The 57,006-nt window shown below is 72.4% G+C and carries 48 protein-coding genes (2 of these 48 cut by a window edge); 16 read left to right on the forward strand and 32 right to left on the reverse strand.

The genetic code is table 11. From position 1 onward, the window contains the following. The 5 genes from ABZZ17_RS03140 to bldG form a co-directional block, all read right to left on the reverse strand. A protein-coding gene (locus ABZZ17_RS03140; protein ID WP_356871357.1) for a methyltransferase crosses the window boundary here: on the reverse strand, nt 1-1,161 show its 5' portion. The gene continues 372 nt to the left of window position 1, outside the view; only the first 1,161 of its 1,533 coding nucleotides appear in the window; it begins with the start codon at nt 1,159-1,161; its stop codon lies beyond the left edge, outside the window. A gap of 160 nt (nt 1,162-1,321) precedes the next feature. Continuing rightward, on the reverse strand, nt 1,322-1,885 hold the full coding sequence (locus ABZZ17_RS03145; RefSeq protein ID WP_356871359.1) for a small secreted protein: 564 nt from the start codon (nt 1,883-1,885) through the stop codon (nt 1,322-1,324). A 173-nt stretch (nt 1,886-2,058) separates the two neighbouring features. Continuing rightward, entirely contained in the window at nt 2,059-4,464 is a 2,406-nt protein-coding gene (locus ABZZ17_RS03150) for a sodium-translocating pyrophosphatase (protein WP_356871361.1), read from the reverse strand. A gap of 356 nt (nt 4,465-4,820) precedes the next feature. Continuing rightward, nucleotides 4,821-5,261, reverse strand: a complete 441-nt coding sequence (locus ABZZ17_RS03155; protein ID WP_356871363.1) for an ATP-binding protein — start codon at nt 5,259-5,261, stop codon at nt 4,821-4,823. A gap of 116 nt (nt 5,262-5,377) precedes the next feature. Next, on the reverse strand, nt 5,378-5,719 hold the full coding sequence (bldG, locus tag ABZZ17_RS03160) for an anti-sigma factor antagonist BldG (protein ID WP_008743037.1): 342 nt from the start codon (nt 5,717-5,719) through the stop codon (nt 5,378-5,380). An 81-nt stretch (nt 5,720-5,800) separates the two neighbouring features. Between bldG and ABZZ17_RS03165 the strand changes: the two genes are divergently transcribed. After that, complete coding sequence (locus tag ABZZ17_RS03165; protein WP_356871365.1) at nt 5,801-8,326, forward strand: DEAD/DEAH box helicase; 2,526 nt, start codon at nt 5,801-5,803, stop codon at nt 8,324-8,326. Nucleotides 8,327-8,727: 401 nt separating this feature from the next. On the opposite strand, the gene ABZZ17_RS03170 is transcribed toward ABZZ17_RS03165, so the two are convergent. The 7 genes from ABZZ17_RS03170 to ssd all read right to left on the reverse strand — a co-directional run bounded on the left by ABZZ17_RS03170 (nt 8,728) and on the right by ssd (nt 13,669). After that, a complete protein-coding gene (locus ABZZ17_RS03170) occupies nt 8,728-9,066 on the reverse strand; it encodes an Rv3654c family TadE-like protein (RefSeq protein WP_356871367.1) in 339 nt (112 codons plus the stop codon). Further along, nucleotides 9,063-9,440: a TadE family type IV pilus minor pilin gene (locus ABZZ17_RS03175; protein WP_356871369.1), complete on the reverse strand. Its 378-nt coding sequence runs from the start codon at nt 9,438-9,440 to the stop codon at nt 9,063-9,065. Before ABZZ17_RS03175 ends, ABZZ17_RS03170 begins: the two co-directional genes overlap by 4 nt. Further along, nucleotides 9,427-9,624, reverse strand: a complete 198-nt coding sequence (locus ABZZ17_RS03180) for a DUF4244 domain-containing protein (protein WP_356871371.1) — start codon at nt 9,622-9,624, stop codon at nt 9,427-9,429. Before ABZZ17_RS03180 ends, ABZZ17_RS03175 begins: the two co-directional genes overlap by 14 nt. Nucleotides 9,625-9,685: 61 nt before the next feature. Continuing rightward, nucleotides 9,686-10,465, reverse strand: coding sequence for a type II secretion system F family protein (locus ABZZ17_RS03185; protein WP_356871373.1), 780 nt, complete (start codon nt 10,463-10,465; stop codon nt 9,686-9,688). Further along, on the reverse strand, nt 10,465-11,349 hold the full coding sequence (locus ABZZ17_RS03190; RefSeq protein WP_356871376.1) for a type II secretion system F family protein: 885 nt from the start codon (nt 11,347-11,349) through the stop codon (nt 10,465-10,467). Before ABZZ17_RS03190 ends, ABZZ17_RS03185 begins: the two co-directional genes overlap by 1 nt. Beyond that, nucleotides 11,346-12,494: a TadA family conjugal transfer-associated ATPase gene (locus ABZZ17_RS03195; protein ID WP_356871378.1), complete on the reverse strand. Its 1,149-nt coding sequence runs from the start codon at nt 12,492-12,494 to the stop codon at nt 11,346-11,348. Before ABZZ17_RS03195 ends, ABZZ17_RS03190 begins: the two co-directional genes overlap by 4 nt. Next, a complete protein-coding gene (gene ssd / locus ABZZ17_RS03200) occupies nt 12,491-13,669 on the reverse strand; it encodes a septum site-determining protein Ssd (RefSeq protein WP_356871613.1) in 1,179 nt (392 codons plus the stop codon). Before ssd ends, ABZZ17_RS03195 begins: the two co-directional genes overlap by 4 nt. A gap of 492 nt (nt 13,670-14,161) precedes the next feature. On the opposite strand from ssd, the gene ABZZ17_RS03205 reads away from it, so the two are divergent. Beyond that, nucleotides 14,162-15,031 (forward strand): HAD-IB family hydrolase, encoded by an 870-nt coding sequence (locus ABZZ17_RS03205; RefSeq protein ID WP_356871380.1) that lies wholly within the window; start codon nt 14,162-14,164, stop codon nt 15,029-15,031. 542 nt (nt 15,032-15,573) lie between these two features. On the opposite strand, the gene ABZZ17_RS03210 is transcribed toward ABZZ17_RS03205, so the two are convergent. Next, nucleotides 15,574-16,395: an oxidoreductase gene (locus ABZZ17_RS03210; protein ID WP_356871382.1), complete on the reverse strand. Its 822-nt coding sequence runs from the start codon at nt 16,393-16,395 to the stop codon at nt 15,574-15,576. Between the two features lie 109 nt (nt 16,396-16,504). On the opposite strand from ABZZ17_RS03210, the gene ABZZ17_RS03215 reads away from it, so the two are divergent. Next, nucleotides 16,505-17,548, forward strand: coding sequence for an ATP-binding protein (locus ABZZ17_RS03215; protein ID WP_356871384.1), 1,044 nt, complete (start codon nt 16,505-16,507; stop codon nt 17,546-17,548). Here the strand turns inward: ABZZ17_RS03215 and ABZZ17_RS03220 are convergent. Next, nucleotides 17,493-18,800: a hypothetical protein gene (locus tag ABZZ17_RS03220; RefSeq protein WP_356871386.1), complete on the reverse strand. Its 1,308-nt coding sequence runs from the start codon at nt 18,798-18,800 to the stop codon at nt 17,493-17,495. The genes ABZZ17_RS03215 and ABZZ17_RS03220 overlap by 56 nt on opposite strands. Before the next feature lie 235 nt (nt 18,801-19,035). Between ABZZ17_RS03220 and ABZZ17_RS03225 the strand changes: the two genes are divergently transcribed. The 5 genes from ABZZ17_RS03225 to ABZZ17_RS03245 all read left to right on the forward strand — a co-directional run bounded on the left by ABZZ17_RS03225 (nt 19,036) and on the right by ABZZ17_RS03245 (nt 26,871). Next, the gene (locus ABZZ17_RS03225; protein WP_356871388.1) at nt 19,036-21,519 is read left to right on the forward strand and encodes a SulP family inorganic anion transporter; all 2,484 of its coding nucleotides are present in this window, start codon (nt 19,036-19,038) and stop codon (nt 21,517-21,519) included. A gap of 199 nt (nt 21,520-21,718) precedes the next feature. Further along, nucleotides 21,719-23,716 carry an acetate--CoA ligase gene (gene acs / locus ABZZ17_RS03230; RefSeq protein WP_356871390.1) on the forward strand — a complete coding sequence of 666 codons (1,998 nt, stop codon included), beginning with the start codon at nt 21,719-21,721 and terminating at the stop codon, nt 23,714-23,716. A 252-nt stretch (nt 23,717-23,968) separates the two neighbouring features. After that, nucleotides 23,969-25,390, forward strand: coding sequence for a Na+/H+ antiporter NhaA (nhaA, locus tag ABZZ17_RS03235; RefSeq protein WP_356871392.1), 1,422 nt, complete (start codon nt 23,969-23,971; stop codon nt 25,388-25,390). A gap of 54 nt (nt 25,391-25,444) precedes the next feature. Next, complete coding sequence (locus tag ABZZ17_RS03240; RefSeq protein ID WP_356871394.1) at nt 25,445-25,903, forward strand: phage holin family protein; 459 nt, start codon at nt 25,445-25,447, stop codon at nt 25,901-25,903. Next, a complete protein-coding gene (locus tag ABZZ17_RS03245) occupies nt 25,900-26,871 on the forward strand; it encodes an alpha/beta hydrolase (protein ID WP_356871396.1) in 972 nt (323 codons plus the stop codon). Before ABZZ17_RS03240 ends, ABZZ17_RS03245 begins: the two co-directional genes overlap by 4 nt. Nucleotides 26,872-27,236: 365 nt before the next feature. Here ABZZ17_RS03245 and ABZZ17_RS03250 read toward each other — a convergent pair whose 3' ends face one another. The 3 genes from ABZZ17_RS03250 to nth form a co-directional block, all read right to left on the reverse strand. Then, entirely contained in the window at nt 27,237-28,439 is a 1,203-nt protein-coding gene (locus tag ABZZ17_RS03250) for a MarP family serine protease (protein WP_356871398.1), read from the reverse strand. A gap of 13 nt (nt 28,440-28,452) precedes the next feature. Continuing rightward, a complete protein-coding gene (locus ABZZ17_RS03255) occupies nt 28,453-29,169 on the reverse strand; it encodes a CoA pyrophosphatase (protein ID WP_356871400.1) in 717 nt (238 codons plus the stop codon). Between the two features lie 131 nt (nt 29,170-29,300). After that, complete coding sequence (gene nth, locus ABZZ17_RS03260; protein ID WP_356871402.1) at nt 29,301-30,176, reverse strand: endonuclease III; 876 nt, start codon at nt 30,174-30,176, stop codon at nt 29,301-29,303. Nucleotides 30,177-30,424: 248 nt separating this feature from the next. On the opposite strand from nth, the gene ABZZ17_RS03265 reads away from it, so the two are divergent. Together ABZZ17_RS03265 and ABZZ17_RS03270 are read left to right on the forward strand one after the other, a co-directional pair. Continuing rightward, the gene (locus ABZZ17_RS03265) at nt 30,425-31,099 is read left to right on the forward strand and encodes a Crp/Fnr family transcriptional regulator (protein ID WP_003981529.1); all 675 of its coding nucleotides are present in this window, start codon (nt 30,425-30,427) and stop codon (nt 31,097-31,099) included. Between the two features lie 143 nt (nt 31,100-31,242). After that, entirely contained in the window at nt 31,243-32,049 is an 807-nt protein-coding gene (locus ABZZ17_RS03270; protein ID WP_356871404.1) for a nucleotidyltransferase domain-containing protein, read from the forward strand. A 170-nt stretch (nt 32,050-32,219) separates the two neighbouring features. Here the strand turns inward: ABZZ17_RS03270 and ABZZ17_RS03275 are convergent, their stop codons facing one another. Together ABZZ17_RS03275 and ABZZ17_RS03280 are read right to left on the reverse strand one after the other, a co-directional pair. Then, complete coding sequence (locus ABZZ17_RS03275; protein WP_356871406.1) at nt 32,220-33,413, reverse strand: fused response regulator/phosphatase; 1,194 nt, start codon at nt 33,411-33,413, stop codon at nt 32,220-32,222. Next, the gene (locus ABZZ17_RS03280; protein ID WP_356871408.1) at nt 33,410-35,017 is read right to left on the reverse strand and encodes an ATP-binding protein; all 1,608 of its coding nucleotides are present in this window, start codon (nt 35,015-35,017) and stop codon (nt 33,410-33,412) included. Before ABZZ17_RS03280 ends, ABZZ17_RS03275 begins: the two co-directional genes overlap by 4 nt. Nucleotides 35,018-35,132: 115 nt before the next feature. Between ABZZ17_RS03280 and ABZZ17_RS03285 the strand changes: the two genes are divergently transcribed. Further along, nucleotides 35,133-35,906 (forward strand): response regulator, encoded by a 774-nt coding sequence (locus tag ABZZ17_RS03285; RefSeq protein ID WP_356871410.1) that lies wholly within the window; start codon nt 35,133-35,135, stop codon nt 35,904-35,906. Nucleotides 35,907-35,952: 46 nt separating this feature from the next. On the opposite strand, the gene ABZZ17_RS03290 is transcribed toward ABZZ17_RS03285, so the two are convergent. From ABZZ17_RS03290 to ABZZ17_RS03320, 7 genes are all read right to left on the reverse strand, one after another. Next, a complete protein-coding gene (locus ABZZ17_RS03290; protein ID WP_356871412.1) occupies nt 35,953-37,419 on the reverse strand; it encodes a PE-PGRS family protein in 1,467 nt (488 codons plus the stop codon). Between the two features lie 144 nt (nt 37,420-37,563). Next, nucleotides 37,564-38,979 carry a TerD family protein gene (locus ABZZ17_RS03295; protein WP_356871414.1) on the reverse strand — a complete coding sequence of 472 codons (1,416 nt, stop codon included), beginning with the start codon at nt 38,977-38,979 and terminating at the stop codon, nt 37,564-37,566. Between the two features lie 199 nt (nt 38,980-39,178). Beyond that, nucleotides 39,179-40,540 (reverse strand): carotenoid oxygenase family protein, encoded by a 1,362-nt coding sequence (locus tag ABZZ17_RS03300; RefSeq protein WP_356871416.1) that lies wholly within the window; start codon nt 40,538-40,540, stop codon nt 39,179-39,181. A 50-nt stretch (nt 40,541-40,590) separates the two neighbouring features. Beyond that, nucleotides 40,591-41,052 (reverse strand): SRPBCC family protein, encoded by a 462-nt coding sequence (locus ABZZ17_RS03305; protein ID WP_356871418.1) that lies wholly within the window; start codon nt 41,050-41,052, stop codon nt 40,591-40,593. A 48-nt stretch (nt 41,053-41,100) separates the two neighbouring features. Beyond that, complete coding sequence (locus ABZZ17_RS03310; protein ID WP_356871420.1) at nt 41,101-42,603, reverse strand: MFS transporter; 1,503 nt, start codon at nt 42,601-42,603, stop codon at nt 41,101-41,103. A gap of 161 nt (nt 42,604-42,764) precedes the next feature. Beyond that, nucleotides 42,765-43,322, reverse strand: a complete 558-nt coding sequence (locus ABZZ17_RS03315; protein ID WP_356871422.1) for a DUF1062 domain-containing protein — start codon at nt 43,320-43,322, stop codon at nt 42,765-42,767. A 247-nt stretch (nt 43,323-43,569) separates the two neighbouring features. Beyond that, on the reverse strand, nt 43,570-44,505 hold the full coding sequence (locus ABZZ17_RS03320; protein ID WP_356871424.1) for a LysR family transcriptional regulator: 936 nt from the start codon (nt 44,503-44,505) through the stop codon (nt 43,570-43,572). 181 nt (nt 44,506-44,686) lie between these two features. Here ABZZ17_RS03320 and ABZZ17_RS03325 point away from each other — a divergent pair, with 181 nt between their 5' ends. Further along, the gene (locus tag ABZZ17_RS03325) at nt 44,687-45,895 is read left to right on the forward strand and encodes an MFS transporter (protein WP_356871426.1); all 1,209 of its coding nucleotides are present in this window, start codon (nt 44,687-44,689) and stop codon (nt 45,893-45,895) included. A gap of 116 nt (nt 45,896-46,011) precedes the next feature. Then, complete coding sequence (locus ABZZ17_RS03330) at nt 46,012-46,827, forward strand: hypothetical protein (protein ID WP_356871428.1); 816 nt, start codon at nt 46,012-46,014, stop codon at nt 46,825-46,827. A gap of 11 nt (nt 46,828-46,838) precedes the next feature. Here the strand turns inward: ABZZ17_RS03330 and ABZZ17_RS03335 are convergent, their stop codons facing one another. Next, nucleotides 46,839-47,972, reverse strand: coding sequence for a winged helix DNA-binding domain-containing protein (locus tag ABZZ17_RS03335; protein ID WP_356871430.1), 1,134 nt, complete (start codon nt 47,970-47,972; stop codon nt 46,839-46,841). A gap of 243 nt (nt 47,973-48,215) precedes the next feature. Between ABZZ17_RS03335 and ABZZ17_RS03340 the strand changes: the two genes are divergently transcribed. Beyond that, nucleotides 48,216-49,487: a cytochrome P450, cyclodipeptide synthase-associated gene (locus tag ABZZ17_RS03340; protein ID WP_356871432.1), complete on the forward strand. Its 1,272-nt coding sequence runs from the start codon at nt 48,216-48,218 to the stop codon at nt 49,485-49,487. Between the two features lie 82 nt (nt 49,488-49,569). Here ABZZ17_RS03340 and ABZZ17_RS03345 read toward each other — a convergent pair whose 3' ends face one another. After that, nucleotides 49,570-50,076: a DinB family protein gene (locus ABZZ17_RS03345; RefSeq protein ID WP_356871434.1), complete on the reverse strand. Its 507-nt coding sequence runs from the start codon at nt 50,074-50,076 to the stop codon at nt 49,570-49,572. A 106-nt stretch (nt 50,077-50,182) separates the two neighbouring features. Next, nucleotides 50,183-50,653 (reverse strand): carboxymuconolactone decarboxylase family protein, encoded by a 471-nt coding sequence (locus tag ABZZ17_RS03350; RefSeq protein ID WP_356871436.1) that lies wholly within the window; start codon nt 50,651-50,653, stop codon nt 50,183-50,185. 41 nt (nt 50,654-50,694) lie between these two features. On the opposite strand from ABZZ17_RS03350, the gene ABZZ17_RS03355 reads away from it, so the two are divergent. Next, the gene (locus tag ABZZ17_RS03355; RefSeq protein WP_356871438.1) at nt 50,695-52,116 is read left to right on the forward strand and encodes a PLP-dependent aminotransferase family protein; all 1,422 of its coding nucleotides are present in this window, start codon (nt 50,695-50,697) and stop codon (nt 52,114-52,116) included. Nucleotides 52,117-52,143: 27 nt separating this feature from the next. On the opposite strand, the gene ABZZ17_RS03360 is transcribed toward ABZZ17_RS03355, so the two are convergent. After that, nucleotides 52,144-52,641 (reverse strand): cupin domain-containing protein, encoded by a 498-nt coding sequence (locus tag ABZZ17_RS03360; RefSeq protein WP_356871440.1) that lies wholly within the window; start codon nt 52,639-52,641, stop codon nt 52,144-52,146. Nucleotides 52,642-52,775: 134 nt separating this feature from the next. Continuing rightward, nucleotides 52,776-54,299 carry a serine/threonine-protein kinase gene (locus tag ABZZ17_RS03365; RefSeq protein ID WP_356871442.1) on the reverse strand — a complete coding sequence of 508 codons (1,524 nt, stop codon included), beginning with the start codon at nt 54,297-54,299 and terminating at the stop codon, nt 52,776-52,778. Between the two features lie 171 nt (nt 54,300-54,470). Between ABZZ17_RS03365 and ABZZ17_RS03370 the strand changes: the two genes are divergently transcribed. Next, entirely contained in the window at nt 54,471-56,390 is a 1,920-nt protein-coding gene (locus ABZZ17_RS03370; protein ID WP_356871444.1) for an FHA domain-containing protein, read from the forward strand. On the opposite strand, the gene ABZZ17_RS03375 is transcribed toward ABZZ17_RS03370, so the two are convergent. Then, a protein-coding gene (locus ABZZ17_RS03375) for a response regulator transcription factor (RefSeq protein ID WP_356871446.1) crosses the window boundary here: on the reverse strand, nt 56,380-57,006 show its 3' portion. The gene runs 30 nt beyond the window's last position; the window shows 627 of its 657 coding nt (coding positions 31-657); its start codon lies beyond the right edge, outside the window; its stop codon occupies nt 56,380-56,382. The two genes, ABZZ17_RS03370 and ABZZ17_RS03375, sit on opposite strands and share 11 nt — an antisense overlap.

Raw genomic sequence — 57,006 nt, forward strand, 5'->3', positions numbered from 1 at the left:
GCCGAGCGGCTGCTCCACCGAATGCGGCCACTCCTCGACCACGATCGAGGGCTCCGCGGCGTCGGTGCGGCGCAGGGTGATCCAGCCGAAGCCGACGGCCTTGGTCTTGCGGGCCTCGAACTCGTCCAGCCAGTCCTCGTACCGCCGGGTGTACTCGGCCGGGTCGGTGCGGTGGTCGCCCGCGTCGCGCAGCCACAGCTCCGCGTACTGCGTGACGTCCTGCACGTCACGCTGCACGATCCAGGCGTCGCAGCCGCGCGGCACCCAGGAGCGGAGCCGGTCGTGCCAGTCCTCGCCGTCCACGTGCTGCCAGTTGCCGAGGAACTGGGCGTACCCGCCCGGGTTGAGGTGCGCGCCGGCCTGCTGGACCAGCATCCGGCACAGGTCGTCGCCGCCCATGCCGCCGTCGCGGTAGGTGAGCCGGGCGCCGGGGGAGATCACGAAGGGGGGATTCGACACGATCAGGTCGTACGTGGCGTCCCCGACGGGCTCGAAGAGCGACCCGGCGAGCAGCTCCGCCTCGGGCGCCCCCGAGAGCGCCAGCGTCAACCGGGTGAATTCCAGGGCGCGCGGGTTGACGTCGGTGGCGGTGACCCGGGTCGCGTGCTGGGCGGCGTGCAGGGCCTGGATCCCGGATCCGGTGCCGAGGTCGAGGGCCGAACCGACGGGGATGCGGACGGTGATGCCGGCCAGGGTGGTGGACGCCCCGCCGACGCCGAGGACCACGGCCTCCTCCCGCTTGCCGATCCCGCCGGCCCCGCCGACGGCGCAGCCGAGGTCCGAGACGATGAACCAGTCCTCGCCCTCCGGACCGCCGTACGGGCGTACGTCGACGGTGGCGTGCACCGTGTCCTCGCCGTCGGCGGCATCCTCCCGGCGCAGCCAGCCGCCGGCGAGGGCGGCCTCGACGGGCAGCGCGGCGGCCGCGTGCGCGTGGGGCACGGGCTCCTGGAGGAGGAAGAGCCGGACCAGGCTCGCGAGGGGCGTGTCACCGGCGCTGCGGGTGGCCCGCAGGGCGGCGACCGTCTCACTGCGGGCCAGCGCCGCGTAGGCGGGGGCTCCGAGCAGGTCGAGCAGCCCGTCGGCGGTGAAGCCGGCGGTGAGCAGGGAGGCGCGGAGTTCGGCGGCGCAGTCGGGCGAGGGAAGGCTGGTGGTACTCACGCGTCCATTGTGGCCGCTGGGACCGGCAAACCGAACGACCCGCTACGCGCGGCAGGGCGGCCGGGTCCGCGGGGAACTCCGGCCGCCCTGGGCGGCGTACGACCCGCCGGGGGCGGCGGGTGGCGGCGTACGGCCCGCCGGGGGCGGCGGGCGGTCGCGCTCAGCCGTTGGCGGGCGTGCTGACCTGGCAGCCCTTCTGGCTGTAGATCACCTTGAGGCCGGTGGACTCGAGCTTCTGCTTGCTCGCCGTCTCGTTCGCCGCGACCTCCGTGAGGCCTCCGGCCACCTGCTGGAGGCCCTCAGCGAACTTGCTCTGGTCCTTGGCGTCCAGCGCGTCGATCTTCGTCTTGAGGTCGATGTAGCTCTTGGAGATCTGGTCGTAGCTCTTCACCACGGCGTCCTGGGACGCCTTGCCGTCCGTGACGGGCGCCTCGCCCGCGGCCGTCAGGGCGCCGCCCATGGACTTGTACGCGTCGGACAGCGTCTGGAACGCGGCCGAGTCGGTCTTCTGGACCTCTTCGGGCTTGTTGCTCTGGGTCGCGACCCGCTTCAGCTCGTCGTTCGTGGTCTTGATCTTGGTGAGCTCGGGCTCCCACTTGTCGCAGACCTTCTTGGCCCAGGCATCGGCCTTCGCCTTGCCGTCGTCGCCGTCTCCGCCGCAGCCGGACAGGACGAGCATCAGTACCGCACCGCCGGACACCGCGGCCGCAAACTTCTTGTTCACCGGATTGGTCCCTTCGAAGGCTCTCGGCCCGGAAGATACACGGCCGCCCTCAGGGGACGCACAAAGGCGGACAGACGACGCGTCAGTACGCGCCGCCCGTCCGCCGTTCGGGCGCATCTTCGAGCCGGTCGGCCCAAGGGGTCAGGACCCCTGAGCGTCCGGCGTCCGCGGCGTCAGGAAACCACCGCCGGGCCGGGTGACTGCGCCACCCGCTCGGCGGCGCCCTCGCCGTCGCCCTCGTCCCCGACCGCGATGCCGCGGCGCTTGGAGACGTACACCGCGCCGACGATGACGCCGATGGCGAGGACCGAGACGACGGCCCGCACGGTCGCGCTGGTGTCCTCGCCGTAGCTGAACTGCACGACGGCGGGGGCGATCAGCAGTGCCACCAGGTTCATGACCTTGAGCAGCGGGTTGATCGCGGGGCCCGCGGTGTCCTTGAACGGGTCACCGACGGTGTCTCCGATGACGACCGCGGCGTGGGCCTCGCTGCCCTTGCCGCCGTGGTGGCCGTCCTCGACGAGCTTCTTCGCGTTGTCCCACGCACCACCGGAGTTGGCGAGGAACACCGCCATCAGCGTGCCGGTGCCGATGGCCCCCGCGAGGAAGGAGCCGAGCGCGCCGACGCCGAGGGAGAAGCCCACCGCGATCGGGGTGAGGACGGCGAGCAGGCCGGGCGTGGCGAGCTCGCGCAGGGCGTCCTTGGTGCAGATGTCCACGACGCGGCCGTACTCGGGCTTCTCGGTGTAGTCCATGATCCCGGGGTGCTCGCGGAACTGGCGGCGCACCTCGTAGACGACGGCTCCGGCCGACCGGGACACGGCGTTGATGGCCAGGCCCGAGAACAGGAACACGACGGCCGCGCCCAGGATCAGGCCGACCAGGTTGTTGGGCTGGGCGATGTCGAGGCTGAGGTTCATCTCCCCGGCCTTGGCCCCGACCTCCTTCACCGCTCCGGCGATCGCGTCGTTGTACGAGCCGAAGAGCGCGGCCGCGGCCAGGACGGCGGTCGCGATGGCGATGCCCTTGGTGATCGCCTTGGTGGTGTTGCCGACCGCGTCCAGGTCCGTGAGCACCTGGGCGCCCGCGCCCTCGACGTCGCCGGACATCTCCGCGATGCCCTGTGCGTTGTCCGACACCGGGCCGAAGGTGTCCATCGCGACGATGACGCCGACGGTGGTGAGCAGTCCGGTGCCGGCGAGGGCCACGGCGAAGAGCGCCAGCATGATCGACGTACCGCCGAGCAGGAAGGCTCCGTAGACCCCGAGGCCGATGAGGAGTGCCGTGTACACGGCGGATTCCAGGCCGACGGAGATGCCGGCGAGGACGACGGTGGCCGCGCCGGTCAGGGAGGACTTGCCGATGTCCCGGACGGGACGGCGGTTGGTCTCGGTGAAGTAGCCGGTCAGCTGCTGGATCAGGGCGGCGAGCACGATGCCGATCGCGACGGCGACGATCGCCAGCACCCGCGGGTCGCCGGGGTGGTTCGCGATGGCCGCGTCCTCGACGCCGACGAGCTCCTTGTACGTGGCCGGCAGGTACGCGTAGACGGCGATCGCGACGAGCACCAGCGAGATCACGGCGGAGATGAAGAAACCGCGGTTGATGGCGGTCATGCCGCTGCGGTCGGAGCGGCGCGGAGCGACCGCGAAGATTCCGATCATGGCGGTGATGACGCCGATGGCGGGCACGATCAGCGGGAAGGCGAGGCCGAGGTCGCCGAAGGCCGCCTTGCCGAGGATGAGCGCGGCCACGAGGGTGACGGCGTACGACTCGAAGAGGTCGGCGGCCATCCCCGCGCAGTCGCCGACGTTGTCGCCCACGTTGTCGGCGATGGTCGCGGCATTGCGCGGATCGTCCTCCGGAATGCCCTGCTCGACCTTGCCGACCAGGTCGGCGCCGACGTCGGCGGCCTTGGTGAAGATGCCGCCGCCGACACGCATGAACATGGCGATCAGCGCGGCGCCGAGACCGAAGCCCTCCAGGACCTTGGGCGCGTCCGCGGCGTAGACCAGTACGACGCAGGAGGCGCCGAGCAGGCCGAGGCCGACGGTGAACATGCCGACCACGCCACCGGTGCGGAAGGCGATCTTCATCGCCTTGTGGGACACGTCGGTCAGGTCCTTGGCGGGTTCGCCCTCGGCGGGGGTGGCCTCGCGGGCGGCGGCGGCGACGCGGACGTTGGCCCGCACCGCCAGACGCATGCCGATGTAGCCGGTGGCGGCCGAGAACAGCGCGCCCACGAGGAAGAAGGCCGAGCGGCCCCCACGCTGCGACCAGTCGTCGGCGGGGAGCAGGAAGAGCAGGAAGAAGACGACCACGGCGAAGACGGCGAGGGTGCGCAACTGGCGTCCGAGGTAGGCGTTGGCGCCTTCCTGAACGGCTGCGGCGATCTTCTTCATGCTGTCGGTTCCCTCGTCGGCGGCGAGGACCTGGCGGACCAGGATCTGCGCGACGACGAGCGCGGCCAGTGCGACGACCGCGATGACGATCACGATGAGCCGATTGTCATCGGTGAGTACTGCGGCTGCCAGATCATGTGCGCGATCCGGCGCGATAGGGGTGAAGAGCCCCGTCATTCGTCCTCCTTGACGTGATGAGCTCAAGATGTGGACGGATTGTAGGGAGCGCGACCTGATCAAAACAGTGGGCGTGAAACGGAATTGGCCCGCACTTGCTCCTCAGCAATAGATCGCGTCACTCCATTACCCTCGAAAGAAGTAATGGGGCAAAGGCATTGACGACTGATCAACGATCTAGAGCTTTTTTCCGAGAAATGCGAAAGGCCCTGCTCAGCAGGGCCTTGATAAAGATCGGAAGATACGACGCATGCGGTCGCGGACCGCGCGTCGAAGCGTGGCGGGCCACCCCGGGAACACGATCAGGACGCGACGTTCACGGCCGGCTACTGCCGCACCACACGGGCAGCCTGACGCTACGAAAGCGCCGGGCCCCCGGACACGGGCCAGCTCATGCGGATGGTGCCGCCCGCCTCGCCCGAGGTCACGGCGACGTCGTCGACGAGCCCGCTGATCACCGCGAGACCCATCTCGTCCTCACCCTCGATGTCCGGGTCCAGGACGGCGGCGATGCCGGACACGGCCTCGCTGGAACCGCCGGCCGGTCCGGGCACCTCGTCACCGACCTCGATGGAGAACAGCTTCTCCTCCTCGGTCAGCACGACCCGGACGGGCGCGGTCAGTCCATTGCTGCGGTGCAGTCCGACGGCACGCGAACACGCTTCGCCCACGGCGAGGCGGACCTCGTCGAGTACGGCTTCCTCGACCCCCGCCCGGCGCGCCACGGCGGCCGCGACCAGGCGGGCCGTCCGGACGTGTTCGGGCTGGGCGCTGAAGCGCAGTTCAACGGTGGCCATGTGCGTCCCCCTCGGACTACGGGCGTGACTTGACAGGGGACCGGACCGCCCATGGCCCGGTACCCCCGCTCCTCGTCGGCGCCTGCGCCGTTTCCGGCGGCAGCCGCCAGGAGCCGTCAGTCGGTGGCGTTGACGGCGTCTTCCACCGTGGTGTGGATCGGGAACACCTTGGTCAGACCGGTGATGCGGAAGATCTTCAGGATGCGCTCCTGGTTGCAGACCAGACGCAGCGAGCCCTCGTGCGCACGAACGCGCTTGAGGCCTCCCACGAGCACACCGAGGCCGGTGGAGTCGAGGAAGTCCACTCGCTCCATGTCGACAACCAAGTGGTAGCTGCCGTCGTTCACCAACTCCACCAACTGCTCGCGCAGCTTGGGCGCGGTATACACATCAATCTCGCCACCGACCTCTACGACCGTGCGGTCGCCGACAGTGCGAGTCGACAGGGACAGGTCCACGGATCCTCCAGCACCTTGCTATCGAGCGGCGCCCCCCAGGGGCCTCCCCACCCGAAGGTAGGGGAGGGATCGGCTGCCGCGATGGCATTCAATCACTTACCGGCAGGCGCGCACGACGCCTTGGGACCATTGTCCCGCACGCCAGTGACACACTCGGTTCCAATGGCCAACACTCACCGCCCCGGTCGGCCCACGGCGCCCGCGGACGCACGACCCACCCCCGGCACGGTCCTGGACCGGCTGTCAGGGGGGCCTTCCCGGGCTGCGCGCATCACCCATACGGAGCACTTGCCCCCTCGGGCGGGTCGTCATGCGGTCTGGCCCGATCGCATCCGAACGGATGTCGTGGCGGCGATTTCGGCCGCCGGCATCGAACATCCGTGGGAACACCAGGCGACGGTCGCCGAGCACGCCCTGGACGGCCGGTCCGTCGTCGTCGCGACCGGCACCGCCTCGGGCAAGTCCCTGGCCTACCTCGCGCCCGTGCTCTCCGCCCTGGCGGACGGCGCCGGGGCGCCGAACGGGCGGGGTGCGACCGCCCTCTACCTCGCCCCGACCAAGGCTCTGGCCGCCGACCAGCGGCGCGCCGTGCGGGAACTGGCCGCGCCGCTCGGAAACGCCGTCCGGCCGGCCGTGTACGACGGCGACACGCCCTTCGAGGAGCGGGAGTGGGTGCGCCAGTACGCGAACTACGTGCTGACCAACCCCGACATGCTGCACCGGGGGATCCTGCCCGCCCACCCCCGCTGGTCTTCCTTCCTGAAGGCGCTGCGCTACGTCGTCATCGACGAGTGCCACACCTACCGCGGCGTCTTCGGCTCCCACGTCGCCCAGGTCCTGCGGCGGCTGCGGCGCCTGTGCGCCCGCTACGGCTCCGAGCCCGTCTTCCTCCTGGCCTCCGCCACCGCGAGCGATCCGGCGGAGGCCGCCTCCCGGCTGACCGGCCTGCCCGTCATCGAGGTCTCCGACGACGCCTCACCGCGCGGGGAGCTCGTCTTCGCCCTGTGGGAGCCGCCGCTGACCGACCTCAAGGGCGAGAAGGGCGCGCCGGTGCGCCGCACCGCCACCGCCGAGACCGCCGACCTGCTGACCGACCTGGTCGTGCAGGGGGTCCGCACGGTGGCCTTCGTCCGCTCCCGGCGCGGGGCCGAGCTGATCTCCGTGATCGCCCAGGAACGGCTCGCGGCGGTGGACCGGTCCCTGCCCCGGCGGGTCGCCGCCTACCGGGGCGGCTACCTGCCCGAGGAGCGCCGGGCCCTGGAGCGGGCCCTGCACTCCGGGGAGCTGCTGGGCCTGGCCGCGACCACCGCCCTGGAGCTGGGCGTGGACGTCTCCGGCCTGGACGCCGTACTGATCACCGGCTACCCCGGCACCCGGGCCTCCCTGTGGCAGCAGGCGGGCCGGGCCGGACGGTCCGGTCAGGGCGCCCTGGCCGTCCTCGTCGCCCGGGACGACCCGCTGGACACCTACCTGGTCCACCACCCCGAGGCGCTGTTCCGCCGGCCCGTGGAAGCCACGGTCCTGGACCCCGACAACCCGTACGTCCTCGCCCCGCACCTGTGCGCGGCGGCCGCGGAGCTGCCGCTGACCGAAGCGGACCTGAACCTCTTCGGCCCGGCCGCGAGCGGCCTCCTGCCCCAGCTGGAGGCGGCGAAGCTGCTGCGGCGCCGGGCGACGGCCTGGCACTGGACCCGCCGCGAGCGGGCCTCGGACCTGACCGACATCCGGGGCGGCGGGGGCCGCCCGGTGCAGATCGTCGAAGCCGCCACGGGGCGGCTGCTGGGCACGGTCGACGAGTCCGCCTCCCACACCGCCGTCCACGACGGGGCCGTCCACCTCCATCAGGGCCGCACCTACCTGGTCAAACACCTGGACCTGGAGGATTCGGTGGCCCTCGTCGAGGAGGCGAATCCGCCGTTCTCCACCACGGCCCGGGACACCACCTCCATCTCGATCCTGGAGACCGAGACCGAGATCCCGTGGGGCGCCGCCCGGCTCTGCTACGGCTCCGTGGAGGTCACCAACCAGGTCGTCTCCTACCTGCGCCGCAAACTGATCACCGGCGAGGTGCTCGGCGAGGCCAAGCTGGACCTGCCGCCGCGCACCCTGCGCACGCGGGCCGTGTGGTGGACGGTCACCGAGGACCAGCTCGACGAGGCCCGGATCAACCCGGAGATCCTCGGCGGAGCCCTGCACGCCGCCGAGCACGCCTCCATCGGCCTGCTCCCGCTGTTCGCCACCTGCGACCGCTGGGACATCGGCGGCGTCTCCGTGCCGCTGCATCCCGACACGCTGCTGCCCACGGTGTTCGTCTACGACGGCCACCCCGGCGGCGCCGGATTCGCCGAGCGGGCCTTCCACACGGCACGGGCCTGGCTCACGGCCACCCGGGACGCCATCGCCGCCTGCGAGTGCGACGCGGGCTGCCCCTCCTGCATCCAGTCCCCCAAGTGCGGCAACGGCAACGACCCCCTCCACAAACGCGGCGCCGTCCGCCTCCTCACCCGCCTCCTCGCCACCCCGCCCGGTGCCGGGCCGGAGCCCGCACCCCCGGGCGCCGCAGCCGCACCCCCAGGGCCCGACCCGGCCGGCCCACCCGCTCCCTGACACCGGTGGTGCGGGCCCCCAGCGCCCTGTCAGCGCCCCCGCGAGCCGCGGCGACCCGGATGGACCGGGGCAGTCGCCCAAACCCCGCAAATCGCCCCTCAGGACGCCCCTGGGGCCTGGAGGGGAGTCCCGAAGCAAACCGGGGCGAACCGTCCTCAAGTCGCCCGCGAAACGCCCCGACCATCCGCCGGAGACGAATCCGAACCCCCCCCCCTTCCGTTTGGCTGAAAATCGCCTCTCCGACCTCACCGAACAGTTGAAATCAGGCCCCGAAAACCGCCCCGCACCGGTACGCCCGTCCGGGTCCCCTCACCCCGACCGACCCACGAACCCGACGACCAGACGGGTCAGACGGGTCAGACCGGTCAGACCGGCCGGGCAGGTCGGGCAGGTCAGGCCGGTCAGGCCGGGGGAAGAGGCGGGCCGGCGCGGGACGCCAGGGCCGGGGCGAAGGGACCCGCACGGACCCGGGCCGTGATCTCGGCCACTTCCCCCTCGACCCGGCACGCGGTCACCTCCGCGCCCTGGGCCCGGGCCACCCGCGCCGCCGCCGCGCAGGCCGCCCCCGGGCCGTGGGACCAGGTCGCGGCCGCCGCGAGGGCGGCCAGGTCAGCCGACGCACCCGCCCGGTGACGGGCCGCGACCGCCTGTCCGAGGAGCAGCACGCCCCCGAACACGGCCCCCAGAACCGTGACCACCACCGTCGCCCAGACCGTCGCGGAGCCCCGGTCCCGGCTCACGGCGGCGGCCCCACGCTGTCCTCGGCCAGGGCCACCGCCAGCGCCCCGAGCCGTACCGGCAGCCGGTCGGGCCCGGGCGCGGGGGCCGCGACCCTGACCCGCCAGAGGTCCCCCACCCGCTCCACTTCGACCTCCGCCCCCGGCGGGGCCGCCTCCCGGGCCGCGGCCTCCGCCACTCCCGCCGGCTCCGAGCGGGCCGCCGCCCGGGCCCCCGCCCGGGCGGCGTCCACGCACCGGATCTGGGCGGCCGCCGCCATCAGGGCCCACACGAGCAGGGCCGCGAACAAGACCAGCGCCGGGATCACCATCGCCGCTTCGGCCGTCACATATCCGCGGTCTCCGATTCCCGTCGGTTTTCGCTCAGAACGGCGCATCGAGCGCCTTCCCGATGGTCGACTGAAGTGCCGCCGAGACCACGTCACTCGTCACCACCTTGTACAGAACCGCGGCGAACGCACACGCCGCGATCGTGCCCATGGCGTATTCCGAAGTCGACATTCCCGCGTCGCTTCCGTGTCCGGCCAGCGCCTTACGCAGTCGGAACCAGATGATCCTCATGACAAACCTCCGGTGGGATTACGTTCTTGATGTGATTTCAGCTTGTGATTCCGCTGTTATTTCAGCTCCCGGCCAGCAGCCCCGAGGCCATTCCGATCACCACCGGGGCCACTCCGACCGCGAGGAACGCGGGGAGGAAGCAGAGCCCCACCGGGGCGGTGACGAGTACCGCCGCGCGCTGCGCCCTGGCGCCCGCCTGCCGCATGCGTTCCGCACGCAGGGCGGCGGCGATGCGGGAGACCGGCTCGGCGGCGGGGGCCCCGGTACGCGCGGCCCGCTCCAGGCACTCGGCCAGCCCCCTGGCACCCGGTATGCCCGCCAACCTCCCCCACGCCGACCCCGGTTCGCCGCCCAGGCGCAGCTCCGCCCCGGCCATCGCCAGGCGCTCCCCCACGGGGCCGCCCAGCGACTCGCCCACCACCTCGGCGGCCTCGACCGGCCCGGCCCCCGCCGCCAGACACGCGGCCAGCAGATCGGCGGCGAACGGCAACTGCCGTTCCGCTTCCCGGGGATCGACCCCGGCCTGTTGCCGGCCGGCCCTGAGCAGCAGGCGCCGCGCCCCGAAGGCCGCCGCGCACCCCACCAGGAGCCCTGCCGGGCCACCGATCAGGAGCCAGCCCGCCAGCAGTGCGCCGGCCGGCCCGGCCCAGGCCGTGACGGCGGCCCGGCTCCCGGGTTTCCACAGCGAGCGGCGCCGCCCGGGCTTGGCCCGGAACAGGCCCGCGATCCTGCGGCGCGCCGCCCTTCGCCCGAGCCCGGACCAGAGCGCGGAGGCAGCGCACCACACCAGCGCCGCGAGGCAGCACGCCATCCCCAACCTGTGGACCACCGATCCGCCCATCACCGCTCCCCCGCCCGCACGATCCGCCGGCACCACAGCAGCCCGAGCGCCTCCAGCACCCCGCCCGCAACCAGGCAGCCCCAGCCCATCGGGGAGTGGAGCAGCACGCGCAGGGGATCCGCGCCGAGCCCGGTACCGATCAGCAGGCCCACGAGCGGCAGCAGTGCGAGGACCACCGCCGTCGACCTGGCTCCGGCCAGCTGGGCCCGCAGCGACTCCTCCCGGTCCCGCTCGGCCCTCAACGCCCCTTCCAGCCGGTCCAGTCCGGCCGCGAGCCCCGCGCCGCCGTCCACCGAGACCCGCCAGCAGGCGGCCATGCCGGCCAGCCCTTCCGCACCCGGTTCCCGCGCGGCCTGTCGCAGCGCACCGGGTACGTCCCCTCCGAACGCCGCGGCGGCCAGTACGCCCGCCTCCGCGGCACCCGGACCGCCGGGGCCCGCGACCGTGCGGCGCAGCGCCACGGTGAGGGCCTGCCCGGGCTGCGCCCCTGCCCGCAGTTCCCCCACCACGGCCCCGCACAGGGCCGTCACCTCGGCGGCCCTGGCCGCACGGGCCCGCTCACCTTCCCGGGCCCGGAGCCACCGCCGCAGCAGCGGCACGGACGCCGCCCCCAACAGCAGCGGGATCACCGATCCGCCCCACAGGGCGACCGCCACGGCGGCCGCCGGTCCGGCCCACTCCGGCCACCGCACGGCCCGCACCCGCACCGCGGCCGCCCACCGCAGTACGCGCGGCGGCCCTCCCGGAAAGACCGCTCCGCCCCCGGCGAGTACCAACCGGGCCCGTCGCTGCGCCTGATCGCCCCCGGCCAGTACCCAGGCGGCCGCTCCGGCGCACAGCAGCCCGGCGAACACCGGCACCGAGCCGACCGGCACGCCGCTCATCGGGCACCCCCCAACAGCGGTCCCAGCCGCGCCCAGCCCCGCTCCCGCTGGAAGCCGCGTGGCCCCCAGCGCAGGGCGGGTACGGTCACCACCAGCCCGGCCGGGTCCCGCTCCAGCACGTGGACCTCGGCGACGCGGCGGCGGCCGTTGCGGTCGCGGGCGAGGTGGACCACCAGGGTCAGGGCCGCCGCCAGCTGGCTGTGGAGGGCGGCCCGGTCGAGACCGGCGGCCGTCCCGAGCGCCTCCAGCCTGGCCGGGACGTGCGCGGCGGCATTGGCGTGCACGGTGCCGCAGCCGCCCTCGTGCCCGGTGTTCAGCGCGGCGAGGAGGTCGGCGACCTCGGCGCCGCGCACCTCGCCGACGACGAGCCGGTCGGGCCGCATCCGCAGCGCCTGCCGGACCAGGTCCGCCAGGGTGACCAGACCCGCCCCTTCCTGGTTCGCGGGACGGGTCTCCAGCCTCACCACGTGGGGATGGTCGGGGCGCAGCTCGGCGGAGTCCTCGGCCAGCACGATCCGCTCGGCGGGTCCGACGAGGCCGAGCAGGGCGCTGAGCAGGGTGGTCTTGCCGGTCCCGGTCCCGCCGGAGACGAGGAAGGAGAGCCGGGCCTCGACCATCGCCCGGAGCAGCCGGTGCCCGCCCGGCGGAAGGGTCCCGGCGGCCACCAGTTCGTCCAGCGTGAAGGCCTTGGGCCGCACCACCCGCAGGGACAGGCACGCCGACCCGACCGCCACCGGGGGGAGTACCGCGTGGAGCCGGGTGCCGTCGGGCAGGCGGGCGTCCACCCAGGGCCGGGCGTCGTCGAGGCGCCGCCCGGCGACGGCGGCCAGCCGCTGGGCCAGCCTGCGTACCGCTTCGGCGTCGGGGAAGGTCACCCCGGTCAGTTCCAGTCCGCCACCGCGGTCCACCCACACCCGGTCCGGGGCCGCGACGAGCACGTCGGTGACCTCCGGGTCGGCGAGCAGCCGCTCCAGCGGCCCGGCGCCGACCAGTTCGGACCGCAACTCGGCGGCCACGCCGAGCACTTCCGCGTCACCGAGCAGGCGGCCCTGGGCCCGCAGGGCTGCCGCGACCCGGGCCGGAGTCGGCTCTCCGCCGCTCTCGGCGAGGTGCTGGCGCACCGCGTCCAGCAGGACCGCGCTCATGCCGGCACCCCCTGGGCGGAACCGAGCACACGCTGCCAGAAGCCGTCGCAGAAGCGGGCCAACGGGCCCCGCGCACCCGGTGGTTCCCCCTCGGAGACCCTCCCCGGGAGGCCCACCTCGACCGGCACCTCCCCGGCCAGCGGAACCCGCAGCAGGCCCGCGACGGCTTCGGCGTCGAGCCCTTCCGGGCAGCGGCCCCGTACGACCACCCGGACGTCCCGGGCCACCATGCGGACCCCGGCTGCCACCCGCCCCGCCGCGGCCACCGACCGCAGTTCTCCGGGCACCACCATGAGCACCAGGTCCAGTTGGGCGAGCACCTCCGCCACGGCCTCGTCCACCCGTCGGGGCAGGTCGACGACCACCACCCCGCCCCTCCGGCGGGCGGCGGCCACGACGGACCGCATCGCGGCGGGCGGCACCACCACCCGGTCTCCGCGGTCCCAGCTCAGTACCCGCAGCGCGTGCAGTTCGGGCAGGGACTCCGCCAGCGCCCCGGCTCCGACGCGGCCGCGCGAGGCGGCGAAGTCGGGCCAGCGCAGCCCTTCGGCACCCTCGCCTCCCAGCAACACGTCCATGCCGCCGCCGAGGGGGTCGCCGTCGATGAGGATGGTGCGCTCACCGGCGCGGGCGGCCCGCAGGGCGAGGGCGCAGGCGAGGGTCGACGCTCCGGCGCCGCCGCTGCCGCCGATCACTCCGACGGTGAGGGCGGGCCGGCCGGCGCCTTCCACCACGTCGGCGATGCGGTCGACGAGGAAGGTCTCGGCGTCGGGCAGCCGCAGCACCTCTTCGGCGCCGATCTCGACGGCCCGCTGCCACACCTCGGGGTCGTCGAGGTCCCGGCCGACGAGGAACACCCCGTCCCTGCGGGGAGCTCCGCGCACCCGGCGAGCGGCATCGTCTCCGACGAGTACGAGCGGGGCGCTCTCCCAGCCGGTGTCCCCAGGACGTGCGGCCGGATCCCGGCCGGTGTCCTCCCCGGCCCCGCCCCCACGGTCACCGCCGGTCCCGAACTGCTCCGGCACCGCGTGGTGCACATGGGGCTCGGCCCCGGCGGCGGCGCACAGCCGCAGCAGGTCGTCGAGCAGCAGGGGATCCTCGGTGATGATCAACGGCCGCCCGCCGCCCGGTGCGGCGCCGGCCGCCCGGCCCGGCAGTCCGCCCCCGCGGGCCACCACTGGTTCCGGCGCTTCACACGACTTCGATCCAGCCACGATCTCCGCCCCCTTCTCACAGCAAATCCAGGTGCCGCGGACTTCGCGGCTGGAATCACGGTGCAGGGATCCGGAAATTGAAGTGGATCTTGCATGAAAACTGTGGACAACAAGGCGGCTGTGAATAACTTCGCCACACCATCAGGTGAGTTCCGGAGCGCGGCGGAACAACTACGCAGCGTCACGAGTCTGAGGAGGTGAGGGCCTTCGCCACGAGGGCCGACCGAAGAGGGAGGACCGAAGAGATGGTCACTGAAGGCCGTTGGCACGGGACGCGAACCGCGTCCGGACATGCGACGACCCCCGCCGGGGGGGAGAGCGGGGGTCGTCCCCACGGTCCGACTCGGGGGGGGAGGAGCCAGACCGGGTTAGCACGGTCGCGAACGATCCGTGACTTCCATGGTGTACCCGAGAGCCTTCTCAGGCAAACCCACGCGCCACACCTTACGCCGAATGGTGGGCGCATATGCTCGGGTCGTGGAAAATCAGCCCTTGCCGCACTCCTCGCCTCGGACCGCCGCCTTCTTCGACCTGGACAAGACGGTCATTGCGAAGTCCAGCACTCTGACGTTCAGCAAGTCCTTCTACCAGGGCGGCCTGATCAACAGGCGGGCCGTGCTGCGCACCGCCTACACGCAGTTCATCTTCCTGGCCGGCGGCGCCGACCACGATCAGATGGAGCGGATGCGGGAGTACCTGTCCGCCCTCTGCAAGGGGTGGAACGTCCAGCAGGTGCGGGAGATCGTCGCCGAAGCCCTGCACGACCTGATCGACCCGATCATCTACGACGAGGCAGCATCGCTGATCGAGGCCCACCACACCGCGGGCCGCGACGTGGTGATCGTGTCCACCTCGGGGGCCGAAGTCGTCGAGCCGATCGGCGAGATGCTCGGGGCCGACCGCGTCGTGGCCACCCGGATGGTGGTCGGTGAGGACGGCTGCTTCACCGGGGAGATCGACTACTACGCCTACGGCCCGACAAAGGCGGAGGCCGTGCGCGAGCTCGCCGAGTCCGAGGGGTACGACCTCGCCCGCTGCTACGCGTACAGCGACTCGATCACCGACGTGCCGATGCTGGAGGCGGTCGGACACCCCCACGCGGTGAACCCCGACCGGGCGCTCCGCCGCGAGGCCGTGGCCCGGGAGTGGCCGGTGCTGGTGTTCAACAAGCCGGTCCGGCTGAAGCAGCGGCTGCCCGGACTGTCGATGCCCGCGCGCCCCGCCCTGGTCGCCGCGGCGGCGGTCGGCGCAGCGGCGGCCACCGCCGGGCTCGTCTGGTACGCCAGCCGCCGCCGGGCGGCCACGGGCGCCACGTCGGCCTGACGCCCCGCCCGCCCCCGGCCGCCCACACCCGCCCCCGCCCCGCGCCGCCCCGCCCGCCAGCCCGCCCGCTCGCCCACGCAGGCTGCGGGCCGGCAGCGGACTGTCCCGATCTGGGGCGATAAAGCATGTCCGGATCACCCCGGATCGTCCGGGAAAGTAAAGAACTCGGGCCAGGGGTTTCGCTCCGCTCGGAAGCGGAGTACAAAGGAGTCACGGCCCGCGAGACCAAAGAACATCCGAGAGGATCATCTTTAAAACGCAGTAAGGCCCACGGACCGAAGCAGGAACGCCGAGCACCCACGCGACGTCGACCCGTCGATTACGGGCCAGCCGCACCAGGTGACGGGCAAAGCTCCCGACCTGATGGGCAATTTTCGAGGACGCTTGGTAACTGGGCGCGAATGCCAGCGGCGACACCAAAGCAAGACGGTGTCGCCGCAACCCATGTCCAGGGCCGGGCCGCGGCGGGCTGACTGATCAGCGATCCGGCCCCGATGACACCTCGCCCGTCACCCCGCGCACCCCGCGCCCGCGTCCTGGCCTCAGGCCGCGCCGCGCTGGAGCGCCTCGCAGACGGCGGTCGACTCACGGACCCCGAGTTCGATGGCACGTCCGCAGTGCGCGATCCAGGCCGCCATCCCCTCCGGAGTACCGGATACGTAGCCCTCGAAGGCCGCGAGGTACGCCGCACGCCCCTGCTCCGCGTGACCGACCTCCGCCGGACAGATCGCCTTCGGGTCGAGACCACTGTTGATCAGCACGATGCGTTCGGCGGCCCGCGCGACCAGGCCGTTGTAGGAACCGAACGGACGCAGGGCCAGCAGTTCGCCGTGCACCACCGCACCCGTGATCAGCGCCGGGGCGGAGCCCCCCGCGATGATCAGGCGCGACAGCCCGTCCAGGCGCCCGGCGACCTCGTCGGCGCCGGGCAGCGGAAGCTCCACCAGGGGCTCGTCGACGGTCTCGCCGGCCAGCCGGGGCCTGCCGACGACGTCCCCCGCCTCGGTCGAGCCGGAAGCGACGAGGTGCAGACGGGCCAGAACCCGGAGCGGCGACTGGCGCCAGATGCTCAGCAGTTGCCCCGCCTCCGCCGTCAGGCGCAGGGCCGCGCCCACGGTCCGCGCTTCCTGCTCCGCGCCAAAGTCGGTCCGGCGGCGGACCTCCTCCAGCGCCCAGTCGGCGCCGGACAGTGCCGCGCTGCCCCGGGCGCCGCGCAGCGCGGCCTCCGAGGTGATCTCCCCGCTGCGGCGGCGCATCACCCGGTGCCCGTAGACCCGGTCCACTGCCTTGCGTACGGAATCCACGGACTCTGCGACACCCGGGAGCGAGCCGAGGGCCGCCAGCGGGTCAGAAGCGCTACTCATAAGTAGGGAGCCTACGCAGTGCTCACCCTTGGCACCGACCCCTCCTTGGAGTGGTCTTCTTCACTCACCTTGACCACAGTCCGCGTTCATGCCGCTACGCTTGGTGAACATGAAGATCGCTTTCGTGGGAAAGGGCGGCAGCGGCAAGACGACGCTGTCCTCCCTCTTCATCCGCCACCTCGCAGCCAATGAAGCCCCCGTCGTCGCGGTGGACGCCGACATCAACCAGCACCTCGGCGCGGCCCTCGGGCTCGGCGAGGACGAGGCCGCCGCGCTGCCCGCCCTGGGCGCGCACCTGCCGATGATCAAGGAGTACCTGCGCGGGTCCAATCCGCGCATCGCGTCCGCCGACAGCATGATCAAGACCACGCCGCCCGGCACCGGCTCGCGGCTGCTGCGGATCACCGAGGACAACCCGGTCTACGAGGCCTGCGCGCGCACGCTGCTCCTCGACGGGGACCCCGTCCGGCTGATGGCGACCGGACCGTTCACCGAGGCCGACCTCGGGGTGGCCTGCTACCACTCGAAGGTCGGTGCGGTCGAGCTCTGCCTCAACCACCTGGTCGACGGCCCCGACGAATACGTCGTCGTCGACATGACGGCCGGGTCGGACTCCTTCGCCTCCGGCATGTTCACCCGCTTCGACGTGACCTTCCTCGTCGCCGAGCCGACCCGCAAGGGCGTCTCCGTCTACCGCCAGTACAAGGAGTACGCCCGGGACTTCGGCGTCGCGCTCAAGGTCGTCGGCAACAAGGTGCAGGGCCCGGAGGACATCGAGTTCCTCCAGGACGAGGTGGGCGAGGACCTGCTGGTCACCTTCGGGCACTCGGACTGGGTACGGGCGATGGAGAAGGGGCGGCCGGCCGCCTTCGAACTGCTGGAGGCCACGAACCGGCTCGCCCTGCAGGCCCTCCAGGACGCGGCCGAGGACTCCTACGCCGGCCGGGACTGGTCCAAGTACACGGAGCAGATGGTGCACTTCCACCTGCGGAACGCGCAGAGCTGGGGGAACGCCAAGACCGGGGTCGACCTGGCGGAACAGGTCGACCCCGGCTTCGTCCTGCACGAGGCCGTCGGGATCCCCGGTGAGGCGCTGGTCAGCCCTCGTCCGACTCCGACTCCGACTCCTCAGCCTGTTCACCAGCCGGCTTGACCCCGGAGGCATCCGACGGGGCGGCCGGCCGAGCCGGCGGCCCCGCGGTGAGGAAGGTGCCCCAGCCCTGCTCGGGCGCCTCGCCGACGTCGAGGGTGCGCATCCACTCCAGGGTCTTGGGGTCCTGGGCGTCCAGCCAGTCGGCCAGCTCGCGGAACGGCACGCAGCGGACCTCGGGCTTGGTGCACATGCTCTGGATGGACTCCTCCACGGCACGCATGTAGGTGCCGCCGTTCCACGACTCGAAGTGGTTGCCGATGATCAGCGGCGCGCGGTTGCCCTGGTAGGCCCGGTCGAAGGCCTGGCGCAGGCCGTCGCGCATCTGGTCGCCCCAGTACCGGTGCTGCGAGGGGTCGCCCTGGGAGGTCGTGCCCGACTGGTTGACCATGTAGTTGTAGTCCATGCTCAGCGTGTCGAAGGCGCGCCCCGGCATGGGGACGAGCTGGAGCGGGATGTCCCAGAGCCCGTCGGTCTTCTTGGGCCAGATCTGCTTGCTGATGCCGCTGGAGTCGTAGCGGAAGCCCATGTCCTTGGCCGCCAGCATGAAGTTCTTCTGGCCTTCGAGGCAGGGGGTGCGGGCGCCGATGAGTTCCTTGTCGTAGTCGAACGGGAGGGCTTCCAGGTCCTTCAGGCCCGCGTTCGTCTTCCAGTTCTTCACGAAGGACTTGGCCTGATTGATCTCGCTCTTCCACTCCTCCACGGACCAGGTGCCGACGCCGCCCTCGGGTCCGCAGAAGTGGCCGTTGAAGTGGGTGCCGATCTCATTGCCCTCCAGCCAGGCCGCACGGACCTGGGTGGCGGTGTCCTTGATGCCCTGGAGGTCGCCGAAGCCGATGTCGGAGCGGCCGGAGTCGTGCTGCGGGGCGGTATAGAGGGAACGTTTCTCCTCCGGCAGCATGTACACGCCGCTGAGGAAGTAGGTCATGCGGGCGTTGTACTTCTTCCCGACCTCGCGGAAGTGCGAGAAGAGCTTCTGGCTGTCCTCGCCGGCGCCGTCCCAGGAGAACACCACGAACTGCGGCGGCTTCTCGCCCGGCTTCAGCTTCCGCGGCTTCACCACGTTCGGCTGGGGACCGGTGTAGGCGGTGGAACCGTCACCGATGGGCCGCATGACGCTGCCGGGGGCCTCCGGCGCGGCGGCGCCCTTCCTCACCTTCGACTTCGCGGGCTCGGACGTGCTGCACCCGGCGGCGCCCAGCACCAGGGCCGTGGCGACCAGGCCGCCGGCGATCTTCTTCGTGGCGGCGATCATCCGCACACCTCTCCCTCGCAGTTCCCAACGCAGGACTTCCGCGCCGCAACGTCCCACGGGGGCCACTTTGAAGAAGGTGTGACAAGCCGGACAAAATGCTTAATCACCCTTGAGTGCTAATTCGTACACCATTTGCCCCTATTATCCCCATCTTCTCTTTACTCTCCATTACCATCCATTTACCGAGCGTTGAGACTCCCGCCGCTTCATCCCTCCTCAGAGGAGACGGGACCCCATGACTGCCCCCACCCCGGCCGCGCCGAGCCCGGCCACCCAGAACCCCGACCCGCAGACCCCCACCGCAGCCGCCCAGACGCCCCCACCCCGCGGGAAGTTCTCCGCGGACCTGTCGGCCTCCATCGCCGTCTTCCTGATCGCCCTGCCGCTCTCCCTCGGCATCGCGCTCGCCACCGGAGCCCCCTTGCAGGCCGGGCTGGTGGCCGCGGCGGTCGGCGGGATCGTGGCCGGCCGGTTCGGCGGAGCCCCGCTCCAGGTGAGCGGGCCCGCGGCCGGACTCACCGTCGTGACCGCCGAGTTGATCCAGCACTACGGGTGGCGCACCACCTGCGCGATCACCGTGCTCGCCGGCTGCTGCCAGCTCGGGCTCGCCTTCCTGCGCACCGCCCGGTCCGCGCTCATGGTGAGTCCGGCGATCGTGCACGGCATGCTCGCGGGCATCGGCGTGACCATCGCCCTGGCCCAGCTGCACATCGTGCTCGGCGGCACCCCGCAGAGCTCGGCCGTGGCCAACGTCCAGGGTCTGCCGGCCCAGTTGGCCGACCTCCATCCGGCGGCGCTCGGGGTGAGCGCGCTGACGGTGTTCGTGCTGCTCGGCTGGTCCCGGGTGCCCGGGCGGGCAGGTGCGGTCCTGCGCAAGGTACCGGCCGCCCTGGCCGCCGTCGCCGCGGCCACGGCGTTCGCCTCGCTCGCGGGGCTCACCCTGCCCCGCGTCGATCTGCCCTCGTGGCGCAGTCACGCCCTGCCCGAACTGCCGGAAGGGCCGGTGCTCGGGCTGATCGCCGCCGTACTGACGATCACTCTGGTCGGCAGTGTGGAGTCCCTGCTGTCCTCCGTGGCCACCGACAAGCTGATCGCCTCCGAGCGCGGTACGGAGGACCGCCCGCCGCGCGCCGACCTGGACCGTGAACTGCGCGGCCAGGGTGCGGCGAACATCGTCTCCGGCGCGCTGGGCGGACTCCCGGTGACGGGGGTCGCCGTCCGCAGCGTCGCCAACGTCAAGTCCGGTGCCGTCAGCCGGAAATCGGCCATGTTGCACGGCTTGTGGGTGGTGATCGCGGCCGGACTGCTCGTCCCCGTCCTCGACCTGATCCCGCTCGCGGCGCTGGCCGCCCTGGTCATGGCCGTCGGGATCCAGATGGTGTCCATCACGCACCTGCGTACGGTCTCCCGGCACCGCGAGTCCCTGGTCTACGCGACGACCATCGTGGCCGTGGTGCTGGGCGGGGTGCTGGAAGGGGTCGCCATCGGAATCGCCGTGGCCGTAGCCGTGGCCCTGCACCGGCTCGCCCGGACACGGATCACCGTCGAGGAGCGGGACGGAGTCCACCGGGTCCGCGCGCGCGGCCAGTTGACCTTCCTCGCGGTGCCCCGGCTGAGCCGCGTGCTCAACCAGATCCCGCACACGGGACACACCGTGATCGAGCTGGACGGCTCCTTCATAGACCACGCCGCCTACGAGACCCTCCACGACTGGCAGGACTCCCACCTGGCGCACGGCGGTTCGCTGGAGGTCACCGGCCGCTCCGGCGCCGCGATCGCCGGGGGCGACGGGAGCGAGGGGGCGGAGGGCACGTCCGGTGGCGGGCACCGCGGCGACGCGGGCGGGCGCGGAGCGCACCAGTGCTGCCGGCCCTGGACGCCCTGGCAGAACCACTGCGACCACCGCGCCGTGAGCGCGGCCACCGCCGGCACCACCGGTGGCACCACCGGCGCCGGCTCCGCGGAAACCGGCGGCGCGGAGAGCGCCGGCCGCGCGGATTCCCGTACGCTGCCCGGCGCGGACGGGACAGCGGCTTCCGCCCGGCGGCGCGGGGCGGGCCAACTGGCCAACGGAATCAGCGCCTTCCAGCGGGACACCGCGCCCCGCGTACGGGACGAGCTGGCCCGGCTGGCCCGCGAAGGCCAGCGGCCCTCGCAGCTCTTCCTCACCTGCGCGGACTCCCGCCTGGTGACCAGCATGATCACGGCGAGCGGCCCCGGGGACCTCTTCACCGTCCGCAACGTGGGCAACCTGGTGCCGTTGCCGGGCGCCGAGTCCACCGACGACTCGGTCGCCGCGGCCATCGAGTACGCGGTGGACGTGCTCAAGGTCGACAGCATCACCGTGTGCGGGCACTCGGGCTGCGGGGCCATGCAGGCCCTGCTGAACTCCCACCCCGAGGCGCCGATGACCCCGCTGCGGCGCTGGCTGCGGCACGGCCTGCCCAGCCTGGAGCGGATGGGCAGCCGCCACCACGCGTGGGCACGGATCGCGGGACGGCTCCCGGCCGACGCCGTGGAGCAGCTGTGCCTGACCAACGTGGTCCAGCAGCTGGAGCACTTGCGGGCGCACGAATCGGTGGCCCGGCGGCTCGCCGAGGGCACGCTGGAACTGCACGGCATGTACTTCCACGTGGGCGAGGCCCAGGCGTACCTGCTGTCCGAGGGCGAGGACTTCTTCGACTGTCGGGTTTTCGACAGCGTCGGCCAGAGCGTCTGAGACGCCCCGCACCTGAACCGATACCCTCCCGTAACCGTGCAAGCGGTTGGCCCCTTCCCGCACCCTGCAGCGGGGAGGGGTCATTCGTGCGTCCGCCGCACGCCGCCGCACACCGTTCTTCGTACGGGCCCAGTCGTGGTATAGGTCTAAACCAATTCTCGGCTACCCCTTGTCACCTGGGCGTCTGAACTGATGAGCTATGCCCGGGGACACAACGGACACCCTGGGAAAGGGAGATGTCGTGAGCAATGACAGCCTGGCCAATCTGCTCAAAGAGGAGCGTCGGTTCGCACCGCCCGCCGCTCTGGCCGCCGCCGCCAACGTGACCGAGGCGGCGTACGCGCAGGCCGACGCGGACCGGCTGGGCTTCTGGGCCGAGCAGGCCCGGCGGCTGACCTGGGACACGGAGCCGACCGAGACGCTCGACTGGAGCAACCCGCCCTTCGCGAAGTGGTTCGCGGACGGCAAGCTCAACGTCGCGTACAACTGCGTGGACCGCCACGTCGAGGCCGGCAACGGCGAACGCGTCGCGATCCACTTCGAGGGCGAGCCCGGCGACAGCCGCTCGATCACCTACGCGCAGCTCAAGGACGAGGTCTCGCAGGCGGCCAACGCCCTCACCGAGCTCGGTGTACGGGCGGGCGACCGGGTCGCCGTCTACCTGCCGATGATCCCCGAAGCGGTCGTGGCGATGCTCGCGTGCGCCCGCGTCGGCGCCGCCCACTCGGTGGTCTTCGGCGGCTTCTCCGCCGACGCCGTCGCCTCCCGCATCCAGGACGCCGACGCCAAGCTGGTGATCACCGCCGACGGCGGCTACCGCCGTGGCAAGCCCAGCGCGCTCAAGCCCGCCATCGACGAGGCCGTGGGCAAGTGCCCGCAGGTCGAGCACGTGCTGGTCGTACGCCGCACCGGCCAGGACACCGCCTTCACCGAGGGCCGGGACGTCTGGTGGCACGACGTGGTCGCCCGCCAGTCCACCGAGCACACCCCGCGGGCCTTCGACGCCGAGCACCCGCTCTTCATCCTCTACACCTCGGGGACCACGGGTAAGCCCAAGGGCATCCTGCACACCTCCGGCGGCTACCTGACGCAGGCCGCGTACACCCACCACGCGGTCTTCGACCTCAAGCCGGAGACCGACGTCTACTGGTGCACCGCCGACATCGGCTGGGTGACCGGGCACTCCTACATCGTCTACGGGCCGCTCGCCAACGGCGCCACCCAGGTGATGTACGAGGGCACGCCGGACACCCCGCACCAGGGCCGGTTCTGGGAGGTCGTCCAGAAGTACGGCGTCACCATCCTCTACACCGCGCCCACGGCGATCCGTACGTTCATGAAGTGGGGCGACGACATCCCCGCGAAGTTCGACCTGTCGAGCCTGCGCGTACTGGGCTCGGTCGGCGAGCCGATCAACCCCGAGGCCTGGATCTGGTACCGCAAGCACATCGGCGGCGACCGCTGTCCGATCGTGGACACCTGGTGGCAGACCGAGACCGGCGCGATGATGATCTCCCCGCTGCCGGGGGTGACCGAGACCAAGCCCGGATCAGCCCAGCGCGCACTGCCCGGAATCTCGGCCACCGTCGTCGACGACGAGGCCAACGAGGTCGGCAACGGCGGTGGCGGCTACCTCGTCCTGACAGAGCCGTGGCCGTCGATGCTGCGCACCATCTGGGGCGACGACCAGCGGTTCATCGACACCTACTGGTCGCGCTTCGAGGGCAAGTACTTCGCGGGCGACGGCGCCAAGAAGGACGACGACGGCGACATCTGGCTGCTCGGCCGGGTCGACGACGTGATGCTGGTGTCCGGCCACAACATCTCGACGACCGAGGTCGAATCGGCCCTCGTCTCGCACCCCTCCGTCGCCGAGGCGGCGGTGGTCGGCGCGGCCGACGAGACCACCGGTCAGGCCATCGTGGCCTTCGTGATCCTGCGGGGCAGCGCCTCGGAGACGGACACCCTGGTCGGCGAACTGCGCAACCACGTCGGTGCCACGCTCGGCCCGATCGCGAAGCCGAAGCGGATCCTGCCGGTGCAGGAGCTCCCCAAGACCCGCTCGGGCAAGATCATGCGCCGTCTGCTGCGCGACGTGGCGGAGAACCGGGCGGTCGGCGACGTCACCACCCTGGCGGACTCCTCGGTGATGGACCTGATCCAGAACAAGCTGCCGAGCGCCTCCGACGAGGACTGACGGACAGCGGCCCCATCCGGCCATCCCGCCACCCGGCTACTCGGCCACCCGAAGGGCCCCGGAGGGCGTCCGGCGCACAGCGCGCCGGACGCCCTCCTCCCGTTTAAGGTGAAGATCACCCGATACGACCGCGCACACCCTGTAAAATAAGAGAAACGTCAATATTTGACGTCCGAAAGTCTCAGGGTGCGCCGGGAAGTCTGGTCGGCAACTGCATTTGCCATGCCGTCGACCACCCGGAGGTTCCCCACCGTGGCCACCCCCACGCCCAGCCGCAAACTCCTCGGCAGGCTCTCGCTGCCCGAGCGCCGCTTCGTCGCGGACGCTCTGCGCACCGAGACCGTCGGCGGCGTCCTGCTCCTGGTGGCCGCGGTCGCCGCCCTCGTCTGGGCGAACATCCCCGGCATCTCCGCCAGCTACGACAGCGTCCGCTCCTTCCACATCGGGCCCGCCTCCCTCGGCCTGGACCTCTCCCTCCAGCACTGGGCGGCCGACGGCCTGCTCGCCGTCTTCTTCTTCGTCGCCGGCATCGAGCTCAAGCGCGAACTCGTCGCGGGGGACCTGCGCGACCCCAAGGCCGCCGCCCTCCCGGTGGTCGCCGCCCTCTGCGGCATGGCCGTACCCGCGCTGGTCTACGTCCTGGTCAACACCCTCGGCAACGGCTCGACCAGCGGCTGGGCGGTCCCGACGGCCACCGACATCGCCTTCGCGCTCGCCGTCCTCGCGGTCATCGGCACTTCCCTGCCGTCCGCGCTGCGCGCCTTCCTGCTGACCCTGGCCGTGGTCGACGACCTCTTCGCCATCCTGATCATCGCCGTGTTCTTCACCAGCGAGATCGACTTCCTGGCGCTGGGCGGGGCGGTCGCCGGTCTGGTCCTCTTCTGGTTCCTGCTCCGCTCGGGAGTCCGCGGCTGGTACCTGTACGTCCCGCTCGCCCTGGCGATCTGGGGCCTGATGTACAACAGCGGCGTCCACGCCACCATCGCCGGCGTCGCCATGGGCCTGATGCTCCGCTGCACCCGTAGGGACGGCGAGGAGCACTCGCCCGGCGAGCACATCGAGCACCTGGTCCGGCCGCTGTCCGCCGGCCTCGCCGTCCCCCTCTTCGCCCTGTTCTCCGCCGGGGTCTCGCTCTCGGGCGGGGCCGTCGCCGAGGTCTTCACCCGCCCCGAGACCCTCGGCGTGGTCCTCGGCCTGGTCGTCGGCAAGACCGTCGGCATCTTCGGCGGCACCTGGCTGGCCGCCCGCTTCACCAAGGCGGAGCTGAACGAGGACCTCGCCTGGCCGGACGTGCTCGCCGTGGCCTCGCTGGCCGGCATCGGCTTCACCGTGTCCCTGCTCATCGGCGAACTCGCCTTCGCCGACGACCCCGCCCTGATGGACGAGGTCAAGGCCGCCGTCCTGCTCGGCTCCCTCATCGCCGCGGTCGTCGCGTGCGTCCTGCTGAAGATGCGCGACCGCAAGTACCGGGCGCTGACCGAGGCGGAGGAGCTCGACGAGGACCTCGACGGCATCCCCGACATCTACGAACAGGACAACCCGGACTACCACCTGCGGATGGCGAAGATCTACGAGGAGAAGGCCGCGGAACACCGCCGCAGGGCCGCCGCCCACGCTCTCCAGCGCTCCGAAGCGGCGGGCGGGTCCAGCACGGGCGGCGACCGTCCGGCATGATCTGACTGACGACGGAGGACAGCCGCCGGAAGCAGACGACAGAGGGAGTCAGAGATGAGCGCAGTGGACCAAGGGGCGCAGGGAGCCGAGCGCACGCTCGGCCAGCTGGTCGCCTCGGCCACCGCCGAGATGTCGGCCCTGGTGCACGACGAGATCGCCCTCGCGAAGGTGGAGATCAAGCAGGACGTCAAGCGCGCGGGCATCGGCAGCGGCGCCGCCATCGTCGCGGGAGTGCTGCTGCTCTTCTCCCTCCCCGTACTGAGTTTCGCCGCGGCCTACGGCATCCACAATCTCGGGCTCGGGCTCGCCTGGTCCTTCCTGATCGTCGGGGTCGCGTTCTGGCTGCTCGCGGGCCTGATCGGACTGGTCGCCATGGCGAAGTTCAAGAAGGTCAAGCCGCCGGTGAAGACCATCGAGTCCGTCAAGCAGACCGCGGCCCTCGTCGGCACCGTCAAGCCGCACCCGCGCCCGGTCAGTGACAACGTCGTGGGTGTGGCACGCTCGTCCTCATGACAGCCCCCTCGCCGGACCCCGGTACCCCGCCCACCGCTGCCACGGCGGTCCGGCTCGACGTGCCGGGCGCCAGGAAGGTGCTCCACCGGGACGTCGCGGCCAACGGTGCGCGGTTCCACGTCGCGGAGGTCGGCGACGGGCCACTGGTCCTCCTGCTGCACGGATTCCCGCAGTTCTGGTGGACCTGGCGGCACCAGCTGAACGCCCTCGCCGACGCCGGGTACCGCGCGGTCGCGATGGACCTGCGCGGCGTGGGCGGCAGCGACCGCACCCCGCGCGGCTACGACCCGGCGAACCTCGCGCTCGACATCACCGGCGTCGTACGGTCCCTCGGCGAACCGGACGCCGCGCTCGTCGGGCACGACCTGGGCGGCTACCTCGCCTGGACGGCGGCCGTGATGCGGCCCAAGCTCGTGCGCCGGCTGGTCGTCTCCTCGATGCCGCACCCGCGCCGCTGGCGCTCCGCGATGCTGGCCGACTTCGGCCAGACCCGTGCGAGTTCCCACATCTGGGGGTTCCAGCGGCCGTTCATCCCCGAGCGGCAGCTCGTCGCCGACGACGGGGCCCTCGTGGGGCAGCTCATCCGCGACTGGTCCGGTCCCCGGCTCCAGGAGGACGGCGTCGACGAGGAGGCCCTCGCCGTGTACCGGCGGGCGATGTGCATCCCCTCAACGGCGCACTGCTCGATCGAGCCGTACCGCTGGATGATGCGGTCGATGGCCCGCCCGGACGGACTCCAGTTCAACCGGCGGATGAAGCGGCCCGTGCGGGTACCGACCCTGCACCTGCACGGTTCCCTCGACCCGGTGATGCGCACCAGGAGCGCGGCCGGATCCGGGGAGTACGTCGAAGCCCCGTACCGCTGGCGGCTGTTCGACGGTCTCGGGCACTTCCCGCACGAGGAGGACCCGGTGGCCTTCTCGACCGAGCTGGTCAACTGGCTGAAGGATCCCGAACCCGACCGCTGACGGGCCGTCCGGCGCTCAGTGACGGGCCGACAGGTGATTCGTATGCTCGTCTTACGAGCGTTCAATTGCCCGGCGCATAGGCCAATTGGCCGCCCCGGACGGGGTTACCGACCTTGGGGCCCGGGCAGAGCTCGTTGTATGGGCTGGACGCACGACCACGGTGACACCGCACACGAACGACGCTCGGCCACGGCGCCGGGCGATCACGACAGGACCGGCCGGGGAGGCCACGACCCCCGGCTCGGCATCCCACGCATCCTGCGCCGCCGGGCCCGCTGGGTCTCGGCCAGGCTCCGGCATCCCCGCATGTAGGAACGGCGGAAACGGCGCCGGGGCACCGCGTGGTGCGGTGGCCCCGGCGCCGGTCAGAGGGCGCAGCCCTGGCTGTCGGCGCGGCGGTCGGCAGTCCGGCCGATCCGGATGTCGTCGCGGATCTCGTCCACCGTCAGGGCGTAGCCGGTGTTCGGGTCGTCGAGCGACTTCGCGAAGACGACCCCGTACACCTTGCCGTCGGGCGTGAGCAGCGGGCCGCCGGAGTTGCCCTGGCGCACGGTCGCGTAGAGCGAGTAGACGTCGCGGCGGACGGTGCCCCGGTGGTAGATGTCCGGGCCGTTGGCGTTGATGCGGCCGCGGACGCGGGCCGCGCGGACGTCGTACGCGCCGTTCTCCGGGAAGCCGGCGACGATCGCGTCGCTGCCGCTCGCCGCGTCCTTGTCGGCGAACTCCAGCGCCGGGGCCTTCAGCTTGGGCACGTCCAGGACGGCGATGTCGCGCGCCCAGTCGTAGAGCACGACCTTGCCGTCGTAGAGCTTGCCCTCGCCGCCGACCTGGACGGTCGGCTCGCCGACGCCTCCGACGACGTGCGCGTTGGTCATCACCTTGCCGGGGGCGAAGACGAAGCCGGTGCCCTCCAGGACCTTGCTGCAACTGGGCGCCGTGCCGACGACCTTCACGATCGAGAGCTTGGCCTGCTCGGCGACGCCGCTGCGGGCGAGCGCCGGGTCGGGCGCCTTGACCTCGGTGATCGGCTCGTTCGAGAACGGGCTGAAGACCTGCGGGAAGCCGTTGCGGGCGAGGGTGGAACTGAAGTCCGAGAACCAGGTGTTGGCCTGGGCGGGGAGCACCCGCGACACGCCGAGGAGCACCTTGGAGTTGCGGACCTCCTTACCCAGCGTGGGAAGTGACGTCCCGGCGAGCGCCGAGCCGATCAGCCAGGCCACCAGCAGCATCGCGACGACGTTGACCAGCGCGCCGCCGGTCGCGTCGAGGGCGCGGGCCGGCGACCAGGTGATGTGGCGGCGGACCCGGTTGCCGAGGTGGGTGGTCAGGGCCTGGCCGATCGAGGCACAGATGATGATCACGACGACGGCGATGACGACGACGGTCGTGGTCACCTGGGTGCCGTTGTCGGTCACCCGGTCCCAGATCAGGGGCAGCAGGGACACGGCGACGAGGCCACCGCCGAGGAAGCCGATCACCGACAGGACGCCGACGACGAACCCCTGGCGGTAGCCGACGATCGCGAACCACACGGCGGCGACCAGCAACAGGATGTCCAGCACGTTCACGTGGGCCACCGTCTCATGCGCGCCAGTCGAGCGGGACGTGACGTGAGCGGTCCCACGGCCGCTCCCAGCCCGCGAAGTGGAGGATCCGGTCGATCACCCCGGCCGTGAACCCCCACACCAGAGCCGATTCGACCAGGAACGCGGGACCTTGGTGGCCGCCCGGGTGCACCACGGTCACCCGGTTGCCGGGGTCCGTGAGATCCGCCACGGGAACCGTGAAGACCCGGGCCGTCTCCGCCGGGTCCACCGCGCCGACCGGGGAGGGCTCCCGCCACCAGCCGAGCACCGGGGTCACGACGAACTCGCTGACCGGGATGTAGAGCCGGGGCAGGACTCCGAAGAGCTGGACCCCGGCCGGATCGAGGCCGGTCTCCTCCTCGGCCTCGCGCAGCGCGGCGCGCAGCGGGCCGGTCGTGTGCGGGTCGCCGTCGCCCGGGTCGAGGGCGCCGCCCGGGAAGGAGGGCTGGCCCGCGTGCGAGCGCAGGGTGCCGGCGCGTTCCTGGAGCAGCAGCTCCGGGCCGCGCGGGCCCTCGCCGAAGAGGATCAGCACGGCGGACTGGCGGCCCCGGCCGTCCTCGGGGGGCAGGAAGCGGCTGAGCTGGCGGGGCTCCACGGTGCGGGCGGCCGACGCCACGGGGTCGAGCCACTCGGGCAGGCCGTCGGTGGTGAGGGCCAGCCCCTCGCGGGCGGCCGGGGCCGCCGTGGTCTCGTCCCGTGTACCGCGCGTCATAGGCACCCCTGTCCGTGTTCTCCCACACCGCTGAACGCGGTCCGGGTACCGATTCGTTCCGTGGCGCCCCGTACGGCGGTACGGGCGGCCGCCGGGGCGGTGCCGTACCGCCCGGCGGCCGCAGACCCCGCTCAGGGCGCCGTACGGGCTCCCAGCGGCGGGGCCGGGAGGCCCGGGTAGTCCGGGGGCGGGGTCAGGCGCTGGCCCGGCTGGCCGCCCTTCTCGTACTTCAGCAGCTTCTTCGCCTTCTCCGGGTCGGTTTCGCCCTCGCCGTACGCCGGGCAGAGCGGTGCGATCGGGCAGGCGCCGCAGGCGGGCTTGCGGGCGTGGCAGATGCGGCGGCCGTGGAAGACGACCCGGTGCGAGAGCATCGTCCACTCGCTCTTGGGGAAGATCGCGCAGATCTCGGCCTCGACCTTCTCCGGATCCTCCTGCTCGGTCCACTTGAAGCGGCGCACCAGCCGCCCGAAGTGGGTGTCGACGGTGATGCCGGGGACCCCGAAGGCGTTGCCGAGGACCACGTTGGCCGTCTTGCGGCCGACTCCCGGGAGGGTCACGAGGTCCTCGATGCGGCCCGGCACCTCACCGCCGAAGCGGTCCCGCAGGGCCTGGGAGAGGCCGAGGAGGGACTTCGACTTCGCCCGGAAGAACCCGGTCGGCCGGATGATCTCCTCCAGATCCTCCGGCGCGGCCGCCGCCATGTCCTCGGGCGTGGGATAGGCGGCGAAGAGGGCCGGGGTCGTCTGGTTCACGCGCAGGTCGGTGGTCTGCGCGGACAGGACGGTGGCGACCAGGAGCTCGAAGGGATTCCGGAAGTCCAGCTCCGGATGGGCGTACGGGTACACCTCGGCCAGCTCGCGGTTGATGCGGCGGGCCCGGCGGACCATGGCCAGGTGGGATTCCGGCCGCGCGGCCGACGCCCCCGGCCGCGGTTTCTTGGCCGAAGCTTTGCCCTCGGCGGTGGGCGGGGCCTTGCTGGGCACCTTCGCGGGGGCTTGTTCGCCCACGGCTGAATTTGAGCCCGCCGTCACTCCTGCGGACCCCTTGGCCTGTGCTCTCACCGGCTTATTGGACACCCGGCCAGCCTAAGGCCGGCCGCTGACACCCGCCCGGACCTCAGGTAACACCACTCCGATTGGTCTCTCGCCGCACAGCACGCCCGTCCGTCCGGCATCCTTGTGATTGATCGCACTGTTTGAGCCGTCCGGCAAAATGGGGAGCGGTCCCCTGGCTGGTCGACATAGGAGAGAGACTCGTGGACGACGTTCTGCGGCGCGCCCCGCTCTTCGCGGCGCTCGATGACGAGCAGGCCGCGGAGCTCCGCGCCTCCATGGGCGAGGTGACGCTCGCACGCGGTGACGCCCTGTTCCACGAGGGCGACCCCGGCGACCGGCTGTATGTCGTGACCGAGGGCAAGGTGAAGCTGCACCGCACCTCCCCCGACGGCCGCGAGAACATGCTGGCCGTCCTCGGCCCCGGCGAGCTGATCGGCGAGCTGTCGCTCTTCGACCCGGGCCCGCGCACCGCCACCGCCACCGCGCTGACCGAGGTCAAGCTCCTCGGCCTCGGCCACGGTGACCTCCAGCCGTGGCTCAACGCCCGGCCCGAGGTCGCGACCGCGCTGCTGCGCGCCGTCGCCCGGCGCCTGCGCAAGACCAACGACCAGATGTCCGACCTGGTCTTCTCCGACGTTCCCGGCCGTGTGGCCCGGGCGCTCCTCGACCTGTCGCGCCGCTTCGGCGTGCAGTCGGAGGAGGGCATCCACGTCGTCCACGACCTGACGCAGGAAGAGCTCGCGCAGCTCGTCGGCGCCTCCCGCGAGACCGTGAACAAGGCCCTGGCCGACTTCGCGGGCCGCGGCTGGCTGCGCCTGGAGGCGCGTGCCGTGATCCTGCTGGACGTGGAGCGGCTCGCGAAGCGCTCGCGCTGACGCCGTCGCCCGTACGCATCGCGAAGGGGTCCTGCCCGGCCGGGCGGGGCCCCTTCGCGCGTCCGCCACGGGCCGCGCGGCAGCGGGGAGCGGTCCCGGGAAAATCCGGTGGACGCCCGCCGGCGGGAAGGCAGAGTGGGGCCATGGAGCACAGAGGGCTGGACACGTACGGGTACTTCGAGCGGGAGGGCGCGCTGGGCCGGGTGCAGCCCGAGTTCGCCGCCCTGGTCGCGGCCGCGCGGAGCCGGATCTCCGAGGCGTACGGGCGCCGGCTGCACAGCGCCTACCTGTACGGGTCCGTGCCGCGCGGGACGGCCCGCCCCGGGCGCTCCGACCTCGACCTGCTGATCGCCCTGCACCGCGAGCCCACCGACGAGGACCGGGACACCGCCGAGGTGCTGGGGCGGAGCCTCGACGAGGAGTTCGCCGAGATCGACGGCGTGGGCGTCCTGTTGTACGGCAAGGAGCGGCTGCTGAGCGAGCAGGAACGTTACGACCTGGGCTGGTTCCTCGCCTGCCTGTGCACCCCGCTGCTCGGCGCCGACCTGGCCGAGCACCTGCCCCGGTACCGTCCGGACGCCCTGCTGGCCCGCGAGCTGAACGGCGACCTGGCCACGCTGCTGCCCCGGTGGCGGGAGCGGGCCGAGGCCGCCTCCACGCCCGCCGAGTACCGCAGGATGAACCGTTTCTTCTCCCGGCACCTGGTGCGCACCGCGTTCACGCTGGTCATGCCCCGGTGGGGCGGCTGGAGCAGCGACCTGACCGAGTCCGCGGAGGTCTTCGGCCGGTACTACCCCGAGCGGGCCGCACAGCTGCGGGAGGCGGCCGCCGTGGCCCTCGACCCGGTCGCGGACCCGGCGGTGGCCCGCCGGTACGTCGAGGACCTGGGCCCGTGGCTCGCGGACGAGTACACGGCCCGCCTCGGCACGAAGACGCCCCGGGCGGCCTAGGGCCTGTCGTCAAACTCCCGTCTGCCCCGCGACGCCTGGCACGCGCTCTCGCCGCACCGGGCGAAAGCCAAGTACGTCCAGTACGCGGGCTTCCGCCCGGCGCACCGAGAGCACGCACCAGACGCCGCAGGGCCGCCCTCCGGGCGACGACGGGAGTTTGACGACAGGCCCTAGCGCGGTTTCCAGTCGAGCCGGAGCACGGCGACGTCGTCGGTGTGCCGGCCGGCGTTGAGGGCCCTGGTCTCCCGGATGAGGCTGTCCAGGTGCGCCGCGGGGTCCGCCGACGGCAGACGGTTGATGAGGGGCAGCAGCCCTTCGGCGCCGAGCCTGCCGCCGGCTTCGCCGTTGTGCCCTTCGGTCAGGCCGTCGGTGTACAGGGTGAGGGCTCCGGCCTCCGGGAGCGGCACGACCGTGGCGGGCCAGTCGCGCTGTCCCGGGACGAGGCCCAGCGCGATGCCGTGTGCGGCGGCCACCTCACGGGTCCCGTCCGGGGTCGTGAGCAGGGGCTCGTGGTGCCCGGCCAGGTGGAACGTGCCGGTGGCGGACCGCTGGTCGAGGGTGAGCAGCGTGCACGTGGCGAACAGGGGCTGGGCGCCGCGCTCGGCGACGAGCAGGCGCTCCATGAGACGGAGCAGGTCGGTGCCGCGGTGTCCGCCCAGCACGAGCGAGCGCCAGGCGATGCGCAGGCAGACGCCGAGGGCCGCCGCGTCGGGGCCGTGCCCGCTGACGTCCCCGACGACGGCGTGCAGCAGCCCGTCCTCGCCTTCGACGACGTCCAGGAAGTCCCCGCCGAGCAGGGCCAGTTCCGCACCGGGGAGGTAGCGGGTGGTCACGGTGACGGTGGAGGTGTCGAGCATGGGCTGGGGCAGCAGCCCGCGTTCCAGGCGGGCGTTCTCCTGCGCGCGCAGCCGGGCCGACTGGGCCTGCGCCGCGGCACGCTCGGTCTGGCTGCGGTAGACGGCGTAGCGCACCGTGCGGCGCAGCAGGTCCGCGTCGACCTTGCCCTTGACCAGGTAGTCCTGGGCTCCGGAGGCCATCGCCTCGGAGCCCGCCTGCGTCTCGGACAGGCCGGTCAGGACGATCACCGCGGTGTGCGGAGCCAGACCGCGGACGGTGGTGACGGCGTCGGTTCCCGACACGTCCGGCAGGTGCAGGTCGAGCAGCACGCAGTCGATCGTGCGGGTGGTCAGCTCGGTGCGGGCCTCGGCCAGGGTGGGACGGGTGGTCAGCTCGAACCGCAGCCCCGTGTCGTGCAGGAGCTCCTCGACGAGCAGCGCGTCGCCCCGGTCGTCCTCGACCAGCAGGACGCGGTACAGGGGTTCGGCGGTGGCCGCGTCCTGTGCGACCGGCGTGGTGGCGGTCACGGATTGGCCCCCGCGTCCGCGCGGCTCGCCTCCGGCAGCGGCGAGGGTCCGGGGCTCGGCGGAGGCTCAGGCGCCAGGGTGAAGGTGATGCGCGTGCCTTCGTCGTACTCGGTGTCGACGCCGATCGTGCCGCCGTGGAACTCGACGATCTTCTTGCACATCGCCAGACCGATTCCGCTGCCGGAGTAGGTGTCCTTGGTGTGCAGCCGCTGGAAGATGACGAACACCTTGTCGGCGTACTCCGGGTCGATCCCGATGCCGTTGTCGGTCACCGTGAAGCGCCACAGGTCGCCTTCGGGGGCCGCGGTGACGTGGATCTCGGGCGCCTGGCCGGGGCGGCGGAACTTGACCGCGTTGCCGATCAGGTTCTGCCAGAGCATGCCCAATTGCGTCGGGTCCGCGACGAGCGTCGGCAGCGGGTCGTGGGTGATCGTCGCCCCGGCCTCGTCGATGCCGACGCTGAGCGCGGACAGGGTCTGCTTCAGCACCTTGTCGAGATCGAGGCTCTGGTGGGTGTTGTGGACCCGGCCGACCCGGGAGAAGGCGAGGAGGTCGTTGATGAGGGTCTGCATGCGGTTCGCGCCGTCGACCGCGAAGTCGATGTACTGGTCGGCCTTGGCGTCGAGCTGGCCGCCGTAGCGCCGCTGGAGGAGCTGCGTGAAGCTGGAGACCTTGCGCAGCGGCTCCTGCAGGTCGTGGGAGGCCACGTAGGCGAACTGCTCCAGCTCGGCGTTGGACCGCTGGAGGTCGGCGGCCTGCGCGTCCAGGCGCAGCCGTGCCTCCTCGGCGAAGGCCAGTTCCCGTACCAGGCGCCGCCGCATGAAGTCGATCTCGCTGCCGAGGCGGCGCAGGTCCGCGGGACCGGTCTCCGCGATGGGATGGTCGAAGTCGCCCCCGGCCACCGTACGGGCATCCGCACCGAGCTGTTCGAGCGGCATGGTGATGCCCCGGCGCAGACCCTCGAAGATCAGGGCCGCGAGCGCGAGGATGAGTACGGCGATGGCCGTGAACACCCCGTTGCGCAGCGACATCGTGGCCAGCAGGTCCTCCCGCGACCGGGCCCGCTCCGCCCGCAGCCGGTCCTGCTGGGCGGTCATGGCCGTACGGAGCTCGTCGAAGGCGGTCTTCCCCTCGGCGGCGCGTTCCGTCGCCAAGGGCGAGGGGGATCCGGGCGGCGAGGCCGCGACGGGCCGGGCGAGCCGGTCCTGCCACCGCTCCAGAGCCCTCTGTACGGCCGCGAGGTCCTCCAGGGCGGCCTTATCGCCGTGCAGCAGCTCCGACAGCCGCGAGATGTCCGTTTCCTGCTCCGCGAGCCCCGCCCGGTAGGGGGCGATGAACTCGGAGGTGCCGGTGAGCCCGTACCCGCGGATCCCGGTCTCCTGGTTCAGTACGGCCGCTTCCAGCCGGATCGCGCTCGTCAGCGCGGGGGACCTCACGTCCACGAGTTCTTCGCTGATCGAGGCCGTCCGGCCCAGCACCCAGGCTCCCGTCGCCCCCAGCAGGGTCAGGACCACCAGGGAGGCGGCCACACCCACCCGCAGCCAGCGGCGGGTCGTCCACGCGGCGAGCCTCCGTGAGCGCGGGCGCTCCTGATCGCCGTTCATCCTGTGAACTCCTCGTCGAGTCGGCCGCCTTTGAAAGAGCGCGGGCGTGCATACTCTAAAGGGGTTCCGACAACCGTTGTTGTCCAGGTTCCCCGGGGCGCCTAAGGTGCCGGGTATGCCTGGCAAGAACTTCGTACTGCGGACCACCCCGCCGGAGACCGCCGCCGTCGCGGACGCGGCGGTGGGTTCCCTGGCGCGGCGCCTTGCGCGGCAACTGCTGGAAACCCCGGCGCATCCGAAACCGGACGACCCGGCACAGGCACTGACGCTCCTCCACCTGCTGGACCACATCCAGCAGGCCACCGCACGCATCCAGCAGGAAGCGGCCGAGGCGGCCGCCCGGGCGGGTGCCGGCTATCCACAGATCGGCTCCGCCTGCGGGATGACCCGCCAGGGCGCGCGCCGCCGCTGGCCGGGGCTGTTCGACCACTCCAACGAAGCACCCACGGAGCATCCGATGATGACCACCCCCGCCCGCCCCTTCGACGTCCTGCTCGTCGAAGACGACATGGCCGACGCCATGCTCATCGAGGAGGCCCTCTCCGAGCGCGGGGCACGCAACCTCGTCCAGGTCACCGACGGGGTCGCCGCACTCGAACACCTCCGGGCGCCGGGCAGCGTGCGCCCGGACCTGATCGTGCTCGACCTCAACATGCCCCGCATGAACGGCCGGGACCTGCTGAAGGTCCTGAAGAACGACGACGACCTCCAGACCATCCCCGTCGTCGTCCTCACCACCTCCTCCGCACCGGACGACGTCACCGGCGCCTACAGCAGCCACGCCAACGCGTACGTGACCAAGCCCGTCAACCTGGAGGAGTTCGAGCAGGCCGTCCAGAGCATCGACGCCTTCTACCTGGACACCGCCACCCGGCCGCCCCGCGCCTGACCTCCCGCCCCGCCGCGTGCCGCCCCGCCCGGCCGGAACCGGCCGGTCACGGCCGCTCCGCCAGCAGGTCGGCCATCCGGCGCATCACGGGCACGGGCAGCGCCGTGTTCACTGCGGCGGAGCCCGCGGTCCGGGGGTCGAGCAGCAGCCGGAGCAGGACCTCCCGCGGAAGGGCGGGGTGCCGGGCGGCGAGGGCCCGCACGGAGGAGTCCGGATCGTCGAGCAGGCGCACCGCGGCGGCGGGGGAGAGCCTCGGGTCGCCCGCGGCGTCCTGCCGCACCTCCTCGGCCTCGTCCCGGCTGAGCCTGTCGACCAGCTCGGGCGTGGACCCGGGGTCGCCCAGGGCGAGTCGCCGGAGCCTCGGGTCCGGGTCGGTGGCATGGCGCAGGAGTCCCTCGCGCGGGAAGTTCGGGTGGCTGCGCGGGCGCCCGGGGAAGCTCAGGCTGCCGTCCCACCAGCGCCAGACCTCCAGGAGCAGGTCCGGCGGCGCGTCGTCGCAGGACTCGGCGAGGAAGAGCCGCACGACCCGGTCCTCGTCGCCCGCCAGCCGTGCGACGACGTCCGGCGGCAGGTGCCGGGCGCGGGCGACGCTGCTGCGCACGTGGGGATGGCCGGAGGCGGCGAGCCGGCGCATGGCCCCGGGGTCGTCGTGGAGTTCGGCCACCCAGGGCAGGAGGTGGTGGCGCCCGTCGCCCGGACCGGCCGCCAGGCGGACGGCGGCCCGCTGCTCCTCGGTCAGGTCGGCCCGCACGGCGAGCGCGCGGCGGACCTCCTCGTGCTCGTCCTCGGCGAGGAGGGCGATGGCCGCCGGGTCGAGTCGGGGACTGCGCGCCAGCCTCTCCCGGACCTCCGCGGACCCGTACGAAGCCAGCCGCGCGGCCAGTCCGGGCGCGAGGCGACAGGTGTCCAGGGCGCGGCCGGCCGTGCCCCCGAGCCGCTCGAAACCGGCCTCGGACAGCGGATGGTCCCGGTGGTGGCGGAGCCGGGCGGCGGTGCGGACCCGCTCGTCGGGGTCGGCGAGCAGGCCCTCCCGCACCGGCGGGGGGAGGTGGGGCCAGACCGGGTCGCAGGCGGCGGCCCGGACGGCGGGAGCGGGGTCGGCCGCGAGAACGCGGAGCAGAGGCACGGGAAGCCCGCGCAGCCGGGCGGCCTCGGCCCGGACCAGAGGGGACGCGTCGGCGGCCAGCTCCTCCATCGCCGCGTCGGCCAGCGGCTCCCCCCGGTCGGCGGCGAACTCCACGAACAGCGCCCGCCGCGCCCCGCTGCGTTCCCCGTGGAAGAGCCGGGCCCACTGTTCCGGGGTCAGCTCGTGCCGCGCCTCGACGACCCGGCCGCGCACCGCCCGGTCCGGGTGGCCGACCGCCGCATCGAGGACGCGGGCCGGTAGGTCCTTGCGCCACAGGAAGTCGGGGGCGACGTCGAGCAGCCGGACCAGCAGTTCTTCGGGGGCCGCTCTGTTGTGGCCGAGGAAGGCCCAGCCGTCGACCGGCTCCGTCAGCTCGTCGGGTGTCATGTACGCCATCCTGCCCGGTCCGCGGCCGACCGTCGTGGGGGACCCCGAGGGCGTGCGGGGCCGGTGGTGGCGGTTGCCCCGCACGGCGACTCGGTCCACCGGCTCCGGCCCACCGTCACGGGCCCTCGCGGTCCCGGCCGGCGGTCAGCGCAGGCGCTTCCAGAAGGGCGGGACCTCGCCTTCCGTCCGGTTGGCGTGCGGGGTGACCTCGCGGGGGGTGATCGACCAGGGGCTGTCGCACTTGATGACCAGCAGTCGCGCCCCGCGCGTCAGCGCCACCGTGGTCCGCCCCGACTTGTACCCGCTGCAAAGGTTGCGGCGCGAGGCGCTGCGCCTGATGGCCTCCAGCTCGAACCAGTCGTCCTTGCGGTTGCGGTGCCTGACGGCGAGGTCGACGGCGGGTCCGGCGTACGCCAGGACGTCCGGACCGAAACCCTCGACCCGTTCGGAGACGTCGCGGAGCACCGAGATCGGGCTCACGGTGATCTTCCACTCGCCGTGTGCCTTCACGCGCAGCCGCAGGGGCCCGTTCCCGTCGTGGTCCACGATTCCGCGCCCGCTGAAGTCCTCCAGCCAGCTGCTGAGGACCGAGGGGGACTGCTCGTGGTTGCGGTGGTTCAACGCCGCGATCTCGATGAGGCTTTCCCCCACCCTCACCACGTCGACCACGGCGAACCCGGCCGGCATGGGCACCTCCACCCGGACGATGTCGTTTCCCTTGCCCTCGTGCGTGAAGACGGGGAAGTCCGGCCCGAAGTCGGTCGGGAGGTTGTTCAGCCGTGTGGTGATGGTGCCCAGGAGCGGGGAGTCCGTCTTGGAGACGGGTGTACCGGCGGGCTCCGTGGCCGTGGCCGTGGAGGTGGGGGCCGGTGATGCCGCTACGGCCTCTGCGGCCCCGGACGGTTCCGGCTCCGGGGGAACCGGAGCTGCTGCCGCCGGCAGGGGCGGGGCGGGCGGGGGAGCCTCGGGGAGCCGGGGCGCGGGCGGCGGCGCGGAGGCCGACTCGGGCTCGGCCTCTTCCTCCTCGACCGTGAACCCGTAGTCCGTGGCCAGCCCCGGAAGCCCCGAGTCGTACCCCTGTCCGACGGCACGGAACTTCCAGCCCCCGGCCCGGCGGTAGAACTCACCCAGTACGTAAGCGGTTTCGGTCGTCGCGTCATCCTCGTCGACCGAGTACACCACCATCCGTTCACCCGTCACCGTGCTGACGGCCTCCACGTACAGCCCCGGTACGTCCCCGAAGGTTCCGCCCTCGGCGGAGGCCGCGATGAGGATCCGCTCCACCTCCGGCTCGACCCCGGCCGGGTCGATCTCCAGCCAGTCCGCCGTCCGTCCGTCCTCGCCCTGGGCGTTGCCCAGGAGTTGTACGGCGCTGGTGGCGTGCGCGCGCTGGTTGTAGAAGACCAGGTCGCTCCGTCCCCTCACCTGACCGCTGTCGTCCAGCAACAGTGCCGCCGGGTCGAGCTCGGGCACACCGGGCCCGGCGGCACGACGGACCACGGCGACCCGCATGGGCTCGCCGGACACGGGCAGGTTGCCCCCCTTGATGATCTGCGTCATGAGGGCATCGTCGCAGGCCAGTTGGCCGTTCGTCGAGCGTTTGTTCCTTTTGGGAGGTGACCGTCCGGTTGCTGGACGCACCCCCGTGCGGCCCGTGCCGCAGGCACGGCCGGGGCCGTACGGAGAGGGCGCGCAGGCGACGGCGTCAGCAGGGGGCGTCCCCGGGGCGGCTCGGTGCCGGGCCCCGGGGACGGGAGGGTCAGCCCGCGCTGCCGTCGAGGGCGCTGTCGGGGATCCAGGAACCGTGGATCCCGGCGGTCACCCGGCGGGGGAGGTGGACGACGGCGATCCGGCCGAGGCCGGAGGCGTCGAGCACCAGGAGTTGTGAGGCGTCCTGCTTCAGGTCGGAGACGACGGTGAGGAGGTAGCCGTCGTCCTCGTTGGTCGCGCCGGCCGCCGGGACGAAGACGGCCTCGCTGGGGAGGCGGGCATCGCCGACCTGGTGGATGCGGCGAGCTCCGGTGGTGCGGTCGTACTTGACGACGCCGTAGCCGCCGAAGCCTTCCTGGTCGGGGAAGGACACCGCGTACTGGTACCGGTTCTCGGCCCCCAGGTACTCCTCGTTGAGGGTGGGGAACTCCACCGCGAGGTCGTCGATGATCCGTTCGTCGACGGTTCCGGCCGTCATGTCGATGGTCCAGCGGCGGGTGTAGGAGCGCGTGTTGGGTTCGCTGCCGCGCCCGGGCGCGCCGACCCACCAGTTCCACGAGAGCTGGAACCCGTCCCGGTCGACGGTGGGGCCTTCCAGGACGATGTGGCCCTGGCCGTCCTCGTACGCGTTGCCGACGTGCAGCATGTTGCCGGGTTCGACGGAGAACCAGCGGACGTGCCGGGAGCCGTCGTCCCCCCGGGGCATGACGCCTATGCGGGAGGGCTGCCGGTCGCTCCAGGCGTAGGGGATGCCGGAGTGCTCGGCGGGGTCGAAGGTGACGTTGCCCTCGACGAAGACCACGTGGCGGCGGGTGATGGCGAAGTCGTGCTTGAGGGAGGCGGTCGCGCCGGGGATCTCGGCGCTGTGGGTGATCGCACCCTTGGCATCGGCGACGTAGTACGTCAGGAAGGGCGGGAAGGGTGAGGATCCGAAGAAGTGGAGTTCCCCCGTCATCGGGTCCTCCTTGGGGTGCGCGGTCATCGCGGTGCGCAGCCGGCCGTCGAAGTCGTGGGCGCCCACCGTCTCCAGGTCCGGGGTGAGCTCGAAGGGGAGGTTCGCCTCGCACAGGGCGAGCAGCCGTCCGGCGTGCTCGATGACGTGGGTCCCGGCGGTGCTCGCGGTCAGGTCCGGGCCGTGCTCGGTCATGTAGGGGGCGCCGTCGAGGGCGGGGGTGTGGACCCAGCGGTTGCGGTACCACTCGGCGTGGCCGTCGCGCAGCCGGATCCCGTGGACCATGCCGCTGCCCTTGAACCAGTGGGTGGGGGTGATGCCCGGCTTGGGGTTGTGGCTGTTGCGGATCAGACGGCCGGTCAGCTCGGGGGGCAGGGTGCCTTCGACGGTGAGGCCGGTGGCGGTGATCTCGTCGGTGACGGGCGTGTAGTGGCCGTTCAGGTAGGGCGGGGTGGTCATGACGGGTCCTCGGATCTCATCGGTGGCGGTTGCGGCGGTCGTCGTCTTCGTCACGCGGGGCGCGTGCCGTCCCCGGCGGGCTGCTCGGCGTGTGCCTTGAGGCGGTCGAGCCAGCTCTGGAGGGAGGCCTTCAGGGCCGAGGAGAGCGCGTCGACCGCGGCGTCGACGGGCTCCCCGCTCCAGGACTCCTCGGTGCGGACGAGGACGCCCGCCCCGGTCGGTTCGAACGTCCAGACGTGGATTCCGACGATTCCCTCGACCGTCCCGCCCCAGACGATCCGCTGTCCGGGGACGAGTTCGTGGATGGTGGAGGTGATGTGCATGCCGTGGGTGAGCCAGACGAAGCTGGCGCCGACGGCGGCGGGCCCGTCGAGCCGGGCCCGGTCGATGTCGGCGTTCCAGGCGGGCCAGTTGTCGATGTCGGTGTGCAGTGCCCAGACGGTGGCGAGCGGGGCGTCGATCACCGTCGCCAGGGTGACGACGACGGGGGCCGTGGTGTCGATGGTGTGCATGCGGTGTCCTTTTCGGTTCTCGGTACGGGAAGGGCTGACGGGTCGGGATCAGGTGGCGGGTGAGCGGTCCGCCGCCCGGGCGGGGCCGGGCGGTGCGGGGTCCGTGGCGGTGTGGGGCGGGACGGCGCCGGGTGCACGGCGAGCCGCTCGGGTGAGGGGCAGGGCGAGGAGCGCGGTGGCGGCGAGGACCGCCGCGGAGACCGCGAACGCGGCCCGGTAGCCGGCGGTGAGGGCCGCCACGTGGGACTGGTGGGTGGCGGCGTGGGCGGTGACGGAGCCGGCCAGGGTGGCCAGGGCGGCGAGGCCGATCGCACCACCGACCTGGCGGGTGGTGTTCACCAGTCCGCCGGCCAGGCCCGCGTCGTGCTGCGGCACGCCGTCCACGGCGAGCGCCGTGAGCTGGACGAAGGCGGCGCTCAGGCCGAAGCCGACCAGGACGCTCGGACCGAGGACGTCGACGAGGTAGCTCCCGTCGGCGCTCATCCGTGACAGCCACAGCAGCCCCGCGGCCTCGGTGAGCAGGGCGGCGGTCAGGGTCGCGGTGACCCCGATGCGCTGGGAGACGCGCGGCGCCGCGGCGGCGCCGAGCATGTTGGCCAGGGCAAGGGGGAGTTGGCCCGCTCCGGTGGCCAAGGGGTCCATGCCGAGGACCTGTTGCTGGTAGAGCGGCAGGAAGAAGAACAGGGCGATCCACACGGAACCCAGCAGCGCCATCAGGAGGTTGCCCGCGGCGACGCGGCCGGTGGTGAACAGCCTGGGAGGCATCAGGGCGTGCGGCCGGCGACGCTCGATCAGGACGAAGACGGCGAGCAGCGTGACGGCGCCGAGGAGGCCGCCCAGCACCCGGGCGTCCGTCCAGCCCGTGCCGCGCGCGCTGGTCAGGGCCCAGACCAGGCAGGTCAGGGCCAGGGTGACGGTGACGGTGCCCAGGAGGTCGAACCGCCCGGACCCGCGGCCGACGGCCCGCGGTACGAGCTTCACCACGGCGACGAGCACCAGCACCGCTCCGAGCGCGACGGAGTGGAAGATCCAGGGCCAGCCCCACGCCTGGGTGAGCACACCCCCCAGCAGGACGCCGCCCGCTCCCCCCGCACCGGAGACCGCGCCCCACACCCCCAAGGCCCTGCCCCTGCCCGGGCCGGGCGGGAACACGTCCATCGTCAGGGCGAGCGCGGCCGGGGCGATCGCGGCCGCGCCGAGACCCTGTACGGCGCGGGCGGCGATCAGCACGCCCGGCGAGGCGGCCGACCCCGCCGCCACCGAGGCCGCCGCGAAGAGGGCGAGGCCCACGGTCAGGACCCGGCGGCGGCCGAAGAGGTCGCCCGCCCGGCCCCCGGTCAGGAGCAGCGCACCGAACGCCAGGCCGTAGGCGTTGACCACCCACGTGGTGCCCCCGTCGGACAGGCCCACCCCGGCGCGGATCTGCGGCAGCGCCACGTTCACGATCGACGTGGCCAGCATGACGGTGAACTGCGCCGCGGCCAGGGCCGCGAGGGCGGTCCCCGGCCGGGGCGCGGGGGGTGCCTGGTCCTTCGTGCGTCCAAGGTTCATGGCACACAGCCTCGTGTCCGGCGGTGTTCACATTCCATGCCCTGCGGCGGCGAGCACTGTCCAGTCCTGTCCACACCTGTCCACCCGGCTGCGGAGCACGCTGCTCCGCAGCCGGACCTCGCCGGCCCGGGTTCCCCCGACACGTCCCGGGCCGGAGGGACTCAGCGCTTGAGCGTGAAGGTGAAGTCGCCCGAGAGCTTGCCGCTCAAGCGGACCGTCGACACGAGGTTCCCCTCGGTGAGCAGTCTCTCGACCTCGGCTCGCGGAAGGCCGAACCCTTCGGCGATCAGCCGCACCGGCCGCACGGGTATCCGCGCCGCGAAGCGGACCGAGACCTCGGTCGCCTCACCCTCCGGCCGGTGCGGCTGATGCGGTGCCCCGATGTCGAGGCGCCAGGCGTCGTCCCAGTCGAGGGCGATGCGATTGCGGCGCCGTACGACCGGGTCCTGGAGCAATTCGGCTGCCAGAGCGGGGTCGTTGTCGTGCAGCCGGTCCAGGAGCTCGGGTCGTACGGAACGTACGTTCACCCGCTCCAGGACGGTGATCCTGGTGGTGTCCCCGCACCCGGTGCAGAGTGCGAGGAGCCAGACGTCGAGGAGCTTGTGGTTGGCGTTGACGCGGAATTTGCCGTTCGCCCGGAAGCGCCCGGAGGCACACCTGTGGCAGCGGCGGAGAACGATCGGCAGGCAGGTGGGTACGACCACCCAGGTTTCGGACACAGAGATACACCGGTTCCAGTGAGAAGACCGCAGCGAAAAGGAGCACGGCGCACAGGTGCGACGCGCGACGGTTCAGCGCTCGGGGGGTCTCACTTGGTGTACAACGGCACGTCCTTGACCGGGCGGGGGTGGGTGCGAGCACGGTAACGGCGCACGGGAGTGCGGTTCCACTGATTTTCGGGCGGGTGGGTCCGGCCATCCGACGCGGTCGCTGCCGGCCCCGACGCGACCGGGGAGGCGGGCGCGTTCAGCGCGGGGTCACCCAGTCCGGGACCCAGGTCCCGGCGGCGTCGGGCCCGGCCGCTCCGGCGGCGAGGTGGGCCCGGAGGGTGGTCAGTCCCGGGTGGGGGTTGTCGCGGTGCCAGAGCAGCGAGTGCGGGTAGACGGGCGTCGGGTCGGTCACCGGGATGCGGCGCAGGCCGTGGCCGGCGGGCCAGACGAGGCGGGTGTGCCCGCCCATGAAGGTGGCCAGGGCCGGCGTGTCGGCAACGGTGTCGAGCAGCGCGTCGGAGCCGAAGTTGGGACCGGTCGCCTCGATGGTGAGGCCGAACTCGGCGACGAGGTCGTCGTAGAAGGCGGCCCACTCGGAACCGGGAACGATGCCGGGCATCCAGATCCGGTGCCCGGCGAGCCGGGCGAGCGGCACCGACCGGGCGCCCGCCAGCGCGTGCGCGGGGCCGGTCAGGAGCTGGAGCGGCTCGTCGAGCACCCGTACGGACCGGAAGTCCGCGGGCAGGGGCCGGCCGGGCGCGGAGACGGCGCGGAAGGACGCGTCGATCGCACCGGACCGGATGGCGGCGACGGCCGTCTCGATGTCGAGCAGCATCACCACGTCGAGCTCGATCTCGGGGTGCGCGCGGTGGAAGCCGCGCATCAGGCCCGACGCCGCACCGCGCGAGGCGATCACGTCGACGCGCAGCGGACGGCGGCCGGTCCGCACGGAGGACACCGCGCGCTCGGCGACGCGCAGCAGCTCGCGCGCGTGGGGAAGGAACGCCTGCCCGTCGATGGTGAGCTCGGCGCCGCGCGCGGTACGGGTGAACAGTCGCACTCCGAGGCTGCGCTCCAGCGCGGCGATGCGTTTGGAGACGGCCTGCTGGGTGACCGCCAGCTCGGTCGCGGCCTCCTGGAACTGCCCCGCGTCGGCGGCGACGACGAAGGTCCGGACGGTGTCGAGATCCATGCCGACACCCTAGGGGCACAACGGTTGGTTGTGGCCGGTGGCGCTGCGGTTGTTTGATCCCCGGGTGCCGCGCGCGCTTTGATGCGTCCGGTCGCGGATCGGTTGTGCGGGTGCGCTGCGGCTGCGGCTGCGGCTGCGGGCAGGGGCAAGGGCAAGTGCAAGTGCAAGGGGCGTCGGGGGCATGAGGGGCGGGCACCGGCTGGGGCGGCCGTTCGGCTGGCTCTGGGCAGCGTACGGAACCAGCGCGCTCGGTACGTGGCTCGCCTTCGGAGCGTTCCCGCTGATCGCCATCCAGGTGCTGCACGCCGGACCGGCCGAGGTCGCCGCGCTCTCCTCCGTGGGCGCCGCGGTGGGCGCGGCCGTGGCGGTCCCGCTCGGCCCGTGGGTCGAGTTCCGCCGCAAGAAGCCGGTGCTGATCGCGATGGACCTGGTGCGGTGCGGGGCGCTGCTGACCGTCCCCGCCGCGTACGCGCTCGGCGAGCTCACCTTCGTCCAGCTCCTGCTGGTCTCGGTCGTCGTCGCCGCGGCCGACATCTCCTTCCGCGCCGCCTCCGGCGCCTACCTCAAGACGCTGCTGCCGGCCGAGGACCTGCTCGTCGCCAACGCCCGGTTCGAGTCCACGGCCTGGACGACCACGATCATCGGACCGCCGCTGGGGGGCGCCGCGATCGGGCTCCTCGGTCCGGTGGCGACGGTGGTGGCCGACGCCGTCACCTACCTGCTCTCGGCCCTGGGCATCCGCGCGGCGGGCGGGAACGAGCCGCCGCCCCAGTACCGGGAGGCCGGACGCATGCGGGCCGCGGACCTGCTCGACGGCTGGCGGTACGTCCTCGCCGACGCCACCTTGCGTCCGCTGCTCTTCAACACCACCTTGTTCAACGGCCTGGTGATGGCCGCGCAGCCACTGCTCGCCGTCCTGATGCTCGGCCCGCTCGGCTTCGCGCCGTGGCAGTACGGCCTCGCCTTCGCCGTGCCCTCGATCGGCGGACTGCTCGGTTCACGGCTGGCCCAGCCCCTCGCCGCCCGGTTCGGACAGCACCGGGTCCTGGTCGTGGCCGGGTGGATGCGCGCGGTCTGGCCCCTCGGCCTGGCCTTCGTGGGACCGGGCACCGCAGGGCTCCTGCTGGTCATGGGCGTCGAATTCGGGCTCATCCTCTGCTGCGGGATCTTCAACCCCGTCTGCGCCACCCACCGTCTCCGGCGCACCCCGACCGGCCGGGTGGCCCGCACACTGTCCGCCTGGGCGGTGACGTCCAAGGCCTCGACCGCGCTGCTGACCGCCGCCTGGGGCGTACTGGGCGCCCTGCTCGGCCCGCGAACCGCCCTCGCCCTGGCCGGCGTACTCCTCCTGGCGACCCCGTTCCTCCTCCCGCGCCGCACGGCGGGCTGACGGGCGCCGGCCCGGCGGTGGGGCAGGCCGGCCCCGGGACCGAGGCGCTGTCACGCGCGCGGAGATCCGCCTATCCTCCTCGTGACTCCTGGTACGACGACACGAAGGACACGGGCATGAGCACAGGCGGGGGCGCCGGCGAGGCGCCGTGGAATCCGTACGGGGCGGGACAGCCGCCGGCCGTGCGCCGGCTCACCTTCGGACGCCTCTTCAACCCGATCGCCGTGGCGCGCGCGGTGTTCACGCCGTCCCGACCGGACCGCGTGCACGATCCGGTGGTGAAGAGGGCCCAGGTCATCCGTACGGTCATCGGACTGGTCGCCATCACGTGGATGATGCTGTCCTACGGGCTGGCGGCGGACGCCGACGCCGTGGTGCACGACCGCTTCGATCAGATCCGTACCACCCTCATCGTGCTGGCGGTGACCTTCCCGATCGCCGTCGCCGCCTTCGTCATCGCGGCCCGCCCGCCCAACCGGAGGCTGTTCCTGCGCCGCGTGGGCAAGCCCGCGGGGGCGCTGCTCGCGCTGGTCGTCGCGCTCGCCGTGCCGAGGCTGATCACGGGGCTCGGCTACGTGGACGCGGAAACGGACTGGACGGCGTCCGCGGGGCGGGTGGTCCTGCTGTTCGCGCTGGGCGCGTTCCTGTTGTGGCTCGCCCCCTTCGTCCTCTACGGGATCGCCCAGTCCCTCGTGCACGTCTTCCGGACGGCGGACCTCCACGAGACGGTTCCGCCCCTGCTCGCGACCCTCCTCGTATGGGAAGTCGCCCTCTTCGACCTGTTCCGAGGGGCCTACGACGGTGTGCCGCCGGGCGTGCGGCTGGCCTTCGTGCTGGGAGCGCCGCTGACCGTCACCGCCGTGGCGATGTGGGAGCTGCGACGCCTCCGCACGCGGCACGGCATCACCCTGCGCGGCGCTCTCCTGCGCTGAACCGGGCCGCGTCAGGCGTGGGCGCCGACGTTCACGGGGCCGAGGGTGAAGGCGGGCCGGGCTTCGAGGACGGCGCCGATCCTTTCGACCTGCTCGCCGAGTTGGCGGTGCTGACGGGCGGTCAGGGGGCGGAGCGGTTCGACGGTGATCGAGACCGTGCCGCCCGTCTTCTTCTGCTGCCACACGCCGGCCACCACGCCGTCGATCAGGAGGACGGGGAAGTTCCCGGCCTGGCTGCTCCTGGCGAGCGCCCGCTGCCGCGCCGCACCGGGGAACAGCAGTTCCCGTGGCTGCGAGCCGACCGTGAACGAGTCGAAGTGCGGCAGCAGCAGGACGCCCCGCGCGCTCTCGCCGGGTTCCGCGTCCGCTCGGGAGGTCCAGGCACGGGTACCTTCCACGGAGACCTCGGTCAGGCCGGCCGCTTCGAACAGGCGGCGAGTCCAGGCGGGCGTGGTGGCCAGCCACCGGGCGAAGTGCTGCGAAGTCGCCGGCCCGTAGGAGTGCAGGTAGCGGCCCAGCAGCCAGTCGACCGCCTCGGACGGCGGGGCGGGGGCGAAACCGGGCAGCCAGCGGCCGGGGTTGGTGTACGTGGTCCTGCGGCCCTTGTCCGGGCCGAAGCACAGCACACCCCTGTGAGCGGCGGTCGCGACCATCTGCCGCCAGCGCGGCCACATCGTCTGGAACGCGGGCATCACCGGATCGACGGCCCACGCCCCGACCTGCTCGGCCAGTGCTCCGGTCAGCTCGTCCACGGTCAGCTCCGCCTCCGCCAGGATCACTCCGATGGCGACGACGAGTTCCTCGGTCTGTTCCCCGGTCAACCGCGCCTCGGGCGCGAGCCATCCGGCCGCCGGTACCGCTCCCAGGGCCCCGCACCACAGGCCCAGCTCCGCCGCCGGAAGCAGATGGACCGTACCGCGCGGCCCGAACGTCTTGATCAGGCTGTGCTCCGACCACAGCGCCTCCCGCACGTCGGTGCGCGTCACGCCGTCCAGCCTCAAGCCGATCGACACCTCGGCGGCCGACAACACCTGGGCGTGCGCGCCGCACATCGCTGCCGCCGCCTCCGCCGGAGTGCCCAGCGGCGACGACAGGCCGTGCCGCCGCAACCGTCGTCCGCAGACTTCCGCCCATGTCAGATCCACGCCCGATCCTAAGCATTCCGCCGGCCGGCTGACGGCATCTCCGCGCGGACACCGTACGGATCCGCCCCCACACCGGCCGGCCGTGCGGGGAGGGCGGGACCGGCCCGGGCACCGTAGGGTTCACCAACGCCGTCGTGACCGGGGCGGCGCCAACGAGGGCCGCCGCCACCGGGGTTCGCGCCCGGCGCCGTCCCCCCTTCCCGCGCAACGTGATGCGTACCAGTACCTGGAGAGGTCTTCGCCGTGCCGCACTCCGATTCCCGTTTCAGCGTTCTGTCCGAGGGGTTCGCCACCGATCCCTACCGCCACTTCGGACGGTTGAGGCAAGGGGCTCCGGTGCACTACGAGCCGGCGATCGACAGCTACTTCCTCTCCCGCCACGACGACGTGAAGCGCGTGCTGACCGACCACGAGGCGTTCACGACGGAGACGCTGCAGGTGCGGGCCGAGCCGGTGATGCGGGGGCCGGTCCTGGCGCAGATGACGGGGGCCGAGCACACCGCCAAGCGGAAGATCGTCGTCCGAGCCTTTACCGGTGCGGCCCTCCAGGACCAGATGCGCGCCGTCCACGCCAACGCCGCCGACCTCCTGGCCCCCTTCCTGGCCCGGGGCCGGATCGACCTCGTGAACGACTTCGGCAAGCCGCTCGCCGTCCACGTGACGCTCGACGTGCTCGGACTGGACAGGAAGGACTGGCGGCAAGTCGCCGCCTGGCACAGCGGGGTGGCCGAGTTCATCACCAGCCTCGCCCTCACCCCCGAGCGACGCCGGCACTGCCTGGACTGCGCGGAACAGCTCGAGGCCTACCTCGTCCCCGTCATCGAACAGCGCCGCCGCCACCCCGGCGACGACCTGATATCGAAGCTCTGCACCGCCGAGTTCGACGGGGTCGCCATGAGCAATCGCGAGGTCACCGCACTGATCATCAACGTGCTCGCCGCCGCCACCGAGCCCGCCGACAAGACGCTGGCCCTGCTCTTCAAGCACCTGATCGACCACCCCGAGCAGCTGACGGAGGTGCGCCGCGACCTCGGGCTGCTTCCCGCCGCGATCGCGGAGACCTTGCGCTACACCCCGCCGGTCCAGCTCATACCCCGCCAGGCGAAGGAGAGCGCGGTCTTCGCCGGCACCGCGGTCCCGGCCGGTGCCACGGTCTTCTGCATGATCGGCGCGGCCAACCGGGACCCCGGTGCCTTCGCCGCCCCGGACACCTTCGACATCCACCGCCCCGACCTGGGCACGGCCCGCTCCTTCACCGCGGCCGCCCAGCACATGGCCTTCGGTACCGGACTCCACCAGTGCGTCGGCGCGGCCTTCGCGCGGGCCGAGATCGACACCGTCGCCGCGATGCTCCTGCCCCTGCTCGACGAGGTCCGCTACAGTCCCGGCTTCCGCTACCGGGAGACCGGCCTGTACACGCGGGGCCCCGTGTCCCTGTCGCTGGACTTCGCTCCCGTCCACGCGTTTTCGCCGGATCGGCGACCTCACGTCGGTCCGGGCGTCCTGCCCGCGTGAGGAACACGTGGAAAGCCCGGCAGACCCTCCGTGGACGCCTACGTGGCGGCCGCGCGAACCTGGAACCTGCCGGGACGGCCGGTCAGCCTCCGGTCGTGCCGTCGAGCATCTCGCGCAGGATGTCCAGATGGCCGTTGTGGCGGGCCGTTTCCTCGGTGAGGTGAAGGAGGATCCAGCGCAGGTCGACGTGCACGCCGTCGCGTACGGCCCGTACGGCCCGTTCGTCCAGGCCGCGCCCGTCGACGAGTTCGCGGTAGCGGGCGCTCTGTTCGGCGTACTCGCCGAGCAACTGCGGGAGCGGGAAGTCGACGGCGATGCGCATCTCCCGGTCGGGGTCCTCCTCGGTCCAGGGCCCTTGGTCCTCCTCGCCGAGGAACACCACCTGGAACCAGTAGTACTCGACCCAGCGGAGATGGTTGATCACCCCGCTCATGGTCATCAGCGGTGAGCCCGGCAGGAGCGCCTTGCGCGCGTTCTCCGCGGAAACGCCCCGGCACTTGGCGCGGGCGGTGTCACGGGTGTAGTCGAGGAACGTAGTGAGCTGAGTGCGCTCGTCCCATGCGGAAGGAGTGTCATCGATTCTGGTCATCGCGCGAAGCGTCCCCGATCAGCGCGACCGTTGTCGAGGCATTTACGGCGGCCCCCCCGCGCGCGGGCCGGGGGAGACCGGGGCCGAGCGGGTCAGCGGGAGCGGATCATCTGCGGACGTCCGCGCCGGCGCCCTTGGCGGTGCTCACGGCGACCCGGTTCCAGGTGTTGACCGAGCAGGCGGCCGCGAGGACATGCGCGAGTTCGGTGTCGTCGAACGCGGCGGCGGCCCGGGCGTACACCTCGTCCGGTACCCCGTCCACGGAGATCAGGGTGACCGCCTCAGTGAGGGCGAGCGCGGCCTGCTCCCTGGCGGAGAAGCACTGCCCGGCCTCGCGCCAGGACGCGACCAGGTGCAGCCGGAGGTCGTCCTCACCCGCCTTGCGGGCGTCACCGACGTGCACGTGGAGGCAGAAGGCGCAGCCGTTGAGCTGGGACGAGCGGATCTGGATCAGCTCGACCAGGGCCGGGTCGAGGCCCTCGCGGGCCGCGGTGTCGAAACCGACGAGGGCCTTGAACGCCTTGGGCGCGAGGGCGGCGAAGTTGACTCGGGACGCGGTGGCGTTTGTCATGGTCATTAATCTAGGGAGCCCACAGACCATCGGAGAGGTGCATTCAAGTGTCCGGATCCTGGGTCAATTCCGCCGAGCGGATCGGTGCTGACCTGCACCTCGAACTGGCCGGGACGGGTTCACGCCGGGCGGCCCTCGCCCGGGCCCTGCGCGAGGCGATCCAGGAAGGACGGCTGGCCGCCGGGATCCGGCTACCGCCCTACCGGTCGCTCGCGGCCGACCTCGGCATCGCACGGAACACGGTCGCCGACGCCTACGCGGAACTGGTCGCCGAAGGCTGGCTGACCGCCCGGCAGGGCTCGGGCACAAGGGTCGCGGAACGCGCCGCGCCGGCCAGGACGGTGCGCGTGCCGAAGAAGGCGGTCACGGGATTCGCCGTGCCCGTGCACAATTTGACGCAGGGTCAGCCCGACGCCTCGTCGTTCCCGAGGAACGCCTGGTCGACCTCGACCCGCCGCGCGCTCGGCGCCGCACCGCACGAGGCCTTCGGGCCGGGCGACCCGCAGGGCCGCATCGAACTGCGCACCGCGCTCGCGGACTACCTCGCCCGGGTGAGGGGCGTGCGGACCGACCCGGAGCGCATCGTGATCTGCTCGGGTTTCTCCGACGCGCTGCGGCTGCTGTTCGGCGGCGGCGTGCTGCGCGGCACCCTCGCCGTCGAGGCGTACGGCCTGGAGTTCCACCGCGCCCTGCTGACCGCCGACGGCGTGCGGACGGTACCGCTCGGCTTGGACGAGCTGGGCACGAGAACGGAGGAACTGGACGGGCGGCGCGGCGTGCGGTCGGTGCTGCTCACCCCCGCCCACCAGTTCCCCGTCGGTGGACCGCTCGATCCGAAGCGGCGCAACGCGGCGGTCGACTGGGCGCGTGCCCGGGGCGGCGTGGTGATCGAGGACGACTACGACGGGGAGTTCAGGTACGATCGCGAACCGATCGGCGCGGTCCAGGCGCTGGACCCCGACCACGTGCTCTACGTCGGGTCGGCCAGCAAGAGCGTCTCGCCCGCGCTCAGGCTGGGCTGGATGGTGCTGCCGGAACGCCTGGTCGGTCCGCTCCTCGCGGCCAAGGGCCGGCGCGAACGCTGGACCAGCGTCGTCGACCAGCTCACCTTCGCGGACCTGATCACCTCGGGTGCCTACGACCGGCACGTCCGGCAGATGCGTCAGCGCTACCGGGACCGCCGCAACCGGCTCGTCGCCGCGCTCGCCGAGCACGCGCCGCACGTCGAAGTCACCGGTATCGCCGCGGGGTTGCACGCGGTGCTGCGGCTTCCCCCGGGCACCGAGGCCGCCACCGTGAACGCCGCCACCTGGATCGGCCTCGCACTCGACGGCCTCGCCGGCTTCCGGCACCCCGCCGCCGGGACCGTACCGTTCGACGGGCTGGTCGTCGGCTACGCCACCCCGTCCGACCACGCCTATGCCGCGGCCCTCGAAGCGCTCTGCCGGATCCTGCCGCCCGCGCCGTGAACCGCGTCCCGCGGGCGGGCGGTGGGTTCAGCGCCGGGCGAGTTCCCGCTGCCAGACGGGGCTTTCGACGTAGTGGTTGTCGAACCGCTCGGAGCTGTCGCGGATGTCCTGTACCGAGGCCCCGCCCCGGTACACCCGCTCCAACAGCCGGTAGTAGTCGAACCGGTCCATCCCCGGAGTGAAGACGACGAGCATCTCGGCCTCGCTGCCCGGCGCCGGCGCGAAGGCGTGCGGCACGGTCGGCGGGACGGTCAGGAAGTCGCCCCGGCCGAGCGTGAGGACCTGGTCGTCGAGCAGGATCCGCACGGACCCGTCGAGGACGTGGAACATCTCGGTGGCCCGGGTGTGGAAGTGCGCGGGGGCACCCGGCGAGCCCTCGTGCAGGGTCGCGCGGTTGGCGGTCAGCGCACCTCCCGTGGCGTTCGCGTCGGCCAGCAGCGTGATCAGGCTGGTCGCTCCGTCCTGCAGCGTCTCGGCCTCCTCGGCGCGGACGAGAACGGGCTTTGCGGCACTGGTGAACGTCATGGTCACTCCTGGATCTCAGTGGGCCCGCCGCCCGGTGTTCCCGGCGGCACCACTCAACCTAGGCCCCGAAAAGACCCGGAGAACGGTGCATTGCGAGCGTGGAATCCCGGGTCAATTCGAGTCCGCCCCCGTTCTCAGCCGGTGCAGGTGATCGAGAAGGGAACCGGGTTGGAGGTGGTGCGGGTGGGGCTCTGGAGTTCCACGGCCATTCCGGTGGTCAGGGTGCCCGCCTTCGCGTAGGTCGTCAGCCGTACGGTGTCGCGCCCGGTGGGGTCGGCCTCGTTCCCGATCGACAGGGTGCGCCAGTGCGGGTCCACCACCGAGCCGTCGCCGGACACCCAGCGGTAGGAGATCAGGGTGGGCTCGGAGGCGCTGAAGGTCGCGGTGAAGGCCGGGGCCCGGCTCTCGGGGGTCGGGCAGCTGCCGGTGTAGGTGGTGTTCGCGCCCGTCACCGACATCCGTACGCCGCCCGGACCGGGAGCGGAGTCCCCGCCGTCGCCGCCGAGGGCGTGGACCAGCCCGGCCGTGATCAGTACGCAGGCGACCGCGCCGCCCGCCGCGAAGGCCGCCGTACGGCGCCTGCGGCGTGGGGCGGTGGGCGTCGTGCCCGGCGCGGTGGCGGGCGCGGCCGGGGAGGCCTCCACTGCGGTCTCCGGGGCGGCGGGTGGCACCGGCGAGGGGACCGCTGCCGCCGCCGGCGCCGCCGCGGCGGGTTCCGCCGGGGCCGGCAGCACCGGGGCGGCGGTCGTCGTGGCGTCCGGTTCGTGGGCGATGGCCCGCAGGGCCTCGGCGACTTCGGCGGCGGGTGTCCGCCCGGCCGGTTCCTTGCGGAGCAGCCCGGCGATGACCGGGGCGAGCGGGCCGGCCCGGACCGGCACCGGCGGCTCCTCGTCCACGACGGCCCGCAGGGTGCTCAGCGCGGTGTCCTGCCGGAACGGGGAGACCCCCTCCACGGCCGCGTACAGCATCACGCCGAGGGACCACAGGTCCGACTCGGGGCCCGAGGGGCGGCCCAGCGCCCGCTCCGGCGGCAGGTACTCGGGGGAGCCGACCACCTCGCCGGTCAGGGTCAGCGCGGTGCTGCCCTCGACCGTCGCGATGCCGAAGTCTCCGAGCACCACCCGCCCGTCCTCGGCGAGCAGCACGTTGGCCGGCTTCACGTCGCGGTGCTCCACCCCGGCGGCGTGCGCGGCCCGCAGCGCGCTCAGTACCTCCGCGCCGATGTGCGCGGTGTGCCGCGGGGTGAGCGGCCCCTCGGCGCGCAGCAGGTCGGCCAGCGACCGCCCGCGGACCAGCTCCATGACGATCCAGGGCCGGTCGTCCTCCATCACCACGTCGTGGACCGTCACCACGTTGCGGTCCGGTATCCGGGCCGCCGCCCACGCCTCCCGCTCCAGCCTGCTGTACATCCGCGTGATGTCGCCGTCCCGCAGATGAGCCGGCGCGCGGACCTCCTTGACGGCGACCTCGCGGTGCAGGGTTTCGTCGCGGGCCCGCCACACGGTGCCCATACCGCCCTCACCGAGCCGGGACAGCAGCCGGTAGCGGCCGGCGATCAGCCGCTCGCCGGCCGGTGATTCCGGCGCGGCCGCGGTGGTGGCCGCGGTGGTGGCCGTGAGCGTGCTCTCCGTCACGGTCTCGGATTCCTCGTTGTGCATGGGGGCGGTTCTCCTCTGATCGCCTGCCGACGCCAACATCACGAGCGGACCGGGACCCCCGGTTCAACGGGGTGGCCGAAAATCTTCGAAAATGATTGAACCGAACACGATCGCGAGGGCGTGTTGCTGTCGTACGAGCAGTCAGCAGGCGTCTTCTTCAAGGAGTGTGGAGTGCCTTCGGTCATCGTTGGACGCACGGGTCCCTTCACCGGGCAGAGCGTGGTTCTGGGCAGCGAGCCCCTGAGCTTCGGGCGCAAGAGCGACAACGGCGTCGTGATCGTCAGCCCCAGTGCCTCCCGGCTGCACGCCGAGATCCTGATGGAGGACGCCGGTTTCGTCCTCTACGACCGGGACAGCCGCAACGGCACGTTCGTCAACGACCAGCGCGTCACGCGGCACGTACTGCGTCCGAACGACTGCGTCCGGATCGGCGCTGAAACGTTCCTCTACGAGGCTCAGGACGTGATGGAGACGGTCATGGACCTCTCCCTCCTGGACGTGCCGAGGCCGAGCGCCGCGGACCCCGGCACGCTGCGGGTGACCGTCACCGGCGGCGGTCCGGTGGGCCTCGCCTTCGCCCTGGCGCTCGACGAGATGCTGCCGGGGCGGACCGCCGTCACCGTCTACGACGGCCGCTGGACCAGGAAGGGCTCCTCGGTCGTGTGGAAGGACGAGACCCAGGGCAACTTCCGCCGCCAGCAGGTGGTGACCGTCCAGAGCCGCCAGTACCTCGCCCTGCCCGAAGAGGTGCTCTCCGCCCTCTTCGACGACAGCGGCGCCTACTCCGAGATGTGGCCCGTCGGCCCCGACTCCGTCGACGGCCGGCCGCCCCGCAACGTCCGGATCGCCCACATCGAGGACCGGCTGCTGGACCTGGCCAACCGCAGGCCGGCCATCCGCCTCGTCCCCAGGCGTTTCGACGTGGCGGAGGAACAGGGCCGGATCACCCAGGAACACGTCCTGGTGGTCGCCGAGGGCGGTCGTTCCCGTACCCGGGAGCACTACGCGGACCGCTTCGGCGCGGCCGACGCCTCGATCTACTCCCTCGACGGCGAGCACCTCCAGGACATCGTGCTGGGGCTGCGCGTCAAGTCCAGGCTGCCGGACCCGATGAGCGTGCTGCTCACGGTGTCGCAGAACCGGTTCCTGCTCAACTCGCTGCGCGGCGAGGGCTTCCTGAACATGCGGCTCACCCGTGAGGAGGCCAAGAACGTCATCGGCATAGACCCGGTCCGGCACGTCTTCGAGGAGTGCATCGCCTCCCGCCCCTGCCTGATGAGCCGCCAGGAGGAGGACAACGAGTTCCGCTGCCCCACCCACGGCACCCTCTTCCTGCCCGCCCTGCTGCGCGGTTCCCCGCTGTGGAAGGAGATCCGGCAGGGCCTCAGCCTGTTCGGGGTGGCCGAGGAGGACCTGTCCGCGATCACCTCCTTCCGGCTGGACATGGTGCAGCGCCCGCGGTTCACCGCGCAGCTGCACCGGCCGACCGCGACCGCCCCCGGCACCTACGGCTTCCTGCTGGGCGACGCGGCCAACGCGATCCACTTCTGGCCGGGCCGGGGCCTCAACAGCGGCCTCGCCTCCGCCACTTCGCTGGCCCGCTCGCTCAGCCGCGCCTGGCGGGGCAAGCCACTGCGGGACGCCGATTTCATCCGGCACGAGGCGGCGATGTCGATGCTCCAGTACCGGCACAAGAGCCGGGCCTGGAACGCCATGGTGACCACCGACGACCAGGGCGTCACCCGCGCCATCAAGGACGTCATCGCCCGCAGCGCGGAAGCCGGGCCCGGGTCCGGTGCCGCGGACGGGAGCGATCTGGAAGCCCTGCTGGACCGCATGGCCGGGATCCGCGAACGGCTGGCGCCCCGGATGCCCGGCCTGCCCGACGACGGGGAACTCCGCTCCCACCTGTCCTCGATCGCCCCGGCCACCCTCCGCACCCTGCGGGAGAGCGGCGCCTGGGACACCCTGATCGTCGGCGGCGAGGAGGCCGACATCGACCTCTTCTACCAGTCGGACTCCCCGGTCTACGTCCCCCGGCCGGCCGACCCCCGAAGCCCCTCCCCGGCGGGAATGGCCGTCACCTCGTGACCAGCCCCGCCTCGTAGGCGAACACGACGGCCTGCGCGCGGCTGGTGAGGGCGAGTTTCGTCATGCAGCGGTGTACGTGGGTCTTGACGGTCGCGGGACTGAGGAAGAGACGGGCGGCGATCTCGGCGTTCGACAAGCCCGCGCCGACGAGCGTGAGGACCTCGCGTTCCCTCCGGGTGAGGGAGTCGAGCGGGCCGGCGGCCGGGGGCGGCGCCGCGGCCCGCGGGGCGCACAGGGCGAGGAGCTCCTGGAGGGCCGCGGGGCTGAGGAGGGTGTCGCCGGCGTGCACGGTGTGGATGGCGGAGATCAGGCGCTCGGGCGGGGTGTTCTTGAGGAGGTAGCCGCTCGCTCCGGAGCGCAGGGCCTGGAGCACGTAGGCGTCGAGGTCGAAGGTCGTCAAAATGATGATCTTCGGCCGTGCCGGGGAGGCGTCCTCCAGGATGCGGCTGGTGGCGGCGATGCCTCCGATACCCGGCATCCGGATGTCCATGAGGATCACGTCGGGGCGGAGTTCGGCCGCGGCGACGACGGCCGCCTCGCCGCTCTCGGCCTCCCCGACGACCGTGATGCCGGGGGCCGCCCTCAGGAGCGCGACCAGTCCCGACCGGACGAGTAT

The organism is Streptomyces sp. NPDC006512 (genome assembly GCF_040611935.1).
Taxonomy (GTDB): Bacteria; Actinomycetota; Actinomycetes; order Streptomycetales; family Streptomycetaceae; genus Streptomyces.

Excerpts from the sequence above, each read along its gene's own strand:
- ABZZ17_RS03185 (WP_356871373.1), bottom strand. The coding sequence starts at position 10,465 with ATGGGCGGATCGGTGGTCCACAGGTTGGGGATGGCGTGCTGCCTCGCG.
- ABZZ17_RS03325 (WP_356871426.1), top strand. The coding sequence starts at position 44,687 with ATGAGGGGCGGGCACCGGCTGGGGCGGCCGTTCGGCTGGCTCTGGGCA.
- ABZZ17_RS03205 (WP_356871380.1), top strand. The coding sequence starts at position 14,162 with ATGGTGGGCGCATATGCTCGGGTCGTGGAAAATCAGCCCTTGCCGCAC.
- ABZZ17_RS03305 (WP_356871418.1), bottom strand. The coding sequence starts at position 41,052 with ATGCACACCATCGACACCACGGCCCCCGTCGTCGTCACCCTGGCGACG.
- ABZZ17_RS03180 (WP_356871371.1), bottom strand. The coding sequence starts at position 9,624 with ATGAGGATCATCTGGTTCCGACTGCGTAAGGCGCTGGCCGGACACGGA.
- ABZZ17_RS03210 (WP_356871382.1), bottom strand. The coding sequence starts at position 16,395 with ATGAGTAGCGCTTCTGACCCGCTGGCGGCCCTCGGCTCGCTCCCGGGT.
- ABZZ17_RS03215 (WP_356871384.1), top strand. The coding sequence starts at position 16,505 with ATGAAGATCGCTTTCGTGGGAAAGGGCGGCAGCGGCAAGACGACGCTG.
- ABZZ17_RS03360 (WP_356871440.1), bottom strand. The coding sequence starts at position 52,641 with ATGACGTTCACCAGTGCCGCAAAGCCCGTTCTCGTCCGCGCCGAGGAG.
- ABZZ17_RS03195 (WP_356871378.1), bottom strand. The coding sequence starts at position 12,494 with ATGAGCGCGGTCCTGCTGGACGCGGTGCGCCAGCACCTCGCCGAGAGC.
- ABZZ17_RS03330 (WP_356871428.1), top strand. The coding sequence starts at position 46,012 with ATGAGCACAGGCGGGGGCGCCGGCGAGGCGCCGTGGAATCCGTACGGG.
- ABZZ17_RS03280 (WP_356871408.1), bottom strand. The coding sequence starts at position 35,017 with ATGAACGGCGATCAGGAGCGCCCGCGCTCACGGAGGCTCGCCGCGTGG.
- ABZZ17_RS03270 (WP_356871404.1), top strand. The coding sequence starts at position 31,243 with ATGGAGCACAGAGGGCTGGACACGTACGGGTACTTCGAGCGGGAGGGC.
- acs (WP_356871390.1), top strand. The coding sequence starts at position 21,719 with ATGCCCGGGGACACAACGGACACCCTGGGAAAGGGAGATGTCGTGAGC.
- ABZZ17_RS03225 (WP_356871388.1), top strand. The coding sequence starts at position 19,036 with ATGACTGCCCCCACCCCGGCCGCGCCGAGCCCGGCCACCCAGAACCCC.
- ABZZ17_RS03240 (WP_356871394.1), top strand. The coding sequence starts at position 25,445 with ATGAGCGCAGTGGACCAAGGGGCGCAGGGAGCCGAGCGCACGCTCGGC.
- ABZZ17_RS03365 (WP_356871442.1), bottom strand. The coding sequence starts at position 54,299 with ATGCACAACGAGGAATCCGAGACCGTGACGGAGAGCACGCTCACGGCC.
- ABZZ17_RS03345 (WP_356871434.1), bottom strand. The coding sequence starts at position 50,076 with ATGACCAGAATCGATGACACTCCTTCCGCATGGGACGAGCGCACTCAG.
- ABZZ17_RS03175 (WP_356871369.1), bottom strand. The coding sequence starts at position 9,440 with ATGCGCCGTTCTGAGCGAAAACCGACGGGAATCGGAGACCGCGGATAT.
- ABZZ17_RS03310 (WP_356871420.1), bottom strand. The coding sequence starts at position 42,603 with ATGAACCTTGGACGCACGAAGGACCAGGCACCCCCCGCGCCCCGGCCG.
- ABZZ17_RS03300 (WP_356871416.1), bottom strand. The coding sequence starts at position 40,540 with ATGACCACCCCGCCCTACCTGAACGGCCACTACACGCCCGTCACCGAC.
- ABZZ17_RS03155 (WP_356871363.1), bottom strand. The coding sequence starts at position 5,261 with ATGGCCACCGTTGAACTGCGCTTCAGCGCCCAGCCCGAACACGTCCGG.
- ABZZ17_RS03190 (WP_356871376.1), bottom strand. The coding sequence starts at position 11,349 with ATGAGCGGCGTGCCGGTCGGCTCGGTGCCGGTGTTCGCCGGGCTGCTG.
- ABZZ17_RS03245 (WP_356871396.1), top strand. The coding sequence starts at position 25,900 with ATGACAGCCCCCTCGCCGGACCCCGGTACCCCGCCCACCGCTGCCACG.
- ABZZ17_RS03150 (WP_356871361.1), bottom strand. The coding sequence starts at position 4,464 with ATGACGGGGCTCTTCACCCCTATCGCGCCGGATCGCGCACATGATCTG.
- ABZZ17_RS03320 (WP_356871424.1), bottom strand. The coding sequence starts at position 44,505 with ATGGATCTCGACACCGTCCGGACCTTCGTCGTCGCCGCCGACGCGGGG.
- ABZZ17_RS03290 (WP_356871412.1), bottom strand. The coding sequence starts at position 37,419 with ATGACACCCGACGAGCTGACGGAGCCGGTCGACGGCTGGGCCTTCCTC.
- ABZZ17_RS03255 (WP_356871400.1), bottom strand. The coding sequence starts at position 29,169 with ATGACGCGCGGTACACGGGACGAGACCACGGCGGCCCCGGCCGCCCGC.
- ABZZ17_RS03165 (WP_356871365.1), top strand. The coding sequence starts at position 5,801 with ATGGCATTCAATCACTTACCGGCAGGCGCGCACGACGCCTTGGGACCA.
- ABZZ17_RS03220 (WP_356871386.1), bottom strand. The coding sequence starts at position 18,800 with ATGATCGCCGCCACGAAGAAGATCGCCGGCGGCCTGGTCGCCACGGCC.
- ABZZ17_RS03285 (WP_356871410.1), top strand. The coding sequence starts at position 35,133 with ATGCCTGGCAAGAACTTCGTACTGCGGACCACCCCGCCGGAGACCGCC.
- ABZZ17_RS03350 (WP_356871436.1), bottom strand. The coding sequence starts at position 50,653 with ATGACCATGACAAACGCCACCGCGTCCCGAGTCAACTTCGCCGCCCTC.
- ABZZ17_RS03295 (WP_356871414.1), bottom strand. The coding sequence starts at position 38,979 with ATGACGCAGATCATCAAGGGGGGCAACCTGCCCGTGTCCGGCGAGCCC.